We start from the raw sequence: 56,520 nt of genomic DNA, 5'->3' as shown, positions 1-56,520 counted from the left end.
GACAGGCCGGCCTGCGCCAGGTTGCGCGCCTGGGTCACGGCTTCGAGCGTCTCGCGCTCGTGGCGCATGTAGCCCTTGACGGTCTCGACCAGATTCGGGATCAGGTCGAAGCGGCGCTGCAACTGCACGTCGATCTGGGCGAACGCATTCCTGTAGGCATTGCGGGCGGTGATCAGCCCGTTGTAGATCCCGACGCCCCACAGCGCCAGACCTACGGCCACGACGACGAGCAATACCAGCAGGATCAACGCGCTAGCCATCAAACTTCCCCTTGTTCATGCAATCCATTACACAGGCGCTATCATCGCCGCAGCACCAGAGCATACGCAGGGGGCAGGTCCGATGAAAAGCCGACATCCGTACCGCCGGCCGCTCGTCCGGCTGGGTCTCATCGGCCTGCTGCTGCCCGCTGCACTGGGCTCCGCCGCACAGGCGCCGACATCCGCCGATGTCGTCGAGAACGAAAGCGAAGACGAGATCACCGCGATCGTGCCGCTCGACGAGCAGGCCCATCGGCCAGCCATCGTCAGCCGCGAGGACGCGGTCAAGCCGCAGCCGCGCGTGCCCGGTCAGGATAAGCCGCTGGCATCCACCTTCGACGTCACCCTGCTCGAAGCGATGGCCCAGGATCTCGTCGCCAACCAGCGCGTGCCGGGCCTCGCAATGGCGATCGTGCACAAGGGCCAGGTCCTGAGCGCTCGCGGCTACGGCATCACCGACGTCAAGGCCGCCGAGCCGGTCGATGCGCACACCGTGTTCCGGCTGGCGTCGTTGTCGAAATCCTTCGCGGGTACCGTGACCGGCATGCTCGTCTCCGAAGGCGCGCTGCGCTGGGACAGCCACATCGTCGATTACCTCCCCTCATTGCGGTTCTCCGACCCGCTGGCCGCGCAGCAGCTCACGGTCGCCGACGTGTTGAGCCACCGCGTCGGCCTGGGCCGCAACACCTACGACCGCGACATCGAGCGCAACGCCGACTATCACGATCTCGTGCAGCGGCTCGCGGCCGCGCCGATGCGCTGCCAGCCCGGCAACTGCTACGCCTACCAGAACGTGGCCTTCAGCCTGGTCGGCGATGTCGTCTTCGCGACTTCCGGACAGTTCTACAGCGAGGCCGTCTCGCGCCGGATCTTCAAGCCGCTCGGCATGAACGATGCGAGCTACGGGCTCGACGGCATCCAGGCGAGTACGCGCTGGGCCAAGCCGCATGTGCGCGCGGGCGGCGGCTGGACGTCGTTGATGCCCAAGCCCACCTACTACCGCCTGGCACCCGCGGCCGGCGTCAACGCCAGCATCAGCGATATGGCGCAGTGGCTGGTCGCGCAGACCGGCCATCGTCCCGACGTCCTGCCCGCGCCCCTGCTGGCGACGCTGCAGGCGCCGATCGTCGGCACACCGCCGGAGATGCGCAATTCGTCGTGGCGACGCGACCGGCTCGACGCCGCGGGCTACGGCCTGGGTTGGCGCGTCTACGACTACGCCGGCCAGCGCGTGGTCTTCCACGGCGGCGCCGTGCAGGGCTATCGCGGCCTGATGGCGATGATTCCCGATCGCGATTTCGGCATGGTCGTGTTGTGGAACAGCGAGAGCAGCCTGCCCTCGGGCCTGCTGCCGACGATCCTCGACCGCGCGATTGGCCTGCCGCCCCAGCGTTGGCTGGACGTCGATCCGAACCTCGAAACGCTGCACGCCCAGCGCACGCACGCACGTCCGTCGACGCAGTCGTCAGGCAGCACGACCCAACGCGCGGCGGCGACGCCGGAGTAAGCCCACCCGGAGTTCGAAACGACACGGGCCGCCTCCGGGCGGCCTTGTGCGTTGGGCCTCGGCGCCGGTCGATGTCTGCGCCGCGCTTCAACCTGCACGGCATCGCTCGACCGGCCCGCGCAGCGGTCCAAAGCCGCCACCGCTTAGCTCACGGGCTGCGTGCCGCCCGGTCCAATCCGTGCGGCCATCGATCCGTCGACGTGGCCGACGGCGCAACGCCCGGCAGGCCGCACTGACTACAGCGGCGCCCCAGCTGGAAACGCGCGCGCAAAAAAAACGCCTCCTCCGCCTGGGCACGCGGAGGAAGCGCTTTCGATGACGAAGCGAGTCGACGTTAGATCAGCGGCGTCGGCATCTGCGGAATCACGACCGGCGCGGACTTCTTGGTGCGCTTGGCCGGTGCACGCTTCTTGGTCGCCGTCTTCTTGGTAGCGGCCTTCTTGGTTGCAGACTTCCGGGGCGCTGCCTTCTTGGTGGCCGCCTTCTTGGTCGCGGCCTTCTTCGTGGCCTTCTTGGCAGTCGACTTCTTGGCCGTCTTCTTGGTGGCGGACTTCTTGGTCGCCTTCTTCGCAGTCTTCTTGGCAGTCGACTTCTTGGCGGTCTTCTTGGTGGCCTTCTTGGCTGCGGACTTCTTCGCGACCTTCTTCTTGGCGACCTTCTTGGTGGTCTTCTTCGCTGCCTTCTTCGCAGTCTTCTTGGCAGCGACCTTCTTCTTCGCGACCTTCTTGGTGGCCTTCTTCGCTGCCGGCTTCTTCTTGGCGACCTTGGCGACCTTCTTCGCGACCTTCTTGGCTGCCTTCTTGACCTTGCTCACTACCTTCTTGGCGGTGGATTTCTTCGCGGTCTTCTTCGCTGCCTTCTTGGCAGGCGCTTTCTTTACGGCTTTCTTCGTGGCCATGGAATGGCTCTCCTCGTCAGTGGACTTGCAGGTACAGCGGCCCAGTTCTCAAACGGCGCACGGGAGTCGGACCCGCGCACAACCGCCGACGCGCACCGCGCATCGGACCGGATTCGAAGGGTGGGTCGTCGACTGCACGACGTCGCCCCGGTGAAGCGAAACCCCGAACGCGCCAGCACTGTCGCGGAAGTCGGGAAGAGAGAGGGTGAATTTTCGCAGCGGAGACGATGCCCGCATCCACCGTGTGATGTTCCTGGCAGAGGTTCGAGTTGTGCTGCGCGCTGATGGCGTGGGTCGACTCACTCGTTTCGTTGCAGACGTGTGTTGCGGCGAAACCTAATCACGGTTTTTTCCACTGTCAACTGGTCGTCGCATTTTTTTTTCGCACTTCGCGCCGCGCCTGTCGGGCGGCGCGGCGTCGCGATGCCACGCACGCGCTGGGGGTTGCACCACGACGTCGCGCACCGCGCGCAAAACGCGTTCGCGAAACATCATAAAAAAAGGCATCAACGCTCGATCGTGCATCGACGGCGTGTCTTTCCGTGACGCACCTACCTGCATTTTCGATGTGGTGAAAAAAGAATCACCCACCCGTCCGCCACGTAAATCTCGTCACGTCGCGCGCGCCGCGTTTGCGCGGTTGCGGGACGGGTTTGCGCGGGAAATGCGCGGACTCCGAACGCGTCGATCGTCACCCGCGAGAGGTGTCGACGCACGTGACGCGCGCCGACTCGGCACGCGCACACGACGTGCCCGTCACGACGTCGGACCGGAATGCCGGAAACGAAAACCGGCGCGTCCCTCGCGGAACGCACCGGTCGATGTGCACGACGGTCGGATCGAAGACGTCAGTCTTCTTCGCCCTCGAGCTGCTCGGCGTAATCGTCGGGCGCCAGCAGTTCGTTGAGCTGGTCGGGCTCGCTCAGTTCGACCACGAAAAGCCAGCCTTCGCCGTAGGCGTCCTCGTTGATCGTCTCGGGCTTGTCGGCCAGCGCTTCGTTGACCGCGGTGATCGTGCCCGACACCGGGGCATACACGTCGGACGCGGCCTTGACCGACTCGACCACGGCCACGCCGGTACCGGCCTGGATGTCGTCGCCGACGGCAGGCAGTTCGACGTAGACCAGGTCGCCGAGCAGGCCCTGGGCATGGTCGGAGATGCCGACGGTGACCTTGCCGTCACCTTCGATACGGACCCACTCGTGGGACTTCAGGAATTTCAGGTCGCCAGGGATTTCGCTCATGGTCGGCTCCGGGGAAACGTTCGATCGGGAAGGTGGCGCTAGTGTAACGACGATGCGCAGCGGCGCGCATCAGACGCCGCCGGCGGGCTGCCCGTTCTTGACGAACGGGAACTTCACCACGCGCACCGGCACCTGGCGGCCGCGGATGTCGACGGTCACCGCGCCCGGCTCGCCGGCCGGCACGCGCGCGAACGCGATCGCCTTGCCGATCGTCGGCGAGAACGTGCCCGACAGGATCTCGCCCGCGCCGTTCGCGGTCGCGACCGTCTGCCCGTGACGCAGCACGCCCTTGTCGTCCATCACCAGACCGATCATCTGACGCGGTGCGCCGTCGGCCTGCGACTCGAGCAGCGCGCGGCCGTTGAAGCTGCGGCCTTCGTCGAGGGCCACGGTCCAGCCGAGCGCGGCTTCGAACGGCGACACGGTCTCGTCCATGTCCTGGCCGTAAAGCGCGAGCCCGGCTTCCAGACGCAGCGTGTCGCGCGCGCCGAGACCGGCCGGTGCGACGCCCGCCTCGTGCAGGGCCGTCCACAACGCCACCGCATGCGCCTCGCCGACGACGATCTCGAAACCGTCCTCGCCCGTGTAGCCGGTGCGGGCGACGAACAGATCGCCGTACGCGGTGCCGGTGAGCGCGGCGGCGGCGAAGCGGCCGAGCTTGGCGACGGTCTTGCCATCGCTGTCGCCGAGCAGCGCAGCGACCTTCTCGCGTGCCTGCGGTCCCTGCACGGCGATCATCGACAGCTCGGGACGCTCGGTCACGGCGACATCGAAATCGGCGGCCTGGGCGGTGATCCAGGCCAGGTCCTTTTCGCGCGTCGCGGCGTTGACCACGAGACGGAACCAGTCGTCGGCCATGAAGTAGACGATCAGGTCGTCGACGATGCCGCCGTCGAGCGTGAGCATGCAGGTGTAGAGCGCCTTGCCCGGCACCTTCAGCTTGTCGACCGAGTTGGCGACGAGCCGGCGCAGGAAATCGCGCGTGCCCGCGCCGCGCAGGTCGACGACGGTCATGTGGCTGACGTCGAACATGCCGGCGTCGCGGCGCACGTGGTGGTGTTCCTCGATCTGCGAGCCGTAGTTGAGCGGCATATCCCAGCCGCCGAAATCGACCATGCGTGCGCCCAGCGCACGGTGGGCATCGTTGAGGATCGTCTTCTGCGTCATCTGGCCGGCTCGCGAGCGGAAAGCCGGAATTATCGCAGGTTGGCCGACGCCGTCGCGCCGGGCCGATGGCGGAGATGCGCCGCCCGGGGCACCAGGCCCGATGGGCACGGCCCCACGCGAGCGCGGGACCCCGGCGTGACTCAGGCCGCTTCGACGTGCAGGTTCACCCCGTCGGTGCCGACGATGCGCACCGACGCGCCCGTCGGCATGTCCGGACCTTCGACCACCCAGAACGCATCGCCGATCCGTACGCGGCCGCGGCCGGCGACGATGCCCTGCTCGAGTGGCAGCACCCGACCGACGTGCTGCGAGGCGCGGCGGTTGAGTGTGGGATGGTCGCTCTGGCGTTCGCGACCCCGGAACCAGGTGCGATAGATCAGCACCGACACGAAACTCAGGCCCACGAACAGGGCCACCTGGGCCAGCACGGTGAGCCCGGGCACGAACAGCGTGACCAGGAACACCGCGGCCGCGGCGAATCCCATCCACAGCAGGAATGCACCGGGCACCAGCGTCTCGGCCGCCATCAGCAGCAGCGCGACCGCGGCCCAGCTGACGACATCCCAGCGCAGGCCGTCCATGTCAGAGCCCCGCGCGCGACGGCGGCGGAGGCGGCACCGCCCGTGCGGGCGTCGTCTTCTGGTTGCCGAGCGCTTCCTTGGCGAGTTCGCCGATGCCAGCGATCGAGCCGATCAGGCCGCTGGTCTCCATCGGCATCAGCACGAACTTCTGGTTCGGCGCCGTCGCCAGTTCCTTGAAGGCCTCGACGTACTTCTGCGCGACGAAGTAGTTGATCGCCTGCACGTCGCCCTGGGCGATCGCGTTGGAGACCATTTCGGTGGCGCGCGCTTCCGCCTCGGCCAGGCGCTCGCGCGCTTCGGCTTCGCGGAACGCCGCTTCCTTCTCGCCTTCCGCTTCGAGAATCGCAGCCTGCTTCTCGCCCTCGGCGCGCAGGATCGCCGACTGGCGATGGCCTTCCGCTTCGAGGATCACCGCGCGGCGCTCGCGCTCGGCCTTCATCTGCCGGGCCATCGAGTCGATGAGGTCGCGCGGCGGCTGGATGTCGCGGATCTCGATGCGCGTGACCTTGATGCCCCAGGGGTTGGTGGCCTGGTCGACGACGTTGAGCAGCTGGGCGTTGATCGTTTCGCGATTGCTCAGCGATTCGTCGAGATCCATCGAGCCGATTACGGTGCGGATGTTGGTCTGCACCAGCGCGATCGTCGCGATCTCGAGGTTCGAGACCTCGTACGCCGCCTTCGCCGCGTCCAGCACCTGGAAGAACACGACGCCGTCGACGCGCACGACCGCATTGTCGCGGGTGATGACGTCCTGGCTGGGGACGTCGAGCACCTGTTCCATCATGTTGATCTTGCGACCGACGCCGTAGACGATCGGCACCAGGAAATGCAGGCCCGGCGTCATCGAATGCGTGTACTTGCCGAAGCGCTCGACGGTCCACTCGAATCCCTGCGGCACCATGCGCACGGTCTTGAACAGCACGATGACGCCGGCGAACGCCAGCACCACGGCGAGAAACAATCCAGTCCCCATTGATCGACCCCTTGGCGGGCGGCTGATGCCGCTGGCTTCGAGTATAGGCGCAGGGTGCGCGAACCGATCGTCGCAACGCGGCCCGCCCCCGTGCAACGGGCGGACTGCGTGGCGGCGAACGGTTGGAACGCGGCCGGTGGCGGCAGGCGTGGTCAGCGGTCGGCGAACACTGCTTCCAACCCGATGCTCCCGCGGCCTGGAGGTCCGTGTCCGGCCAGGCACTCCGCCCGCGGCAGCTGACGCGCGCCGCGCACGGCGCAAGGCGCAAGGCGCCGACCACCGTCAATCGCGCGGCGTATCCACCCATTGCGCGAACACGGCGTCGATCTGCGCGTCGCTGACGCTGCCGCCGTCCTGCACGGTCCGGGCCTGTTCGAACAACGGGGCGATCAGCGCCATGCCGTCGACCCGGGTCTTCAGATGCACGCCGGCCGGCGCGGAGAGTCGGGCCTCCCAGCGCGCGCGCACCCGTGACCAGTAGGTCTGCGTGGCGTTCCAGTAGTCGTATGCCGGCGTGAAATCGATCGCGTCGGTCTTCACGTAATCGTTGAAGCCGGTTTCGCGGACGATGCTGGCGGTCACCGCGCCGTCTGCATCGCGGACGTCCTTGCGGTTGTCCTGTTCGTGGGTCCAGCCGCCGGGCACGATGGTGTGGCGGTTGACCGCGGCGAGCGCGTTGTAGTCCTCGCGCGTGGTGTACTCGCGGCGCGGCAGCGGCCGCCAGCCGGCGTCGGACGTCCATGTCGACGCACCGTTCTCGTGCACCCAGCGGCCGCTGCCGCAGTAGCGCGGGGCGTCGCTGACTTCGAACACGCACTGGGTCCAGCCGCCGCGCACCAGTTCTGCGGGCACGGCGCGCTGGCGCCAGGTCTGGTCGGATGCGAACTCCCAGCGCGTGGACGCTTCGAACGTCCAGTCCTGACGCCAGTGCTTGATCACGTGGCCGCTTTCGACGTCGAGCAGCAGGTGCTGCAGCACGATCTTCGTCGGTGTGTCCTCGACGACGATGACGACTTCGTCGCCGCCGCTGCGCTTGGGTGCCTTGCGCGTGTAGCCGGGGGCGAGGACGACGGTCTCGTCGAAGAGGAAACGCACGGTGTATTCGCCCTGCATGCCGAGGATCGCGCTGCGGTCTGCCTCGAGCGGCGTGGCGTGCGTGCGGGTGGCGGCCGGTGCGGCGGTGGAGACCAGCAGGGCGGCAAGTGCCAGCGCGATCGCGTGCGGTGTCATGTCGGTGGAACCTCGTGGTCGGTCAATGTCGGGAGAACTGGATCGCATGGCAACGCAGGCGATGGACGGCATCGAGGCAGCGCTCACGGTCAGAAATCGATCGACAGGCTGACCGCGACGTGGCGGCCCGGTGCGGTGTAGCGGTCGAGCGTGCTGCTGCCCGCGGCGACCAGCGGCACCAGCCCCGCCTGCCAGACCTTGCGGTCGGCGAGATTCAGCACGCCGGCGTCGAGGCGCGTGCCCGGCGCGACAATCCAGTGCGCATAGAGATCGAGTACGGCGTGACCGGGGCTTTCGAAGTAGGTGCTGCCGGCCGGCGCCGTCGGCAGCCGGTCGCGACGGCCGACGAAGCGGCCCGCGAGTTCGGCGCCCCAAGATCTCTGGCCGAACGCGACGCCGAGGGTCGCGGTCAGCGGATCCACGCTCGCCAGCGCCTCGCCGGTGGTCCGGTCCTCGCCACGCGACCACGCGGCCGCGCCGCGCAGCGACCAGCCCGCGAACGCAGGCGCGACGCTGTCGAAATACACGCCACCCTTGAACTCGACGCCGCGGATGCGCGCATCGGCGATGTTCTGCGACTGGTAGACCATCAGCCCCGACACAGGATCGATGCCGGTGTAACGCGTCGATTCGATGAAGTCGTCGTACTGCGTGTCGTAGGTGCTCAGACTGGCGTACGCGGCGTCGCTGGAATACCGCAGGCCCAGCTCCAGACCATCGCTGGTTTCCGACTTCAGATCCGGATTCGGGATCGCGGTGTAGCCGAACTGGAAATTGGTGAAGCCGATGTTGACGTCGTTGTAGGGTGGCGCGCGGAAGCCGCGGGCGTAGCCGCCGTAGAGCGACCACGCTTCGGCGAACGTCCACACGAAGCCGAGCTTCGGTGACACGCTGGTCTCGTTGAGGTCGGCGACCTGCGTGGCCGGATTGTCCTCGCGGAAGATCGCGTCGACTTCGGGTGTCAGCCGGTAGTGGTCGACGCGTACCGCCGGCACGAGCCGGAACGCGCCATCGGCGAATGCGATCTCGTCCTGCACGTACAGCGACGCCTTGGTGGTGTCGCTGATCGGGAAGTCGCGCACCGGAAAGGTGTCTGGCGACATCACGTGGGTGACCACGCCGGTGTCCAAGAAGATCCGGCGGCCATCACGCTTCTGTTTCGTTTCGGTGCGCTCGATGTCGAGGCCGTAGGCGAGCGCGTGCGCGACACGGCCGGTCTCGAGCGTCTTGCGCGCATTCGCCTGCAGGCCAACGCTGCGCTGGTCGAAGTGGAACGCGCGTTCGCGCTGGTCGCGGATCGTCGCGGCGCCCGACGGCACGCGACGCACTTCCACGCTGTCCTGCCGGGTGCGGCTGTCCTGGCGGTAGACCTGCCAGTCGACGCTGTCGGCCAGCGCCGACGACAGGCCGTCGAGTTCATGACCGAAGGTGATGCGCGCGCGCGACTGGTGGTCGTCGCCGAGGACCTGCGTGTTGGTCGCGCGGGTCAGGCTCTGGAAGCCGTACGCGCTCAGCACGTCGGTCTCCACGTCATCCTCGTTCCCTTCGACCGTCAGCTTGAAGCGCTGAATCTCGCCGGGCGCGAACACCAGCTTGCCGAGCACGCTGCGACCGTTCGACGACTGCGGGTTGGCCTGCGTGCGGGCGGCACCTTCACCGCCGATCCCGCCCATGGTCTCGAGTGCCTTGCCCTGGCGATGGCTGATCGCGACCAGGCCCGACCACCGCTCTCCACCGAAGGCGGCGGTCGCGCCGGCGAACAGACCATCGTTCGCGCCGTCGAAACCGATCTTGGTGCCGACGTGCGCCGTGTCGCCGGCGCGCAGATAGTCGGACGGATCCTTCGTCACGAACGACACCACGCCGCCGAGCGCGTCGGAGCCGTACAGCGAGCTCGTGGGCCCGCGCACCACTTCGACGCGCTTGAGCGTGTCCAGGTCGACGACGTTGCGGTTGGCGCTGGAGAAGCTGCCGATCGCGAACGCATCCGGCACTGCGATGCCGTCGGTCTGGATGCGCACGCGATTGCCGCCCAGACCGCGGATGCGGATGTCATTGAGTCCGAAGCGGCCGAAGCTTCTGCCGACGGTGATGCCCGGCTCGTAGCGGAACAGATCGGCGATGTCGCGCACCAGCAAGGCATCCATGCGCGCGCGGTCGATCACGTCGACGGTATTGGGCACGTCGCTGATCGCGCGCTCGGTGCGGGTGGCGGTGACGACGATCTGGTCCAGATCGCGCGGCGCGCCTTCAGGCGCGGCGAGGACGGCAGTGGACGGCAGGCACAGGGCCAGGGCGACGGACAGCAGGCTGGGACGCATGGGCGCTCGCGAAAAGTGGAGATCGGCGAGCTGGCGGGCGCGGAACGGATCGCGCGGGCGGGCGGCCTCTGGAGAGAGGGAGGGCGACACGGCGCGTTGCGCGCTCGATCCGTCGGGACCGGGCGGCGGCGCGCAATACGATTACTTGGTCAGGATCAGCTTGTCGTTGCGGGTGTGGCGCAGGCGGTAGATCTCGTTGCCGTGGCGGATGCGCAGTTCGCGCTGGCCGCGCAGCAATTGCACGCTGTCGAACTCGACGACGTCGGGCGTGCGGGTCAGGGGATGCACGTTGCCGGCATCGCGGGCGTCGCGGGAAACGGCTGCATCCTGTATCGGGGAGACGCGCATGTCGGGATCCTCCGGAAGGGATCTCCGATGATAGTGATTCTCATTCTCCAGTCAAGCGAGAGTGTCGCTCGGAGATGCCGACCGGCACGTGCCGGCCGGAACGGCAGGCGAACGCTCAAAGGGAGACAGACCATCTCGAGCAGTTCAAGCGCTGCGGCGGGATGCGCACGCGGGCTTAGATTCCTGCGTCCATGGGCGCCGACGGTTCGCCCCACCCAGAGCTCCCCGGCTCTCGGCACAGCGCCGCGAGCCCGCCGCCCTTTCAGATGCGGGAATACTCAGTCCGACGCGTCCGGCGATGGGCACTTACCCCGTGACCGCCTCCACCCGCCGCCATACGTTCTCGTCGAAGCGCTCGAGCAGATCGAGCGCCTGCAGGTTCTCGAGCAGTTGCGACACCCGGCTCGCACCCAGCAACACGGTGGAGACGTGGGGATTGGTCAGACACCAGGCGATCGCCAGGGGCCCCGGCGCGACGCCCAGCTCGGCGGCGAGCGCCGTGAAGCGCCCTGCCCGACCGGTGCGGTCCGACGTCGCATCGCCGAGCACACTGCCCTGCAGCCATTCGAGCTGAGGCTGCGCGAGACGGCTGTCGGCCGGCACGCCGTCGGCGTATTTGCCCGTCAGCAGGCCGGAAGCCAGCGGCGACCAGATCGTCGTGCCGAGTCCGAGTTCCGCATAGAGAGGCGCGTATTCCAGCTCCACGCGTTCGCGGCGCAACAGGTTGTATTCGGGCTGCTCCATCGTCGGGCCGTGCAGGTGGTGCGCACGCGCGATCTGCGCGGCTTCGCGGATCAGCGCCGCCGGCCATTCGGACGTGCCCCAGTACAGCACCTTGCCCTGGCGGATCAGCGCATCCATCGCCCACACCGTTTCGGCGACCGGAGTCTCGGGATCGGGCCGGTGGCAGAAGTACAGATCGAGATGGTCCACGCGCAGGCGCCTGAGCGCCGCGTCGCAGGCGTCGCGCACGTGCTTGCGCGACAGGCCCCGCTGGGTAGGCCGCGGATCGGCCGCCGCGCCGAAGAACACCTTGCTCGACACGCAATAACCGTCGCGTGGCAGGCGCAGATCGGCGATGACGTCGCCCATGACCTGTTCGGCCGCGCCGTTGGCATAGCCTTCGGCGTTGTCGAAGAAGTTGACTCCGTAGTCCCATGCGGCCGCGACCAGGTTGCGCGCTTCGCTGCGGCCGATCTGGCCGCCGAAGGTGACCCAGGCGCCGAACGACAACGCGGACAGCTGCAGGCCGGACGAACCGAGGCGGCGGTACTGCATGGGAACTCCTGGAGCGGTCGGAAAGCGGAAGTATGCCCGCCGTCCACCGGCGACCGCCCGCGCTATGCTGCCGCAGCTGCCACAGGGACCGTCTCGATGCGCGCACCGCAACGCACCCGGCAGGGCGTCGTCGCCACGTTGTTCGGCCGCGCCGACGAAGTGATGCTCGAACTCGGCGCCGGCGGCGAACTGATGGTGGCGCGCGTGCGCGCCGCACTCGCCCTGTTGACCCTGCTGTTGCCGCTGATCGCCGCGGGCGGCGGCCACGGTACGCGGACGGTCGTGGTGGGGCTGGCGCTGGCGGTCTTCGCCAATCTGATGGCGCAGGTCTGGCTGACGCTCGCGCGGCGCCAGCGCCGGCATGCCTGGCTCCCGTATGCGACCGGCAGCTACGACGTCAGCATGACCACGCTGGTGCTGGCCCTGCTGGCCACCCGCGAGCCGGCCGCCGCCCTCAACAGCGTGGTGGTGTGGAACTTCTACATGCTGGCGATCGCGCTCACCGCGCTGCGCAACGACGGGCGCCTGGCGCTCTACGTCGGGGGCCTGGCGGTCGCGCAGTACGCGGCGCTGGCGATCGCCCTGATGGCCGGCGGCGACGAGGCGCACCCGACGTCGCTGGGCTACGGCGTGGCGTCGGTGAGCGGACAGGTCGAACGGCTGCTGCTGCTGGCGATGATGACGGTGATCGCCTGCGCCATCGTCTATCGCATGCAGCGCCTGGTGGACCTGTCGGGTCGCGACGGCCTGACCGGCCTGCCCAACCGCGCCTGGCTGCTGCAGCACGCACCGCGGCAGCTCGCCGACTCGCGTCGCGAGGGCCGCTCGCTGACGCTGGGACTGCTCGATCTCGACGGCTTCCGCCGGATCAATGCCGATGCCGGGCCGCGTGCCGGCGACCGCGCGATCCGCGCCGTGGCGCAGCGGCTGCAGACGCTGCTGGAGGACGACGAGTCCCTGTCGCGGATCGGCGGCCAGGAATTCGTGCTGCTGTTGCGCTGTCCCGCCGGCAGCGCCTGGGAGCGACTCGACCGCCTGCGACGCGACATGGCGGGGGACCCGCTCGCGGTCGACCGCGACGGCCGCGCCCTGCCGGTGTGCTTCAGCGCCGGACTGGCTGCGTTCCCGCACGATGGCGGCGACGTCTCGGCCCTGCTCGGTGTCGCCGACCGCCGCCTGCAGCAGGCCAAGCGCGCCGGCCGCAACCGTGTCGAAGCCCGCGACGCCTGAACGACGGCGTGTTCACGGGCGCTGTGGTTGCCCGGGCCGCCCCGCTGCACTAGGCTGCGCGACTCGACGAAGGGCCCGGGGGCCACGCGACCATGGATTTCCTGCTGCGGGCCGGCTTCGGCCTGTTTGGTCTTGCTGTGCTGATCGGCATCACGTGGCTGTTCTCCAACAACCGGCGTGCGGTGGACTGGCGCCTCGTCGGGATGGGTCTGCTGCTGCAGGTCGTCATCGCGTGCGTCGTGCTGCTGACCCCCTGGGGGGCGAGCGTGTTCGACACGCTGTCGGGCGGCTTCGTCAGGCTGCTCGGGTTCACCACCGAGGGCGCGCGCTTCATCTTCGGCGACTTCAGCGATGCCGGTAAGTTCGGCTTCGTGTTCGCGTTCCAGGTGCTGCCGACGATCATCTTCTTCGCCAGCTTCATGAGCGTCCTCTATCACATGGGCGTGATGCAGAAGATCGTCCAGGGCATGGCCTGGGTGATCACCAAGGCCATGCGCGTGTCCGGCGCGGAAACGCTGTCGGTCTGCGCGAACGCGTTCATCGGCCAGACCGAGGCGCCGCTGGTCGTGCGTCCCTACATCGCCGGCATGACGATGTCCGAACTGCTGACCCTGATGGTCGGCGGCATGGCGACGATCGCCGGCGGCGTGCTCGGCGCCTACGTGCTGCTGCTGGGCGGCAATGACCCCGTGCAGCAGGCCGTGTACGCCAAGCACCTGATCACGGCCAGCGTCATGGCGGCGCCGGCCACACTGGTTATCGCCAAGATCCTGATTCCGGAAACCGCCGCGCCGCAGACCCTGGGCGCCGTGCGCGTGCACGTGGAGAAGACCACGGCCAACGTCATCGACGCCGCTGCCGCCGGCGCTGCCGACGGCCTGAAGCTCGCATTGAACGTTGGCGCGATGCTGCTGGCCTTCATCGCGCTGATCGCGCTGCTCAACGCGCCGCTGGTGTGGATGGGCGAAGTGACCGGGCTGCAGACGCTGCTCGGCCGTCCGACCGACCTGTCCGCCCTGCTGGGCTGGACGCTGGCGCCGCTGGCCTGGCTGATCGGCGTGCCCTGGGAAGACGCCGCCACCGTCGGCGGCCTGATCGGCACCAAGGTGGTACTCAACGAATTCGTGGCGTACATGCAGCTGGGCGAGATCCTGCAGGGCAACGTGGCCGGCGTGACGCTGGGGCCGCAAGGCGCCCTGATCGCGACGTACGCGCTGTGCGGCTTCGCCAACTTCAGCTCGATCGCGATCCAGATCGGCGGCATCGGCGGCATCGCCCCCGAGCGCCGTGCCGACCTGGCGCGCCTGGGCCTGCGCGCGGTACTGGGCGGCTCGATCGCCACCATGATGACGGCGACGATTGCCGGCGTGCTCTCGGCGGCGCAGTGGTGAATCCGATGCGGGTCCGCAGCGCCGAATCGATGCGACGCGGGGTGTGACGTGAGTCATGTCGTCGTCGTCGGGTCGTTCAATGTCGACCATGTCTGGAACTGCGCCACGCTGCCACGCCGTGGCGAGACGCTGAGCGGCCGCTATCACACCGGCCCCGGCGGCAAGGGCTTCAACCAGGCCGTCGCGGCCGCACGCGCGGGCGCCGACACGGGCTTCCTGTGCGCGCTGGGCAACGACGACGGGGGCCGCCAGGCGCGTGCGCTGGCCGAAGCGGACGGCATCGAACTGCGCGTGCACGACAGTGCGCAGCCCACCGGCACCGCCGGCATCTATGTCGACGAGGCCGGCCACAACACCATCGTCATCGGCGCCGGCGCCAACGCCGACCTCAGCGTCGCGTGGCTGGGCCGCCAGGCCCCCGCGCTCGCCGGCGCGCGCGTGCTGCTGTCGCAGCTCGAATCGCCGCTCGACAGCGTGCTCGAGGCGATGCGCCTGGCGCGCGCCGCCGGCACGATCACGATGCTCAACCCTGCCCCGGCCAATGCGGAGTGTCTGCGCGAACTGCTGGCTGCGGCCGACATCCTCACCCCGAACGAAACCGAGTTCGCGGCGTTGCTGGAGCGCCACACCAGCCACCGCATCGACAGCGACGCGATCGCCGGCACACCGGACGCGCAGCTGCACCGCCTGTGCCGCACCCTGCTGCCACGCGGCACCGTGGTGATCACGCTCGGCGCGGCCGGCGCATTCGTCTCGCACCGCGAAGACCTGTTGCGCGGCGACGATGCCCCGTTCTATCGCGTGGCCGCCGACAAGGTGGAGCCCGTCGACACCACCGGCGCGGGCGATGCGTTCAACGGCGCACTGGCCGCGGCCTATGCCGCCGCGCACGCGCACCCGTTCGCCGGACACGTCCGGTTCGCCAACCGCTATGCCGGCCTGTCGACCGAGCATGTGGGCGCGGCACTGGCAATGCCGCGGCTCGCCGTCGGCGACTGAACCCAGATTCGCGGCAGCCGGCCGGCCGTGCGCCGATCGGCGACAATGGCGCCATGCAGATCGGGCCCTACCGCATCGAACCGAACGTGGTCCTGGCGCCGATGGCCGGGGTCACCGACAAGCCGTTCCGGCAGCTGTGCAAGCGGCTGGGCGCGGGTCTGGCGATGTCGGAGATGACGATCAGCGATCCGCGTTTCTGGCAGACCGAGAAATCGCTGCGGCGCATGGACCACGACGGCGAACCCGCGCCGGTCGGCGTGCAGATCGCCGGCACCGAGCCGGCGATGCTGGCCGACGCCGCGCGCTACAACGTCGACCACGGCGCGCAGATCATCGACATCAACATGGGCTGCCCGGCGAAGAAGGTCTGCAACGCCTGGGCCGGCTCGGCACTGATGCAGGACGAGGGCCTGGTCGCGCGCATCCTCGATGCCGTGGTGCGCGCGGTCGACGTACCGGTGACGTTGAAGATCCGCACCGGCTGGTGCGCCGAGCACCGCAACGCGCCCACCATCGCGCGCATCGCGCAGGATGCCGGCATTGCCGCGCTCGCCGTGCACGGCCGCACGCGCGACCAGCATTACACCGGCACTGCCGAATACGACACGATCGCCGCGATCAAGGCCGCGCTGTCGATTCCGGTGCTCGCCAATGGCGACATCGATTCGCCGGAGAAGGCGCTGGCCGTGCTCCGCCACACCGGCGTCGACGCGGTGATGGTCGGCCGCGCCGCGCAGGGCCGGCCGTGGATCTTCCGCGAGATCGCGCACTTTCTTGCGACCGGCACGCATCTGGCGCCGCCGACACTGACCGAAATCCGCGACATCCTGCTCGGCCATCTCGAAGCGCTGCATGCGTTCTACGGCGAGACCTCCGGCGTGCGCATCGCACGCAAGCATCTGGGCTGGTACGCCAAGGACCGGCCCGAGAACGCGGCCTTCCGCAGCGTGGTCAACCGCGCCGAGACCGCCGACGCGCAACTCGCACTGACCCGCGACTACTTCGACGCGCTGGTCGCCGGCGACCTCCGGCCCACGCGTCCGTCGTCCGCAGGATTCGTAGAGCGCGGCGAAACCCATCGATAGCGTTCCGGCATTGCCGGCTTCCAATACGAATCGGGTGATCGGTTGCGCTGCGCTCGACCCATCCTGCGAAGCGTCAAGGACTGCCGACCGCCCCGCCCATTTCGAGACCCGGCGTCGCCGGCTCGTGCCAGATGCGCGCCCAGGTCGCGTGCCACGTCTCCGCGATGTCGCGCCTCATCTCCGCCTGCACCGGCGGGATCGATCGCCAGCCATTGCCCGCACGCTGGGCCACGTCGAAACGGAAGAAATAGTCGGGTTCATTGCCCATGCGCAGATCGCTGAGCTGGAGGGTGTCGTCGACCACCGCCGCGCCCATGAAACCGTGGTTGAACCACGCGAGTCGTTGCACCGCAGGCAGGCCTGCGTTCTCGCGCAGTGCGGCGACATCCGAGGTGTACGCAGTGAACTGCATCGGGCCACGATCTGCCGCCAATGAGCGGAAACCTTCGACATAGCCGTCGTCGGTCATCGCGACCACGCGCCACAGCACGGTGTTGACGGGCATCGGCACCGAGAACCGCGGTGCATCACCCAGGCCCATCGCGACCAGCGCGCGATCGGCTTCGCGGTTCACCAGTGTCTTGGCCACCAGCGACCAGCCCAGATACGCCGTGCTCAGCACGAGCCCGGCGGCGATCAGCCGGCCGGCGACTGGGCGCGGACCGGCGAACGCGGCGACGAGCACGCCAATCATCAACCAGACCGTATAGAGCGGATCGATGATGAAAACGCTCGACCACATCGCCGGCGGCGGCGTCAGCGGCCACCACAGCTGTGTGCCGTAGACGGTGAACGCATCGAGCAGCGGATGCGTGACCAGTGCCAGCGCGATCGCCCAGAACCAGCGCACCGGCGATGCCGCGACCCGGCCGTTGCCGAACCGCTTGAACAGCCACCAGATCGCGGCGGCCACCAGCGGCAGCACCAGCAGCGAGTGCGTGAGCCCCCGGTGCAGCGTCATGCGCAGCACCGGATCGTCGGTCATCAATGCGATCGGCACGCCGTCGAGATCCGGCAGGGTGCCGAGCGCGGCGCCGGCCACCAGCGCGGCGCGCCGATGGGCGGCCGGCACGATGGCGGCGGCGACCGATGCGCCGAGGACGATCTGGGTCAGGGAATCCATCCGTCGATGCTAGCAGTCGGCCCTGCAACGACGACACGCGCGGCGGTGGCGCGCTTAACCGCACCGCAATCCGCCGCAGGGCACAATGCAATTCCACGGCCGGCGCTGTATCATTTCGGCCCATCTTTTCATCCGAATATAGGGATATAGGCCCGATGTCCAGCTATCTCTTCACTTCCGAGTCGGTCTCCGAAGGCCACCCGGACAAGATCGCCGACCAGATTTCCGACGCCGTCCTCGACGCGATTCTCGCGCAGGACAAGCGCGCGCGCGTGGCCTGCGAAACGCTGGTCAAGACGGGCGTGGCGATCGTCGCCGGCGAAGTCACGACCAGTGCCTGGATCGATCTGGAAGCGCTGACCCGCAAGGTGATCCTCGACATCGGCTACAACAGCTCCGACGTCGGTTTCGACGGCGAGACCTGTGGCGTGCTGAACCTGATCGGCAAGCAGTCGCCCGACATCAACCAGGGCGTGGACCGCAAGAATCCCGAGCAGCAGGGCGCCGGCGACCAGGGCCTGATGTTCGGCTACGCGACCAACGAGACCGACAGCTTCATGCCGGCCGCGATCCATCTGTCGCATCGCCTCGTCGAGCGCCAGGCGCAGATCCGCAAGAAGAAGAATTCCAATCTCTCGTGGCTGCGCCCCGACGCGAAGTCGCAGGTCACGCTGCGCTATGAAGACGGCCAGGCGACCGCGATCGATGCGGTGGTGCTGTCGACCCAGCATGATCCGGGCATCAAGCAGAAGGACCTCATCGAGGCCGTCCGCGAAGAGATCATCAAGCCCGTGCTGCCGGCCAAGTGGCTGCACAAGGGCACCAAGTTCCACATCAACCCGACCGGCAAGTTCATCATCGGCGGCCCCGTGGGCGACTGCGGCCTGACCGGCCGCAAGATCATCGTCGACACCTACGGCGGCTGGGCGCGCCACGGTGGCGGTGCGTTCTCGGGCAAGGATCCGTCGAAGGTCGACCGCTCGGCCGCCTACGCCGCGCGTTACGTCGCCAAGAACGTCGTCGCCGCCGGCCTCGCCGACCGTTGCGAAGTGCAGGTGTCCTACGCGATCGGCGTCGCCGAGCCGACCTCGATCTCGGTCACCACCTTCGGTACCGGCAAGATCCCGGACGAGAAGATCGAAAAGCTGATCCGCAAGCACTTCGACCTGCGCCCGTACGGCATCATCCAGATGCTGGATCTGATCCACCCGATGTACCAGCAGACGGCGGCCTACGGTCACTTCGGCCGCAAGCCGAAGGACTTCAGCTATACCGACGGTGCCGGCAAGTCGCACAGCGCGACGTCGTTCTCGTGGGAGAAGACCGATCGCGCCGATGCACTGCGCGCGGATGCGAAGTTGAAGTAAGCGATCCGATCGCGGCTCCGCCGCGACCGTGATCTCCCGGAACGGGCCGCGCAAGCGGCCCGTTTCGCATGCGGCGCAGGCGCGCCGCCATCACCCGTTGTGCATCGTCGAGTTCGCATGCTATCTGTGCAGTGCAGCACGGATCCGCCTGTGCACTGCCCACGGAGCCTGTCACCCGATGCCACCCAGCTACGACGAAATGCACGATGCCGACGGGCACGTCCGCCCGCACTATCGCGGTTTCGACGACTGGCTGCAGGCCACGCCCGAGGCGCAGGTGGCGCACAAGCGGCGCGAGGCGGAAATCTCCTTCCATCGTGTGGGCATCACGTTCTCGGTCTATGGCGAGGAGACGGGCAACGAACGCCTGATTCCGTTCGACATCGTGCCGCGCGTCCTGCCTGCCCAGGAATGGAAGATGCTCGAAGCCGGGCTGCGCCAGCGCGTGCACGCCCTGAACCTGTTCCTCGGCGACATCTACGGCGACCAGCGCATCCTGCGCGACGGACGCATTCCCACCGAACTGGTGCTCGACAACAGCGAGTACCGCAAGGAGATGCAGGGCCTCAAGGTCGCCTGCGACACCTATTCGCACGTGTCGGGCATCGACCTGGTGCGCGCCGGCGACGGCGAGTACTACGTGCTCGAGGACAATCTGCGGGTGGCCTCGGGCGTGTCGTACATGCTCGAGAACCGGCGGATGATGTCGCGGCTGCTGCCGGAAGTCTTCGCCCGCCAGCAGATCGCGCCCGTCGAACAGTATCCCGACGCCCTGTTCGAAGTGCTGCGCCAGTGCGCGCCCGCCAATGTCGACAATCCCGTGGTCGCGGTGCTGACGCCGGGCGCGGCCAATTCCGCTTATTTCGAGCACGCGTTCCTCGCCCAGCAGATGGGCGTGGAGCTGGTGGAGGGCGCGGACCTGTTCGTGCAGGGCGACATGGTCTACGCACAGACCACGCGCGGCGCGCAACGCGTCCACGTGATCTACCGCCGCATCAACGACGACTACCTCGACCCCACCGTGTTCCGCCCCGAATCGATGCTCGGCGTGCCGGGGCTGTTCGGCGCCTACCGCGCCGGCAACGTCACGCTGGCGAACGCGCCGGGCACCGGCGTGGGCGACGACAAGTCGGTGTATCCGTACGTACCGGAGATGATCCGCTACTACCTCAGCGAGGAGCCGATCCTGCACAACGTGCCGACCTGGCAGCTGCGCAACAAGGACGACCTCAAGTACACGCTCGAGCACCTGCCGGAACTGGTGGTCAAGGAAGTCCACGGCGCTGGCGGCTACGGCATGCTGGTCGGGCCGGCGTCGACGAAGGCGGAGATCGAGGAGTTCCGTGCGCGCATCCTCGCCGACCCCGGCAACTACATCGCGCAGCCGACCCTCTCCCTGTCGACCTGCCCCACCTATGTCGACAGCGGCCTCGCGCCGCGCCACATCGACCTGCGCCCCTACATCCTCAGCGGGCGGCGCATCCACGTGATACCCGGTGGCCTGACGCGGGTGGCGTTGCGCGAAGGCTCGCTGGTCGTGAACTCGTCGCAGGGTGGCGGAACCAAGGACACCTGGGTCATGGAGAGCTGATCGGATGTTGTGCCGCACCGCGAACGATCTCTACTGGGTGGCCCGCAACATGGAGCGCGCCGAGAACACCGCCCGTCTGCTCGACATGGCGCAGCGCATCGCGTTGCTGCCCGAGCGGCTGGACCGTGGCAAGGCCCAGGCCGCGCCCTGGCGTCGCGCACTCGACTCGTTGGGGTCCGCGCAGGAATTCCAGCAGACGCATGGCCGCATCGACGCGGCGAGTGTCGTGCAGCATCTGCTGCTCTCGCCGGACAATCCCGGCTCGATCTACAGCTGCCTGCGCGCCGCGCGCGAGAACGCCCGTGCGCAGCGCGTGGCGATCACCGCGGAGATGTACGAGGACCTCAACAGCTCGTGGCTGGAAATCCGCCGGTTCGACACTGCGCGGCTGCGCCAGGACGGGCTGAGCAGCGCGCTGGAGTGGGTCAAGACCCGCTCCGCCGCCTTCCGCGGCATCACCATCGGCACGCTCGGCCGCGGCGAGGGCTACCAGTTCCTGCAGATGGGCGCCTTCATCGAGCGCGCCGACTGGTCGATCCGCCTGCTCGACATGATCAGCAGCGACGAGGAACTGCCCGAGACCGGCGAGGCGCGCGACGCGACGCAGTACTTCCAGTGGAGCGCGCTGCTGCAGGCGCTGTCGGCGTTCGAGACCTATCGACGCCTGTACCGCGAATCGGTCAGCCCGGCCGGGGTCGCGTCGCTGATGCTGCTCAACAACGACAACCCGCGCTCGCTGCAGACCTGCGTCGGCGCGATCCATCAGATCCTGCAGCAGCTGTCGGGCGGCGAGTCGCTGGAAGTGGCGCGGCTGGCCGGTGCGCTCGCGGCACAGGCGCGTTATGCGCGCATCGACGAGATCATCGCCGGCGGCCTGGAACCCTGGCTGCAGGACACCATGGCGCGCCTGTCGAAGCTGGGCGACGAGATCCACCGGCAGTTCATGACCACCGGCGCGACGCCCGTCGCACCGCCGGTCCTGCGCCAGTCGCAGTGGCAGCGCACGTCCTGAGCTGTCACTGCCCGTCGTCGCGGGGCACAATGTCGGCTGCGCTGTACCGCGATACGACATGACCTACTGCATCGGACTGAACCTCGACGAGGGCCTCGTATTGGCCTCCGACTCACGCACCAACGCCGGCGTGGACCACATCCGCCGGGCCGGCAAGATGCGGGTCTTCAGCCAGGAAGGCGAGCGCGTGGTGGTCACGCTGTCGTCGGGCAACCTGTCGCTGACGCAGAACGTGCTCAATCTGCTCGAGCACCGCGCCCGCCACGAGCCCGAGCGCATCGGCATCCTCAACGCGGAGTCGATGTTCCAGGTGGCGCAGGTGGTCGGCGATGCGATGCGCGAGATCCGCGGTCGCGACGAAGCCTATCTGCGCGACGGCGGCATCGATCCGAGTGGCTCCTTCATCGTCGGCGGCCAGATCCGCGGCGAGGCGCCGCGTCTGTTCCTGGTGTACTCGGAAGGCAACTTCATCGAGAGCGCCGGCGAGACGCCGTTCTTCCAGACCGGCGAGATCAAGTTCGGCAAGCCGATCCTCGACCGCGTGATCAACTCGCACACCGATCTGGTCACGGCGACCAAGTGCGCGCTGGTGTCGTTCGATTCGACGATCCGCTCCAACCTGTCGGTCGGTCCGCCGATCGATCTGCTGGTCTACAGGCGTGACAGCCTGAAGATCGAGATCCAGCAGCGGTTCGAGGACGGCGACGCCTACCTGCAGTCGATCCGCAGTCACTGGAACGACGCCATGCGCCACGCGGTCGCGGACCTGCCGTCGCCGGAATGGGCGTGAGCTGAGCGGTCCGCCCGCGACGATCCGCACCACGTCGTGTGCCGGCTGATACGCGCTCCGGGTGACGGCGTCCGTGTGCTGCGCGCCCGCTGCCGGGCGAGGCACGCGCCGGGACCGAGGCGTCCGGTGGTCGGACGCGGTACTTCCACGGCAACGTCCGTCCACGCCTGACCCGCACCCGACGCGCTGCGCGCGTCGACCTATCTCGGAGGGAGCGGTGTGCACTCAAGGACCACGGGACCTCGCGCGACGCGAGGCCCGGGCCTGTTCCAGTCACGTCAGGCGTGACGCGCCCGCACCCGAGCTCAGCGCGCCGCGTCGTCCGCCGGACGATTCTTCACGTACCGGTCGAGCCAGGCATTGGTCTCGTAGAGCATGTGCAGGATCGATTCGCGCGCGCGGTAGCCGTGCGATTCCCTGGGCAGCATCACCAGACGCGCGTTGCCGCCCAGGCCCTTGATCGCAGCGAACATGCGCTCGCTCTGCATCGGGAACGTGCCGGAGTTGTTGTCCTCTTCGCCATGGATCAGCAGGAGCGGATCCTTGATGTCGCCGGCGTAATTGAACGGCGACATCTGCAGGTACGTCTCCTGCGCCTGCCAGTAGTTGCGCTCCTCGGCCTGGAAGCCGAACGGCGTCAGCGTGCGGTTGTAGGCGCCACTGCGGGCGATGCCGGCGGCGAACAGGCGCGAGTGCGCGAGCAGGTTGCCGGTCATGAAGGCGCCGTAGGAATGTCCGCCGATCGCGACCCGACGACGGTCCGCGACGCCGCGTCGCACCGCCTCGTCGATCGCGGCTTCGGCGCTCGCCACCAGCTGTTCGATATAGGTGTCGTTGGGTTCCGCAGTGCCCTCGCCGATGATCGGCATCGACACATCGGCGAACACCGCATAGCCCATCGCCAGGAACGCCTGCGGTCCCCAGTAACCGATCGCGTTGAAGCGGTGCGGCGAGTCGGTGACCTGGCTGGCGGCGTCGGCGGATTTGAACTCGCCCGGATACGCCCACATCAGCATCGGCAGCGGGCCGTCGCGCTTGGCGTCGTAACCGGCGGGCAGATACAGCGTGCCGGTGAGATCCACGCCGTCCTCGCGCTTGAAACGCACAAGCTCCTTCTGCACGTCGCGCAGCTGCGGCGTCGGATGTTCGAACGCAGTCAGCGGCACCGGCGCGGCTTCGGGCGCATCGAGCTGGCGCACGACGTAGTTCGCCGGCTCGGTCTGGGTTTCGCGCGAGGTCAGCAGGCGTGTCGCGTCGGCGTCGAGCACCGCGCTCGGCGACTCGTAGTACGGCGCCTGCGAATGGAACAGACGCGTGGTGCTGCCGTCGGCGAGGTTCTGCCGGTCCAGGAACGGACGGTCGCCCTCCTCGGACGCACCATCGCCGATGCGGTAGATGCTGGTGCCGTCGGAGGCGATCAGCAGGCGGCTGTTGCCGGTCGCGTCGGGCATCGTCACCGCCATGCCCGGATCCGCGTAGCGGTCCTCGTAGGACCCGTCGCGCACCATCACGGCGTCGCCGCCATCGGGCTGCAGGCGCCATTCGCGGATGCGCCGCGTCTTCCACCAGTATTCGGTCAGCAGCGCGAGATCGCCGCTGCCCCACTGGGTGCCGGCGTAGCGCATCGACAGTTCGGCCAGCACATGCGGCGTTGCGCGGAACGGCGCGGCCTGCATGTAGACGATGTCGCGCACCGCAACCTCGCGCGCGGGGTCGCCGCCGTCCTGCGCTTCCACCCATGCGAGCGTCGCCGGCGCGTCGCTGCGCCAAGCCACGGACCGCTTGCCGGTGGGCACCGCGTCGTTGCCGACCGGCAGGCCTTCGACCAGCGGCAATGTCGCGACGGTGTGCTGCACCTCGCCGTCCAGGCCGACGACTTCGATCCGCCGGGGAAAGCGCGTGTACGGCACCAGATACGAGAACGGTCGATCGATCTGCTGACGCAGGATATGGCGGCCATCCGGCGAGAGCGTTGCGCTGGTGGTCAGGCCCGGCGTCCCGACCGGGGACACCGTGCCGTCGAGCGCCACGCGCGCGAGCTGGCTGGTCATGTAGTGCGCGAACACGCGCGCGTCCTGCTCGCTGCGCAGCAGATCCTGATAGGTGCGCAGCTGCTGCACGGTGCCGCCGGCGCCGGTCTCCTGCACGTTCGGGCCTGCGGGAATGCCGTCGTCCGCGGGCACGGCGCCCTGCCCGTCGGGACGCAGGCGCACCAGCAGCCCGGCGCTGTCGGGCGTCCATTCGAAGCCGTTGCCGACTACCGCATTGAGCGGTTGCGCGAGCAGACGGCGCGCCTGGCGCGTGGCCACGTCGACGACCCACAGCTGCACCTCGCCGGCGCGCACGTCGACCTGGCTGAAGGCGATGTGGCGCTGGTCAGGCGACCACAGCAGCGACGCCAGCGACAGCGGTTCCGGCAGGCCTGCGATGCGCTGCTCGCCGCCGCCGTCGACCGGCTTGAGCCACAGATCCGTCACGTAGGACGCGCGGCTGGCCGAATAGGTCTTCGGATTGATGCGGATACCGCCGAGCTTGAGCTCGGGCTGCGACACCTCGGCGATGCCCGGCAGGGCCGGCGTCTGCAGGAACGCGACCAGATCGCGCTGCGGACTCAGCAACAGCCGCGGCGGACGCGGCGCATCGACGATCGCCTGCAGCGCTTCGGGCGGCAGCTGGTAGCCGGTTTCAGCGGACGTGGACGCATCCGCTGCGGACGCGCCCTGCGCGAACAGCGGTGCACCCCACGACAGCGTGGCGACGAGCAGCGTGGCGGAGACGACGACGGAAAGACGGCGACGGGCGATCGGGGAAGACATCGGCAGGCGATCCGGAAGCACACGGGTCGTCGAGCATAACCGCCGGGTCGGACGCAGCCGCCGCCTGCAGGACGGGACCGACGGGACTTGCGCCGCGGCGCGGCTTCCGTCAGGCGATGCGCGTGTTCCCGACGCTCAAAAAAAACGGGGCCGCCCGAAGGCGGCCCCCAAACCTGACATCCAGTCGATGCCAAACCGTGCAGCGGATGAGGGCGCGTCACCCTTCCCCAAGCACGTCGCGTTGGGTCTGGAAAGCCGCCAGCCGGTGTTGCGTGGCGCAGTGCCTGACTGGCCGTCAGGTCAAGCCGCGCGGCGCCGGCTGGCGGCTTTTCAGGCCCAACCCGGAGGGCCGTGTCTACGCGCGCCCCGGTCTGCGTCATCACTCGGTCGTGGACGGACGTCCACTTCCTCCCTCTTCCTTGTCCCGATCGCGCGTAGGCACGGCGCGGCCTGCTCGGGGATGGGTGACACGCCCTAGTGCACCTGCACATCCGCATCGATACGTGCATAGCTGTCGTTGGCGACGTTGCCGTCGGCGCCTGCGGAAATGGTCTGCAGACGCGCGGCGAAGCCGTAGGGATCGCCGCCCAGGTTGCGGGCCAGCGACACGGCGAAGTCCATCGTGTCGTTGACCGGATTGCCGCTGTAGTCCTCGACGAGCACGCGCAGATCGCTGTGCGCGCCGCCGATGCCCTGCCCGGCTTCGACCGTCGCGCGCGTCTGGCCGATCAGCGTTTCGAGCTGCGATTCGCTGAAGGTCAGCGTGACCGTTTCGCCGGCACCGACCGGACCACCGCCGTCGAATCCGCCGGTCAACGCCCAGTTCAGCAGATCGGCATTGGCCTGCTCTTCGCTGCCTTCGTTCTGGCCCAGGATGTTGCGCTCGAACCAGTTGTAGGACGGTCGATCGGTACTGAGTTCGAACGCATAGCTGCGCTCGCCCGGCAGTTCGTTGCCGGCGGCATCGAAGCGCTGCTCGATGGTCAGCGGCACGTTGCCGCCGTAGCTCAGATCGGTGGTCAGCGCGCGTGATCCGTCGGCGTATTCCACCTGCACGGAGCTGCCGAGATTGGCCTGGCCGCCGAGCGCGATGTTGAGCTGGTCGAAGCCGGCGCGCAGCTGGGTCTGCGACGAGTAATCGATGCGCGAGATCGTCGCGACGTTGTCGACGCCCGGCGTTGCGTGCGCGACCTGCCCGGTCGCGTTGAAGTGCGCATACGCGGCCTGGCCCTCGACGCTGGCGATGTCGAACTCGGCCGTCTGCAGCGTCGCGCCGTGCAACTGGTCTTCGCGGCCCGCCATGACCGACAGATCGCCGACGCGCAGACCGACGCCATTGAATGCATTGATCGTCTCGGTCGGTCCGGTGGTCACGCGCACGGTGTCGGCGTCCACGCGCTCGACGGTGTAGCTCACGCCGTCGGACGCTTTGATGTTGGTCTCGGTGCCGATCATGCGGAACGAGCCGGCGAGCGCGGTGTCGGTGAACGCGCTGCTGTCGAGGGTGACGCTGCCGCCGACCGGGATCGTCGTCGGATCGAATGGATTCACTGCAGCCGCCGCTTCGACGGTCTGGTCTTCGCCCGGCAGCGTGACCTTGTACGTGGACTCGAAACCGGTCGCGGCGCTGGCCTCGACCTCGGCCCCACCACGGCCGCCTGCGTTCGCTTCACCCGACACGCTGATCTGCGAACCGGTGGTCACCGAGAACGACGTCGTGCCGTCACCACGACTTTCCTGCACTTCGACCGAGGCTTCGCTGGCGACGCTGATCGATGCGCCACGGCTGCCAGCCGGCGCGCCTTCGGCGCGGTTGTTGCCGAGTTCGACCTCCTGCTCCGTGGTGAGCTTGACCGCCGTGCTGTCGGGCTGCCAGGTGATGCTGCCGTCGCCGGCCTTGGCGGAGACCTTGATGTCAGTGGTGGAATGGTTCGCACTGCCGCCGTCGATGTCGCCGCCGACGCTCATCGGGGAGGCGGGAATCTCGATCACATCGCCCGGCTGGATCGCATTGCCGCCCTGCGCGGTCGGCGAAACCAGCTGCGGGTTGGCCGCGTGGATCGCTTCGGGACTGACCATGTAGCGCTCGGCGAGCGTCGCGACGGTGTCGCCGGCGACCACGTTGTGCCGCGTGGGATCGGGCGTCGGAGTGGGCAGGGTCTGGGCAACCGAGCCGCCGCCATCGTGTACGTGCATGTTCACTTCCTTCGCTTCGTGCAGTTGCGGGACGCCGCGTGCGTGGCGCGGTCCGGACATGGTCTTGCATGCGGCTGCCGGCGACCTACTGGGGTAAACCCGAGGCGGGACCCGCAGCCTGAATTCCCGTTCATGCCAAGGGGTGCAGTCCGCGCCATGACCGCCGCCCGCAGCAGGCCTGCAGTCACCCGCGTGCGATAGAATGGGGCTCGCCTCGCCGAGGGGCGCTGCGACCGTGAACGTGTACGGCCAGGCTCGGCGCGGTGTCCTGTGAACGGCGCCCGTAATCGCGAATGCGCGTGGCGCATTCCACTACGGAGCACACCATGAACGCACAGCTGAAGACCTTCTCGACCGACGGCGACTACAAGATCGCCGACATCGGCCTCGCCGACTGGGGCCGCAAGGAAATCGACATCGCCGAGCACGAGATGCCGGGCCTGATGTCGATCCGCAACAAGCACGCCGCCACCCTGCCGCTCAAGGGCGTGCGCGTGACCGGTTCGCTGCACATGACGATCCAGACCGCGGTGCTGATCGAGACGCTGAAGGACATCGGCGCCGACGTGCGCTGGGCGTCCTGCAACATCTTCTCGACCCAGGACCACGCTGCCGCCGCGATCGCCGCCAGCGGCACGCCGGTGTTCGCCTGGAAGGGCGAGACGCTGGAGGAGTACTGGGACTGCACGCTGGAAGCGCTGAGCTTCCCCGACGGCAAGGGCGGCCTGATCGGCCCCGAGCTGGTCGTCGACGACGGCGGTGACGTCACCCTGCTGATCCACAAGGGTTACGAGCTGGAACAGGGCGACGAAAGCTGGGTCAACAGCACCGGCGGCAGCCACGAAGAGCAGGTCATCAAGGCGCTGCTCAAGCGCGTGCGCGGCGAGCGTCCGGACTTCTGGACCCGCACGGTCGCCGAGTGGAAGGGCGTGTCGGAAGAGACCACCACCGGCGTGCACCGCCTGTACCAGATCGCCGAGGCCGGCAAGCTGCTGGTGCCGGCGATCAACGTCAACGACTCGGTCACCAAGTCGAAGTTCGACAACCTCTACGGTTGCCGCGAGTCGCTGGCCGACGGCCTCAAGCGCGCGATGGACGTGATGCTGGCCGGCAAGGTCGCGGTCGTCTGCGGCTACGGCGACGTGGGCAAGGGCTCGGCGGCATCGCTGCGTGCCTACGGCGCCCGCGTCGTGGTCACCGAGATCGACCCGATCTGCGCGCTGCAGGCGGCGATGGAAGGCTTCGAAGTCACCACGATCGAGGAAACCCTCGGCCGCGGCGACATCTACGTCACCACCACCGGCAACAAGGACATCATCACCGTCGCGCACATGCAGGCGATGAAGGACCAGGCCATCGTCTGCAACATCGGCCACTTCGACAACGAGATCCAGGTCGATGCGCTCAACGCGCTGAAGGGCGTCGAGAAGATCAACATCAAGCCGCAGGTCGACAAGTACGTGTTCGGCAACGGCAATGCGATCTTCCTGCTGGCCGACGGCCGCCTGGTGAACCTGGGCTGCGCCACGGGCCACCCGAGCTTCGTGATGTCGAACTCGTTCGCCAACCAGACCCTCGCGCAGATCGACCTGTGGGAGAAGAAGGACACGTACGAGAAGAAGGTCTACATCCTGCCCAAGCATCTCGACGAGGAAGTCGCCCGCCTGCACCTCGAGAAGATCGGCGTGAAGCTGACCACGCTGTCCAAGGACCAGGCCGACTATCTCGGCGTCGCCGTCGAAGGCCCGTTCAAGCCGGACCACTACCGCTACTGATCGCCTCGGCGGTCACTGCGGCACGGAGAAGCGGGCGCCGGAAGGCGCCCGTTTTTTGTGGCGTGCCTGCAGGGTTCCGAGCGTCTGCTGCAGCTGCCGTCCCGATCCGCGCCCCACGATCACCGGCGCCGGCCACGGCGAGACCGCTCCCGCCACGGCGCGGGCGCGTCGCGCGCCAGACGCAGGTCTCAAGACCGCCAGTTCGCGTTCCGCTCCCAGAACTCGACGCTGCGACGGTAGGCCTCACGGTCGAGCGGCACGCCCGAGCCGCCCTCGTCCACGCCCAGCGCGTTGCGCAGCATCGTGATCGGGGCCATCGGAATCTCGTCGGGCTCGGCGGTGTAGATGCAGCCGACGATGCCCCAGTCGGCGTCGATCGGCGACCCTTCTTTGGCGAGCTGTTCTGCGCTGTAGAGGATTACCACCAGATACTCGGCGCGCGGCGCCTCCACGCCTTCGAACCAGCGCACCAGCACCGGCAGTTCGGCACTGCTGCGCGATTCGTAACCCGAACGCAGCAGATGGCGGTTGGCATCGGTGATCGGCACCGTCAGGCAGCGCGTCGAGGTCCAGTTGCGATGCACGTGCAGCTTGCAGAACGGTGCGTAGCCATCGAGCACCGCATGCGGCGTCTCGCGGTTGAGATGCGCCTCGAACTGCGCGGGCGTGATGTCCTGGATGGTGTTGCCGCGCGGTGTGCGCGGGAACAGACGCGGGCGGGCGAACGGCGTGAGGACGATGGACATCGGGCGGTCGTCTGCGGGGGCGCGACAGAGTAACGCGCCGGCATCGCGCCAGAAAAAAAGCGGACCTCCCGGCCCGCCTTTCCAAGCAACCGGATTCCTATCACAGCGCCTGCATGCGCCGGTCGAGCGCGGCCTCGTCCGGGCCTTCGTCCGGGCCGTGCAGTTCGTCGTTCATGGCCGGCGGCTGGCCGTCGCCGATCGCCCCGCCCGGCACCTCGTGATACGGCAGCTGCAGCACGCGGCTGGTCATGCCGCGGATGCGGTTGGTCATCGCGACATCGGTGTTGAGCGTCCGTCCGAACGACGGGACGATCTGCTCGATACGCGCGCGCCAGGGGCCGTCCATCTGCACCGGATACGCCTTGCGCATCACGTCGAGCATGATCTTCGGGGACGTCGACGCACCGGGGGAGGCGCCCAGCAGCGCGGCGATGCTGCCGTCGGCATCGGTGACGATCTCGGTGCCGAACTGCAGGATCGCGCCCTTCTCCGGATCGCGTTTGATGATCTGCACGCGCTGGCCCGCCGTCACCAGGCGCCAGTCGGCAGGCTGCGCATCCGGGTAGTACTTCTGCAGTTCGGCCATGCGATCGGCGTCGGACAGGCGCGCCTGGCTGATGAGATAACCGACCAGATCACGATTCTCCGCACCGACGCGCATCATGCCGGCGACGTTGTGGTTGTTGACCGACGAGAACAGGTCGAACCATGAGCCGTGCTTGAGGAAGCGCGTGCTCTGCAATGCGAACGGGCCGAACAGCAGTACCGGCTTGCCGTCGAGCTTGCGCGCATCGAGATGCGGCACGGACATCGGTGGCGAGCCCGACTCGGCCTTGCCGTACGCCTTGACCATGTGGCGCGCGGCGACGGCCGGGTTGTCGGCGGCCAGGAACTGGCCCCCGACCGGAAAGCCGCCGTAGTTCGCGGCTTCGGGAATACCCGAGTGCTGCAACATGGTCAGCGCGGCGCCGCCGGCACCAACGAACACGAACTTCGCGCGGATCGACCGCGTGGTGTCGCTGGCGAGATCGTGCACGGCAACCGTCCAGGTGCCGTCGTCCTCGCGCTGCAGCTTGCGCACTTCGTGCCGCAGATGCAGGCCGAAGTTCGGGCTGCGCTCCAGCGCCTGGGTCAGCTGACGGGTGATCACGCCGAAGTTGACGTCGGTGCCGAGCGGCATCCACGTGGCCGCGATCTTCTGCGCCGGATCGCGCCCCTGCATCATCAGCGGCGCCCAGGCGGCGATCTGCTTCGGGTCTTCCGAGTACTGCATGCCGTTGAACAGCGGCTCCTTCGACAGGGCGGCGTGCCGGCGGCGCAGATAGTCGATGTTCGCATCGCCCCAGACGAAACTCATGTGCGGGGTGGCGTTGATGAAGTCGGTCGGCGCGCCGAGACGGCCGGCTTCGACCTGGTGCGACCAGAACTGGCGCGAGATCTCGAACTGCTCGGCGATGTCGACCGCGCGCGCGGTCTCGATGCTGCCGTCCTCGCGCTCGGGCGTGTAGTTGAGCTCTGCGAAGCCGGAGTGGCCGGTACCGGCGTTGTTCCAGCCGTCCGAGCTCTCCAGCGCCACGCCGTCGAGGCGTTCGTACATCTCGATGCGCCAGTCGGGCTCGAGTTCCTGCAGATAGGTGGCCAGCGTGACGCTCATGACACCGGCGCCGATCAGCACCACGTCGACCGGCTCGGCATTGTCCGGCTCGGGCGGCGCGCGTTCGAACAGCGGCCAGTAGAGGAATACGCCGGCGACGAGCGCCAGCAGCACGACGAGGCCGACGAGGGCCTTGAGGAATGTCTTCATGACGGGATCCTTGGGGGAGGACGCCGGTCGGCGGCAGCGGAACCGTCGAGAGGCACGACCCGGGGTGGCCGGGCGAGCGGGTCATTATAGGCCCGGGGCCGGCAACGCCCCGCGGAAAAGCGTGTTCCAGCCAGACGCACACCCGCATCTCTTCGAATGTATCGCGATCAAGCGATATAGTGGCCGTGTCCCCATCGTCGCAGGTCGCGCATGCTTCCGCTCAGCTTCGAGTTCTATCCGCCCAAGACCGATGACCAGCGCAGCCAGCTGGATCGCACCGCGAGGAAGCTCGCCGCGCATGCGCCGGAATACGTGTCGTGCACGTTCGGCGCCGGCGGGTCGACGCTGAGCCACACGCCCGAGACCGTGCGCCGGCTCACGCAGCACCACGGTCTCGACGCCGCGCCGCACCTGTCCTGCGTGGGCGGCAGTCGTGCGGAGATCCGCGAGTTGCTCACCCTCTACCGCGCGATCGGCTGCACCCGCATCGTCGCGCTGCGCGGCGATCTCCCTTCGGGCATGGGCCGGCCCGGCGACCTGCGCTACGGCGCCGACCTGGTGGCCTTCATACGCAGCGAGTTCGGCGACACCTTCCGCATCGAGGTCGGCTGCTATCCCGAAATCCACCCGCAGGCCGACGACGCGCGCACGGACCTGCGTCACTTCAAGGCCAAGGTGGAGGCCGGCGCGGACGCGGCGATCACCCAGTACTTCTACAACGCCGACGCCTATTTCCATTTCGTCGACAGCGCGCGCCGCGTGGGTATCGAGATCCCGATCATCCCGGGCGTCATGCCGATCTCGAACTTCAGCCAGCTGCGGCGCTTCTCCGAAGCCTGCGGCGCCGAGATCCCGCGCTGGATGCAGCGACAGATGACCGCGCATGGCGACGATGCCGACGCGATCCGCGAACTGGCCGCCGACGTGGTCACCGGCTTGTGCGAGCGCCTGATCGCAGGCGGCGCCCCCGCCCTGCACTTCTACACGCTCAACCTGTCGAAGCCGACCCAGGCCGTGCTCGCCCGGCTGTCCTGACGGAGCGGCCCCGACACTGTCGCCCGCCACGGCCAGCCGCTAGGCTGCGCCGATGCCCCGACGCCCCGCACCCGCCCTGCTGCTGATCGCCTCGACGGTCGTGGCCGCATGCATGCCGGCGGACGGCGTGGCCCAGGTCAGGCGCTGCACCGCGCCCGACGGCGGCACGATCTATACCGATCGCGCCTGCTCGGCCGTCGGCGCGACCGCCAGCGCGCCGCGGCAGCCTGCGGGGCACACGCCCCTGCCTCGGATCAGTTGCCAGCGCCAGCTGCGCGGGCTGATCCAGGAGCTGAGTTTCGCGATCGGCCAGCGCGACACCAACCGCTTGGCCGGCCTCTACCACTGGCAGGGCCTGAGCCAGCGCGGGGGCTACCAGATTCTCGAGCGGCTCGACGCGATCGCGCAGCGTCCGCTGGTCAACATCACCGCGCAACGGCCTGCGCAGACGGTCGTCGCGCAGGAACGGACCGGCTTTTCGGGATGGGTCAGCGCGCGCGACATTCCCACCGCGCAGCCCGAACGCCCCCCCAGTTCATTGCGGCTCGACCAGACCGGTGCGAGCGGCGGCGGCACCGTCACGACCGTGTTCGGCCTGCGCCGGCATCTCGGGTGCTGGTGGGTGAGCCTGTAGCACCCGCGGCGCGACGCGCGTCTCGGGCAGCCGGCGTCAGTCCGACTGCATCGACGGCCGCTCCGGCCGGAACGACAGCGTCGCGACGACGCCGCGCACTGCGCCCGGCACCACGCGGACCTGCCAGCCGTACAGCGCACACAGCCGACGCACGATCGACAGGCCGATGCCGCCGCCCTGCGAATGCTCGGCATGGGTACCGCGATAGCCGCGCTCGAACAGCCGCGCCGCATCTTCCGCGCTCAGGCCGGGGCCGGAATCGGCGACCTCGACCGTGTGCTCGCCCAGACGCACCACCACCTCGCCTTCCAGCGTGTACTTGATCGCGTTGCCGACGAGGTTGCCCAGCGCGACGGTGACCGCGGCTTCGGGCGCATCGACGACGAGCGCTTGCGCGGCGGGCTCCAGCCGCAACGTCAGCGGCTTGCCGAGCAGCTGACCGCGATGCGCGTCGAACAGCTGTTCGACCACGCGCCCGACGTCGGTCGCACCGTGTCCGCGCTCGTTGCGCGAGAGCAGCAGCAATGCACTGATCAGGTCCGTGCACTGCTGCTCGGCGCGCTGGATGCGCTCCAGCCGCGTGCGCGTCTTGGTGTCCAGCTCAGGGCGTGACAGCAGCAGCTCCACCGCACCTTTGATCACCGCCAGTGGCGTGCGCAGTTCATGGCTGACGTCGGCGTTGAACTCGCGGTCCCGCTGCACGACCTCGGTCAGGCGGAACGCATAATCGTCGAGCGCGCTGGCCAGCTGCCCGACTTCGTCGTCGGGAAAATGCGGCGCCAGGGCCTCGGGCGTCGAGGTGTCACCCGAGCTGCGCAGGCGGTTTGCCAGTGCCGAGACCGGACTCATCACCCGCGACGCGGACCACCAGCCGATCAGCAGCGACAGCAGCGAAACCAGTACCACGGATCCGAAGATCGCACGCTGGAACTGCGTGGAGCCACGCATCGTCTCGGTCATGTCGTAGGCGAGGAAGAACCACTCGTCGGGCGTCTTGCGCACCGCGAGCTTGTACATGAAGGGCGTCCCGTCCTCGTCGACACCACTGAGGTTGTGGATGCCGTCGCCCAGCTCGTACCAGTCGGGCTGGTCGCGACGCAGCTCCTCGAACCGGTCGCGGCGGATCACGCGCCCCTGGATCTGCTGTACGGGCGCGGCGGGATTGCGGGTCGGGTCGACGTAGTAGCGGCGTGCGTACTCGTCGATGTTGCGGTTCATCAGGTCTTCGACCAGCGTGTTCTCCACGCGGTCACGCGCCTCCTGGGTCAGGAACGCGAACAGCGTCGTGAGCCCGAGACCGAGCAGCACGAACGACAGGATGATGCGACTGCGCAGACGCCGCCGGTAACGACGGCGCCCGCGCGTCCGGGCCGGCCGGCCCTGGATGGCCTCAGGTGGCCGCATCGGGAACCGCGATGCGGTAGCCGATGCCGTGACGGGTCTGGATGTACGGCGTGTCGAACGGCTTGTCGATCACCGCACGCAGGCCATGGATGTGCACGCGCAGCGAATCCGAATCCGGTAGCTCCTCGCCCCAGACGCGGGTTTCCAGTTCCTGCCGCGTGACCACCGCCGGCGAGGCTTCCATCAGCGACTGCAGGATCTTCAGCGCGGTGGGATTGAGCTGCAGCAGCTTGCCGCCGCGGCGCACTTCCAGCGTGTCGAGGTTGTATTCGACGTCACCGACGTCGAGCACCCGGGTGTGCGTGCCCTTGCCGCGGCGCGAGAGCGCGTTGAGGCGCACCTCCACTTCCTGCAGCGCGAAGGGCTTGACCAGATAGTCGTCGGCCCCCGAGTCGAATCCAGCCAGCTTGTTGTCCAGACTGTCGCGCGCGGTGAGCATCAGCACCGGCGTCTGCTTGCGCGCGTCGTTGCGCAGCTTGCGGCAGACCTCCAGGCCGTCCATGCCCGGCAGGTTGAGATCGAGCACGATCGCGTCGAAGTCGTGGACCACCGCCAGATGCAGGCCGGTGACGCCGTCGGCCGCGAAATCGACGGTGTGACCGCGGTCTTCGAGGTAGTCGCCGAGGTTGGCGGCGATGTCCTGGTTGTCTTCGATGACGAGGATGTGCATGGAGTGTCCTTGGCGTCGCGCCCGGCGGGGCGCGCAAACGGTGAATACGGTATCGCGCCGGATGATGGCACAGGGTGGCGATGCTTCCACGTCGACCGTCGTCGTCGCGCATAGAGCGTCGCCCGGCGCGCCGACGGACGCGCGTCCGTCCATGATCCGCAGGGCACGGCGACCGGCGGGCGCTCACAAAAAGACCCGGACGGAAACCGCCCGGGTCGAAGGAGTGTTGCCCCGATTGCCGTCATCCGCTGCGGCCCCGGTATACCGGGACGGAGAGAGAGCGCGAGCGCATTCCGGATGTGCAGATTAAGGTCCGCACCGTCGAAAACCGGAAAAAAAACGTTCAAGTTCCGTTCGGAACCGCCCGGCGCGTCCGCCGCGGCGGCGGTCTGGTGGCGACGTGGGCCGCCAGGTGTTCGATGATGCCGCCCGCGATGTCGTCGCCGGTGGCCTCTTCGATGCCTTCCAGGCCGGGCGAGGCGTTGACCTCCAGCACCAGCGGACCCCGCGCGGAGCGGATCAGATCGACCCCCGCGATTCCCAGACCGATGACCCGGGCGGCGTGCACCGCCGCAGCGCGTTCCTCCACCGTCGTCTCGACCGGACTCGCGGTGCCGCCGCGGTGGAGGTTGGAGCGGAAATCGCCCGGCGGCGCCTGGCGCTGCATGGCGCCGATGACCCGGTCGCCGACGACGAAACAGCGCAGGTCCGCGCCCTGCGCCTCGGCGATGAATTCCTGCATGACGAAGCTCGCGTACAGACCCCGCAGCGCCTCGACGACGCCACGCGAGGCCGACGGTTTCTCGGTCAGCATCACGCCCGCGCCCTGGCTGCCCTCGTTGAGCTTGATCACGTGCGGCGGCGGGCCGAGCATCGCCAGCAGATCATCGGTGTCGTCGGGGTTGTCGCCGAAGACCGTCACCGGCAACCCGAGCCCTTCGGCGGCGAGCAGCTGCTGGCACAGCAGCTTGTCGCGCGCGCGCGCGAACCCGGCCGACGGGTTGGGCGCGAACGTGCCCATCAGTTCGAACTGGCGCAGCACCGCGTTGCCGTAACGCGTGACCGAGGCCGCGAAACGCGGAATCACCGCGTCGTAGCCGACCACCGGCTTGCCCTTGTAACGCATCGAGAAACCGTCGCTGCTGATGCGCATGTAACAGCGCAGCGGATCGAGCACGCGCACGGTATGGCCGCGCATGCGCGCGGCCTCGACCAGGCGTCGGGTCGAGTAGAGCCTGGTGTTGCGGGAGAGGATCGCGAGCTTCATCGAATCACCGGACGGACGCACACCGCGGGAACGCGGACCACCAACGAAAACGGCGACACCAGTTCGCTGGAGTCGCCGCACGGATGTCACGAAACCCTGTTGGAGCGGGTGAAGGGAATCGAACCCTCGTCAGTTGCTTGGGAAGCAACAGCTCTACCATTGAGCTACACCCGCGCGAGGTGCGCAGTCTATGCCGGCCCTGCGCGCATTGGCAACGACGCCGCCCTGGCGCCGCTGCCCTCGGACGCAGGCTTCAGAAGCCTGCGCCGATCGTGGCGAACGCGGTCGTGTGGCTGCCGCCCTTCTGGCCGACCGTCAGGCTGGCGCCGACGTTGGCATCGAGACCGAACAGCGTCGTCTGCGTGCCCAGCGTGGCGGTGCCGTAGCTGGTGTCGTACCCGCGCGCCGGCACTGCGTAGGGCAGCGTCGAGGGTAGCGACTGCGACTGCGCGAAGGCTTCGCTCGGCGCATCCTCGAATTCGCGGTCGATGGTGAGGCGTGCATAGGGACGGAAGGTGTCGCTGGCGGCGTAGGCGAACTGCCAGCCGGCGCTGCCGATCAGCGAGTCGATGTCCTGCGACGGATACGCCAGCGAGCTCGACACGGTTGGATCGCTCTCGGCGAAGCCGTCCACCTCGATGCGCTGCGCGACCAGCGACAGCACGGGACCGTGCTGCAGTGGGCCTGCGCCGAAGTTCCAGCCGGCGCCGATCGCCGCGGTCAGGTTGTTGCCGTCGGCTTGGCCGGTATGCACGCGGGTCACCGGGCCGATCTGCACCGTGCGATCGGTGTCGAAGTCGAGCCACGAGTAGCTGACCTGGCCGTTGACCCAGGCGCCACTGTCCGCGCGCCAGCCGACGAAACCACCGACGGTCGTTTCGGTCTGGTCCCAGTTGCCGCGGCGCAGACCCCAGTCGTTCCCCTGCTTGCCGTAGCCGACGAAGCCGCCGAAGGTCGTGTCGCCCGAAGTCCAGTCCAGCCCGACGGTCAATGCCGGACCCACGCCGTCGTAGGCGTCGCCGTTGTCGTAGCGCTGCATGTCGGCGCGCACGTCGGCCCACCAGCTGCGGCCCTCGCTGCGGGCCGGCGCCAGGCTCAGGCGGTTGTTGATGCGATCGGCGCGTGCGCGCCCGGTCACGGTCGCCGACTGCGGCAGCACCGCGATCTGCTGCGGGCCGTCGATCATCGCGATGGCGAGGTCGGCGATCAGCTCGTGCGCCCGGCTGGCCGGGTGCACGCCGTCGGCGAACAGATAGGTGTCGGCCGCCGACGGGGTGACCAGCGAATTCGGGTTGCAGAACACCGAGGAATCGCCGATGCCGGGCTGCGCGCGGCACGCGGCCGAGGTCACGTTGGTGAAGCCGTAGAGCGCGGGATCGGCGGACACTTCCTGCAGGAAGTGGAAGGTATCGACCGGGATCACGCGCAGGCCCTGGCTGGCCAGGCCACCGTAGAGCGCGGTGTTGTAGGTGTTGGCGAGCGCGGTGCCGGTCGCCATGCCGACGGCGCCGCCGGCGCGGGACTGCGGGGTCAGGCCGATGTCGGGAATCGACGGCACCAGTACGTACCGGGCGCCCGCGCCCTGCAGCGTGCCGACGAGGCCGACCTGCGCGGTCACCGCCGAGCCGATGATCTGCTGCGCCTGGGCCGGGTTGGCCGCGACCGCGAACAGGTCGTTGGCGCCGCCCCAGACGGTGTAGAGCGCGTTGGCATCGGCACGCCCGCCGTTCGCCGCCAGATAGGTGCTGACCTGCGACGCGAGCGACGGCGCCACGCCCAGTGCGGTCGGATTGGGCACGGCCACGCGAGCACCACCTGCCGCATAGTTGTCACCGACCTGGCCGTTGCCGTTCGCGCTGGCGTTGGTGCCGTAGCGGTTGGCCACATGCTCGGCCCAGACCAGACCCGGGTTCGTGGTGAAGCGGCCCAGGATGGCGCCCGACGGACCGACGGCACCGACGATGACCGGGCGGAAATACCCCGAGTCGGTGAGGCTGTCGCCGAAGAACACCGTGCGCGAGAACGGCTCGGCAGCGAACGCGGGAAGAGTGGCGGCCGCGGCGAGCGCGACAGCAAGGGCGGCACGGATGGGCCTGGACGACATCGGGGGGTTCTCCTGGAAATTGACGTTGGCCGGCGCGTTTCCGCCGGTCCATCCGGCAGCGCATGGCGCCGAATCGCGGGATCATCCCACGCCGTTTCCGATGCCGGCACGCCGCAGTGCGGCACGCGTGCGCGGAACGCACGGAGCGGCGACAATTCCGTGATGGACATCCGACTCAACGGCGAGGACCTCGCCATCGACCCCGGCAGCACCATCGCCGCCCTGCTGATGCAACAAGGCCTGGCCGACCGCCGCGTCGCGGTCGAGATCAACGGCGAGATCGTGCCACGTGGCCGGCATGCCGAACACGTGATCCAGGACGGCGACCGGATCGAGATCGTGCACGCGCTGGGTGGCGGCTGAGCATCCGCAGGGCGTCGCCGCCGGGTTGCCCTCGCGGCAGGCGGCTCGCCCATGCCCACACGCCGCAGCCGCATCGGCGATAATCCCACGATGACCACTGCATCCCCCGCTGATGCCGGCCTGATCATCGCCGGCAAGACCTACACCTCCCGCCTGCTGACCGGCACCGGCAAGTTCAAGGATCTCGATGAGACCCGCCAGGCCACCGAGGCCGCCGGCGCGCAGATCGTCACCGTCGCGATCCGCCGCACCAACATCGGCCAGAACCCGGGCGAGCCCAACCTGCTGGACGTGCTGCCGCCGGACCGCTTCACGATCCTGCCCAACACCGCCGGCTGCTACACCGCCGAAGATGCGGTGCGCACCTGCCGCCTGGCGCGCGAACTGCTCGACGGCCACAACCTGACCAAGCTCGAGGTGCTGGGCGACCAGCGCACGCTCTTCCCCGATGTCGTGCAGACGCTCAAGGCCGCCGAACAGCTGGTCAAGGACGGTTTCGACGTCATGGTCTACACCTCCGACGATCCGATCCTGGCCAAGCGCCTGGAAGAGATCGGCTGCGCCGCGGTGATGCCGCTGGCCGCGCCGATCGGCTCGGGCCTGGGCATCCAGAACAAGTACAACCTGATCGAGATCATCGAGAACGCCAAAGTGCCGATCATCGTCGACGCCGGCGTGGGCACTGCTTCCGACGCCGCGATCGCGATGGAGCTGGGCTGCGACGGCGTGCTGATGAACACCGCGATCGCCGGCGCGCGCAGCCCGGTGCTGATGGCCAGCGCGATGCGCAAGGCGGTCGAGGCCGGGCGCGAGGCGTTCCTCGCCGGTCGCATTCCGCGCAAGCGGTTCGCCAGCGCGTCCTCGCCGGTCGATGGTCTGCTGGGCTGATCGACGCGCGATGACCAACCCGTTCTCCAGCGAAGGTGCCAAGGCCCCGCCCAAGCCGTTCACGGCGACCGAGGGTCGTCGCGAGGTCCGCAGCTTCGTGCTGCGCCAGGGCCGGTTCACGCCGGCCCAGCAGCGCGCCTTCGATGACGCCTGGCCGAAGTTCGGACTGGACTACCAGGGCACGCCGCGCGATTTCGATGCCGTCTTCGGTCGCAGCGCGCCGCGCATCGTCGAGATCGGTTTCGGCAACGGCGCAGCCCTGCGGCACTCGGTGCAGCTGGATCCCGCGCGCGACCACATCGGCCTCGAGGTACACGCGCCGGGCGTGGGCCGCGTGCTCAATGCGCTGGATGAGGACGGCAACACCAATGTCCGCGTGTATCACCACGACGCCGTCGAGGTGCTGGCGCACGAGATCGCCGACGGCGCGCTCGACGAGATCCGCATCTATTTCCCGGACCCCTGGCACAAGAAGCGCCACAACAAGCGCCGCCTGGTGAAACCGGAATTCGCCGCGCTGCTGGTGCGCAAGCTGTCCCCGGAAGGTCGCCTGCATCTGGCGACCGACTGGGCCGATTACGCCGAGCAGATGTGGGACGTGCTCGACGCGACGCCGGACCTGCGCAATCGCGCCGGTCCGCGTGGCCACGTGCCGCGCCCGCCGTGGCGGCCGCAGACCCATTTCGAGACCCGGGGACAAAAACTCGGGCACGGCGTCTGGGATCTGCTCTACGACCGCGTCGCCGAAGACGTCGCCGGGCGCTAGGGCGATGACACGGGCCCCAGGACGCCGGGTTCGACATCCGCTGCACGCGGCGTGGCGCAGGCTGTTGCCGATGGCCCGCGCCCGATCCGCCCACCGCGTCACCGACTGCCAGGACGGCCTGCGACGCTGATGGATACCGCGCTCGCCCTCACCACCGACATGAAGATCGTCCTGGCCCTGGTGGGCCTGACGATGGTGCTGTTCGTGTTCCAGCGCGTACGCGCCGACCTCGTGGCCCTGGTGGTGCTGGTGATGCTGGGCCTGACCGGCCTGGTCGCGCCGGAGGACGTCTTCAACGGTTTCTCGTCGAACGCGACGATCAGCGTCATCGCCACGATGATCCTGGGCATGGGTCTCGACCGTACCGGCGCATTGAATCGCCTGGCGGGCTGGCTGCTGCGGCGGGCCAAGGGTCAGGAAAACCGGCTGCTGATGCTGACCGCCGGTATCGCCGGCCTCAATTCCTCGGTGATGCAGAACCCGTCGGTGATGGCGCTGTACATGCCCGTGGCCGCACGCCTGGCCTCGCGCACCGGCCTGCGTCTGGCCCAGATGCTGCTGCCGATCTGCGTGGCCATCATCATGGGCGGCACGCTGACCATGGTCGGCTCGTCGCCGCTGATCCTGCTCAACGACCTGCTGACCGCGGCCAACGCCAACCTGCCCTCGGGCTCGGCGACGCTCGAATCGCTGAACATGTTCGCGCCGTTGCCGATCGGCCTGACGCTGCTCGTCTCCGCCCTCGCCTACTTCCATTTCCGCGGCAATCGGCAGCTCGACGATCAGGGCGAAGGCGACGGCAATGTCACGCCGGCGCGCACGCAGAGCTATTTCGCCAGCGCCTACGGCATCGACGGCGAGGTCTACGAGCTGGTGGTCACCGCGGAGAGTCCGCTGGTCGGCATGACTTTCGGCGAGGCCGAGGCGATCCACGATGCGCCGGTCCTGCTCGCGCTGAAGTCGGAAAACGATTCGCGACTGGCCCCGCCGGCGGATGCGCGCATCTGGGTGGGCAGCGTCATCGGCGCGATGGGCCGCCGCCAGCAGGTCGCCGACTTCGCGCAGAACCAGTTCCTGCGCCTGAGCACGCGCCTGCGCAACTTCGGCGACCTGTTCAACCCCAGCCGCGCGGGCATCGCCGAGGCGGTGGTGCCGCCGACCTCGAAATTCATCGGCAAGTCCGCGTCCGAACTGAGCCTGCGCAAGAAGTACGGCGTGCGGCTGCTGGCAATCAACCGCGACAAGCAGGTGATCCGCGAGGACGTGCGTTCGATGACCCTGCGCGCCGGCGACATGCTGGTGCTGCACAGCATCTGGCAGGACTTGGCCAAGACGGCGAAATCGCTCGACTTCATCATCGTCACCGATTATCCGAAGGGCGAACAGCGACCGCACAAGTTCAAGATCGCGATGGCGATCTTCGCGGTGACGATGCTGATCGCCCTGTCGTCGCGGGTGCCGACCTCGGTCGCGCTGATGGCCGGCGTCGCCGGCATGCTGGTGTTCGGCGTGCTGAAGATGGACGAGGCCTACAGCGCCATCAACTGGAAGACCGTGTTCCTCATGGCCTGCCTGATTCCGCTGGGCTGGGCGATGGACTCCAGCGGCGCAGCGGCGTGGGTGGCCGGACACACGATCGAACGCCTGCCCAGCGGCCTGCCGATCTGGGTGCTGGAAATCGCGGTGGCGCTGTTGACCGCCGCGTTCTCGATGGTGATCAGCCACGTCGGCGCGACCATCGTCGTGGTGCCACTGGCGATCAATCTGGCGCTCGCGGTCGGCGGCAATCCCACGGCTTTCGCCCTGATCGTCGCGCTGTCGGCGTCGAACAACTTCATGACACAGTCGAACCCGGTCATGTCGATGATCATCGGACCCGCGGGCTACAAGGCGCGCGAGCTGTGGCGCATCGGCCTGCCGATCTCGCTGCTCTATACGGCCATCATCGTGCTGATGGTCAATCTGCTGTTCTGATCACGCCGCCCCGACAGCGCGCGGAGACGGGCGCGGCTTCAGGGCGCAACGCGGCGTGTCAGCCCAGCACGACGTGTCCGTCCTGCACGCGCACCGCCACTGCGCGCAGGGCCTCGCCACGGCACGGTCCGGCCACGCAGACACCATCGACCAGCGAAAAGCTGGCGCCGTGCGCCGCGCATACCAGCTCGCCGGTCTTCGCGCGCAGGAACTGTCCCGGCGCCCAGTCGAGTCGACGCCCGGCATGCGGGCAGATGTTCAACCAGGCCTGTACGCGTGCGCCGTCGCGGAACAGGACCAGCGATTCGGCGTCGCCGTCCAGGACCGCCTCCACCTCGGCGAATCCGCCATCGGTGATGGCATCGAATGCCAGCAGCGGGGCGTGTCCCTCACGTGGATTTAACGAAGGCATTACAACTCCAATCGGCCCCGGACCGATACTGGTCACCGGCCACAGAGGCCGCATTGTGTCACGACGTTGACGGAACCCATGTCCAAGCCTTTCTTCCGCGATCTCCATGCCCGCTTCGACGCCTCCGGCGTGCGTGCGATGTTCGCACCCCGCAAACCGCGTCATCCGCTGCTGCGCATCGCGCTCGGTGTGGTGGGCGTGGCGATGCTCGCGGTACTGCTCGTCGCCGGTGTCTTCATCGGCGCGGCAATGATCCTGTTCGGCATCGCACGCCGTCTGCTCGTCCGCAGCCCGACGCCGCGCCGCGACAGTCGCATCGTCGATGCCGAGTACCGGGTGGTCCGCAACCGCGACCACGCCGCACTGCGCTGATCCCGGGCGCGACCGTCGCGTCGCGCCGCTCTCCGATTTCGATGGCGCAGCCCGGCGCCGAGGACCCGCGATGACCGATTCCGCGCGCGATGTCGTGCCTGCTTCCGAGCCCGTACGCCTGCCGGTGCGTGGGGGCGGCCGCTTTCCCGTGCGCCGGGTCTATTGCGTCGGTCGCAACTTTGCCGACCACGCGAAGGAAATGGGCGCGGACGCGCCCGCGTCGAAAGCCGATCGCGGTACGCCGGTGTTCTTCGCCAAGCCGGCCGATGCCGTCGTCACCGCTGCGACGGTGCCCTACCCCAGCGCCACCCGCGATCTGCACCACGAGGTGGAGCTGGTCGTGGCGCTCGGCGCGGACGCGCCGGCCGGTGTACTCGCGGTCGAAGCTGCACAGGCGCTGGTGTTCGGCTACACCGTCGGCCTCGATCTCACGCGTCGCGACCTGCAGGCGGCGGCCAAGGCCAAGGGCCTGCCGTGGGACATCGCCAAGGGCTTCGACGCCTCGGCGCCGGTCGGCGAACTCGTGCCGGCCGCCGGGATCGGTGCGCTGGCGTCGCGCACGCTCAGCCTCGAGGTCAATGGCGAGCGCCGCCAGAGCTCGACGCTCGACCAGCTGATCTGGGACGTGCCCGAGATCCTCCACGAGCTGTCCAGACTGTTCGCGCTGCGCGCGGGCGATCTCGTCTTCATGGGCACGCCGGCCGGCGTCGCCGCCCTGCAGCCCGGCGACCGGTGCGTCGCCCGGCTCGACGATGTGATCGAACTGCATCTGCGAATCACGCCGCCGTCGGTATAGTCGTCCGCACCTGGTTCCCCAACACAGTGCAGGAGTGATGCATGGGCATTCTGTCCGAATTCAAGGAATTCGCGGTCCGCGGCAACGTCATCGACCTCGCCGTCGGTGTGGTCATCGGTGCCTCGTTCGGCAAGATCGTCACCGCGCTGGTCGACCAGATCATCATGCCGCCGATCGGAATGCTGATCGGCAACGTCGACTTCACCGAACTCGCGATCACGCTGCGCGCCGCCACGCTCGACGCTGCGACGGGTGAGGAAATTCCGGCCGTCACGATCGGCTACGGCATCTTCATCAACACGCTCATCCAGTTCGTCATCGTGGCGTTCGCGATCTTCCTGGCCGTCAAGTTCATCAACCGCCTCAAGCGCAAGCAGGCCGAAGCACCGGAACCGGCCAAGCCGGCCGAGCCGAGCGAGGAAGTGAAGCTGCTGCGCGAGATCCGCGATTCGCTGCGCACGCAGCCCTGACGCCGCCACACGTCCGCCTGCGTCAACCGACGGGCCGCGCGCGCCACTGCCGCGGCCTTTCTCTTGTGTCCATGTCCCTCGTTGGAGTCGTCCACATGCGCGTTCCGTCCCTCAGGCCCCTGGCCATCGTCCTGCTGTCGACCGCGCTGTTGGCCGCATCCCCCGCCTTCGCACAGTCGCGCGAGGCTGCGCCCCTTGCGCCGGCCGCACTCGAACAGGCCGCGCAGTTGCGCGAGCGCGCCGCGCAGGATGGCACCGCGTATGCGCTGATCGAATCGCTGACCACCGACATCGGCCCGCGCCTGCCGGGCAGCGAGGCCGATGCCCGCGCCGTCGCCTGGGCCAAGGCGCGCTTCGAAGCGCTGGGCTACGACAAGGTCTGGACCGAGCCGGTGACGTTTCCGAAGTGGGAGCGTCGCAGCGAACATGCGTCGGTGGTCGGCGCGCACGCGCAGCCGCTGGTGATCACAGCGCTGGGCGGCAGCCCGGCCGGCGACGTCACCGCCGAGCTGGTGCGTTTCGACAGCATCGCCGCGCTGGAAGCCGCCGATCCCGCAACGTTGCGCGGCAAGCTCGCGTTCGTCGACGTGCCGATGGCGCGTTCGCGCGATGGCAGCGGCTACGGCGCGGCAGGCCCGGTGCGCGGGCGCGGCCCGTCGATCGCGGCTCGCAAGGGCGCCGCGGGGTATCTGATGCGCTCGATCGGCACCAGCCCGCATCGCGTGGCCAACACCGGCATCACGCGGTTCGACGCCGATGTCACGCCGATTCCGTCGGCTGCGCTGTCGTTGCCCGATGCCGACCAGCTCGCGCGCCTGCTCGGCCGTGGCCCGGTGCAGGTGCATCTGGCGCTGGATGTGGGCTGGAACGGCGAGTACACCTCGCAGAACGTCATCGGCGAAGTCACGGGACGCGAAGCGCCCGACGAGATCGTGCTGATCGCCGGGCATCTGGATTCATGGGATCTGGGCACCGGCGCGGTCGACGACGCGTCCGGCGTCGGCATCACGATGGCCGCCGGGCACCTGATCGCGCAGCTGCCCCAGCGGCCGCGCCGCACGGTGCGCGTGGTCGCATTCGCGAACGAGGAACAGGGTCTACTCGGTGCGCGCGCCTATGCCGAGGCACACGGCGGCGCGGACATCATCGCGCGACACATCGTCGGCGCTGAGAGCGACTTCGGCGCCGGGCGCATCTACGGCTTCAACACCAGCGCCCCGGCCGGACAGCGCGCAACCAGCGACGCGATTGCCGAAGTCCTGCGTCCGCTCGGCATCGACTATCTGCAGGACAAGGGCGGCCCCGGCCCCGACATCTCCCCGCTGGCCGCCAAGGGCGGCGCCTGGGGCTGGCTGGGCCAGGACGGTACCGACTATTTCGACCTGCACCACAACGCCGACGATACCCTCGACAAGGTCGATCCCGATGCGGTCGCGCAGAACACCGCCGCCTACGCGGTCTTCGCATGGCTGGCGGCGGAATCGACGGAAAGCTTCGGCAGCGCGCCGAAGACCGAAGCGACCCCCGAACATTGACGCCCGATCCTCGCATCGCGTCTGCGCGCGATGCGAGGCGCGCGGCGCGTCCCGTCGCGCACCCGCACGCCTGCCTTCAGGCGTGGCGGTGCTGCATCCACTGCGCCAGCAACACCGCGGTTGCCGAGGCGACATTGAGGCTCTCGACCTTGCCGCTGCCCGGAATGCCGAGACGCAGGTCGCAGGCCTCGGCGAGGTCGGCATCCATGCCTTCGCCTTCGGAGCCGATGACGAAGACGACGCGCTCGGGCAACGGGCGTGCGAACAGGCTCTCCCCGCCCCGCACCACGGTCGCCGCGAGCGAGAAGCCGACGCTGCGCAGCTGGGCGATTGCGTTGTCGTCGCGGCCCAGGCGCACGAACGGCACGGATTCCGCGCCGCCTTCCGCGACGCGCGCAGCGGCGCCGGACAGCGCCAGCGGCGAGGTCTTCGGCAGCAGGATCGCGCCGGCGCCGAAGTGCGCGGCCGAACGCAGGATCGCGCCCAGGTTGTGCGGATTGCCCACGCCATCGAGCCACAGCGCGCAGACCGGGCCGGCCGGCAGCGCCTGCAGCCATGCGCCGAGCGATTGCGGCGCCTCGCGCAGCACGTCGGCGACCACGCCCTCGTGGTGCGAACTGGCGGCGAGCTTGCGCAGATCGTCCTCGGCCACCACGCGATAACCGACGCGGTTGCCCGCGCACCACTTCAACAGGGGCTGCAGCTGCGGAATGCGGGCCTCGAGCAGATAGAGCTTGCGGATCGCCTCGGGCCGGCGCGCGAATACCGCGTCGATCGCATTGCGCCCGTAGAGGCGCATCTCGCGCCGGTCTTCGGTGTCGACGCCATCCGCATCGGGCGCGTCGACCTGCGCGCGCGGCGCGGGCGGGCGCGGCGGCGCAGGCGTCGCAGGGCGCGAGCGCGCACCCCACGGGCTGTCGCGACCGGGGGCGGGCGCCGGGGTGCGTGGGGTGTCCCGGCTGCCGCCGGACCAGGGGGATTTGGTCATGTCAGGAGTCCTTGCGCCAGAGGTCGGCATTGCGGATGCCGAGCCGGTCCGGATCGAATGTGGGGTCGAGGCCCTGCGTCTGCTGGGCTTCGTAGTCGCGCAGCGCGAGCAGCGCCGGCTTCTGCAGGATCAGGATCGCGACGATGTTGAGCCAGGCCATCAGGCCTACGCCGATGTCGCCGAGCGTCCAGGCCATTTCCGCGGTGCGCATGCAGCCGAAGGTCACCGCGGCGAGAATCGCGATGCGCAATGCGAACACCATCCACGGCCGGTGCATGCGCCGGTTGAGGTAGGCGATATTGGTTTCGGCCATGTAGTAGTAGGCGATGATCGTCGTGAAGGCGAAGAAGAACAGCGCCAGCGCGACGAACCCGGCGCCGTAGCCGGGCAGCACCGATTCCACCGCCGCCTGGGCATAGCCCGGGCCGACCGCGATGCCGGGCAGCGCCTCGAAGAGCATGCCGCCCGCCGGTGCGATGACGTTGTACATGCCGGTCGAGAGGATCATGAAAGCGGTCGCCGAACACACCAGCAAGGTGTCGACGTAGACCGAGAACGCCTGCACCAGACCCTGCTTGGCCGGATGCGACACTTCCGCCGCCGCCGCGTGGTGCGGCCCGGTGCCCTGCCCCGCTTCATTGGAATAGATACCGCGCTTGACGCCCCACTCGATCGCCAGGCCCAGCACGGCGCCCATGCCGGCTTCCAGTCCGAAGGCGCTGCGCAAGATCAGCCCGAACATCTCCGGCACCGCCGAGATATTGAGGAACATGATCACCAGCGCGACCAGGATGTACGCCAGCGCCATGAACGGCACGACGATCTCGGCGAAGCGCGCAATGCGCTTGACGCCGCCGAAGATGATGAAGCCCAGTCCGACCACGACGATGGCGGCGGTCACGGCGGGCGCGATGCCCCACGCGTTCTGCGCGGCGGCGGCGATGCCGTTGGCCTGCACGCCCGGCAGCAGGAAGCCGGCGGCGATGATGGTCACGATCGCGAACAGCCAGGCGTACCAGCGCTGGCCCATCGCTTTTTCGATGTAGTACGCGGGACCGCCGCGGTACCGCCCGCTTTCGTCCTTTTCCTTGTAGATCTGCGCCAGCGTCGATTCGATATAGGCCGTCGACGCGCCGAGGAAAGCCACGACCCACATCCAGAACACCGCGCCCGGACCGCCGAAGGCGATCGCCGTGGCGACGCCGGCGATGTTGCCGATGCCCACGCGTCCCGACAGCGACATCGCCAGCGCCTGGAACGACGACACGCCGGCTTCCGATTTGCCGCCTGCGAGCATCAGCCGCACCATCTCGCCGAGCTGGCGGACCTGCACGAATCGCGTGCGCACCGAGAAATACAGGCCCGCGCCCAGACACAGCCAGATCAGCGGCGGACTCCAGATCACGCTGTTGAGTGTGTTGACGATCGTTTCCATGCGGCGCTCCCCGGGTTGAAGGCGAACCCGCGCAGCAGCGGGACCGTTCGATTCTCCATCAATCGCGCGCAAACACGAAACGCGCTCAGTCGAGTGCGCGCGTCCGGGCGAACAGACGCAGGTCGTGCAGCCGCCCGTCCTTGATCACCGCGCGTCGCATGCAGCCTTCCTCGAGGAAGCCGTTCTTGTCCAGGACGCGCGCCGACCCCGTGTTGAACGCCAGCACCGTCGCCTGCAGCCGATGCAGGCCCAGTGCATCGAAGACCCAGTTGGTGTAGAGCGCCACGGCGCGCGTCATCAGCCCGTGTCCCCAATGCGCCTGACCCAGCCAATAGCCGAGCTCAGCGGACCGCGCGCGCTCGCCGACCCCGGGGCGCGCGCCGATGCCGCCGCACGCGGCACCGTCGATTTCGATCGCGAACACCGGATCATGCAAGTCCACGACGCGACCGGCGAGGAACGCCTCGCCGTCTGCGCGCGTATACGGCGTCGGGAAGCGGTGGCTCAGCCCGCGGACCACGGCGGGGTCGTCCGCATGCCGCAACAACGCGTCGAGATCGTCGGCGCGCCAGCGGCGCAGCACGAAGCCGGCGCCGTCCAGACGCACTGCGTCCCAGCGCGCGGCCTCAGGCATGGCCGCTGACCGCAGGCGTCTCCGCTTCCAGACGCTCGAGTTCGTGCGCCAGCGCTTCGGGCGATCGCGTGAACGGCGCCAGCAACGCATAGAACGCCGGCACGACGAACAGCGACAGCAACGTGGAGAACGCGACGCCGAAGATGATCACGACACCGATCGTCGCGCGGCTGGCCGACCCCGGCCCGCCCGCCACGACCAGCGGCACCGCACCCACGATCGTCGCCGCCGCGGTCATCAGGATCGGTCGCAGGCGCACTGCTGCCGCCTCGGTGATCGCCTCGCGCACACCGCGACCGTCATCGCGCAGCTGGTTGGCGAATTCGACGATCAGGATGCCGTTCTTCGCCGCCAGGCCGATCAGCATCACGATGCCGATCTGGCTGAAGAGATTCAGCGTGCCGCCCGTCGCCCACAGGCCGAGCAATGCGCCCAGCACCGCCAGCGGCACCGTGAGCATGATCGACAGCGGATGGATGAAGCTCTCGAACTGCGCGGCCAGCACCAGGTAGACGATCAGAAGCGCCATCGCGAAGGTCAGCAGCACCGCGCCGCCGGCTTCCTGGAATTCACGGCTCTCGCCCTTCCAGTCGACCTGCGCGTAGTCGGGCAGCTCTTCGGCCGCGACCTCGCGCGTCCACTCGATCGCCTCGCCCATGGTGTAGCCGGGCGCAAGGCCGGCGCTGATGGTGATCGCGCGCAGCCGGTTGAAGCGGTTGAAGCTGCCGGGCTCGGCGACCTCGCTGAGCGTGACCAGGTTCGACAGCGGCACCAGCGCGCCGTCGCGACCGCGCACGAAGGTGTCGGTGAGATCGGACGGCGTCATGCGCCGCTCGCGCTCGGCCTGCAGCAGCACGTCGTACTCCTCGCCGTTGTCGACGAAGGTGGTGACCTGGCGCGAGCCCATCATCGTCTCGAGCGTGCGACCGATTTCCTGCACCGACACGCCGAGATCGGCTGCGCGCTGACGGTCGATGTCGACGCGCATCTGCGGACGGGTTTCCTTGTAGTCGGAATCCGGATCCTGGATGCCGGGGTTATCGCGCATGCGCGCCAGCATGCGGTCGCGCCACTGCGCGATTTCCGCGTAATCGGGACCGCCGAGCACCAGCTGGTAGCGCTGGCCGCGGCTGCTGATCAGTCCGCCGGGCACGTTGGCGCGCACCTGCACGCCGGGCAGCTCGGCGAACTTCGCCCGCAGATCCTCGACGATGTCGGTCGTCGGCATCTCGCGGTCGCGCCAGTCCTGCAGGAACACGATGACCTGGCCGTTGTGCATTTCCGCACTGCCACCCCAGCCGCGCGGCACGCGCGAGTTGGCGCGTTCGATCGGCTTGTCCTCACCGACCAGCGGCGCGAAGATCGCCTCGACCTGCTGCATCTGCTCGACGGTGTAGTCGAAGCCGGCACCTTCCGGACCATCGACGGAGACGAAGAAGCGTCCGCGGTCCTCGGCCGGCGACAGTTCGCTGGGCACCCGCCAGAACAGCAACAGCGCCACCACGACGCAGGCGCCCATCGCCAGCGCCATCGCCAGGATCAGCCGCCCGCTGCGCATGCCCACCAGCGCGGACACGCGACCGCCGTAGCTGCTGCTGAGCCGGTCCAGCTGCCGGGTCATCCAGCGGTTGAAGCCGCGCGGCTTCTCGTGGCGCCGCACGAGCTTCGAACACATCATCGGCGTCAGCGTCAGCGCGATGAAGGCCGACAGCGCGACCGCACCGGCCAACGTGACCGACAGCTCGCGGAACAGGCGTCCGGAATTGCCCTCCATGAAACCGACCGGGAGGAACACCGCGACCAGCACCGCGGTCGTCGCGATCACGGCGAACGCGACCTGCGCGGTCCCGCGCCGGGCCGCGACCAGCGGCGGCTCGCCGAGATCGGCGCGTCGCTGCACGTTCTCCAGCACGATGATCGCGTCGTCGACCACCAGGCCGATACACAGCACCAGCGCCAGCAGGGTCAGCAGATTGACCGAGAAACCGAACATGTACAGCGCGGTGAACGCGGCGATCAGGCAGACCGGCGCGGTGACGGCCGGGATGATCGCCGCGCGCAGGCTGCCGAGGAACAGCCAGATCACGACGAACACCAGCGCCATCGCCTCGAACAGCGTCCAGTAGACCCGCGTGATGGCGGACTCGATGAAGACCGTATTGTCGGCCGCGACGAAGATCTCGGTGCCTTCGGGCAGCGTGTCCTGGATGCGCTCGGCTTCCGCGCGCGCCGCGCGGGCGACATCGAGCGCGTTCGCGGTGGAGGTACGGACGATGCCGAGGCCCACATTGGGCACCGAATTGCTGCGTGTATAGGAACGCCGTTCGGCGGTCCCGAGTTCGATGCGCGCGACGTCGCCCATGCGCACGACGTAGCCGTCGTCGCCGCGGCGGATCGGAATCTGGGCGAACTGCGAGGGTTCGCGGTAGCCGCGCTCCACGCGCAAGGTGAAGTCACGGGTTTCCGATTCGATGTTGCCGGCCGGCAGCTCGACGTTCTCGTTGCGCAGCGCGGCCTCGACATCGGCCGCGGCGACGTCGCGCGCGGTCATCGCGTCGCGGTCGAGCCAGATCCGCATCGCATAACGCTGGCTGCCGCTGAGCTGCACGCGCGCCACGCCGTCCAGCGACGACAGCCGGTCGAGCACGTAACGGTCGGTGTAGTCGGTCAGCTCGAGCGTGTTCATCGTGCTCGAGCGCAGGTTGAGCCACATGATCGCGTCGGCGTCGGCCTCGACCTTGGAGATCTCCGGCGCGTCTGCCTCGATCGGCAATCGATCGCTCACCCGGCTGATCGCATCGCGGACGTCGTTGGCCGCGGCCTCGATGTCGCGGGTGAGGTTGAATTCGATGGTCACGTCGGCGCGGCCGTTGCGGCTGCGCGACTCGATCGTGCGGATGCCCTCGATGCCGGCCAGCGCGTCCTCGAGGATCTGGGTGATGCGGGTTTCCACCACCGCGGCCGATGCGCCGGGATAGGTGACGTCGACCGAGACGATCGGCGGGTCGATGTTCGGCAGCTCGCGCAGCGTCAGCCGGCTGAAGGACATGATGCCCAGCACCACCAGCAGCAGGCTGATGACGACCGCGAACACCGGCCGCTTGATGGCGACATCGGACATCTTCATGGGGCACGACCCTCGGTCGCGGCCGGCGCGTCCGCGGCCGGCGATTTCGCGTCCTGCACGCTGCCCTCGACGATCCGCATGCCGGGCCGGAGCTTGCCGGTGCCATCGACGACGATCCGGGTGCCCGGCTCGATCCCCTCGACGATCTCCGCCAGACCCTGCCCCCGGACGCCCAGCGTGACCGGCGCCTGTTCGACGGTCTCGTCCTCGCGCACGCGGAACACGAAGGTGTCACGTCCGACCTGGATCACCGCGATCTCGGGAATCATCAGCGCCTGGCGCTCGCGCTGTTCGAGGCGGACCTGGATCAGCATGCCGGGGCGCAGGCGATCGTCGGGATTGTCGAACGCTGCCCGCACGGCCACCGCACGCGTGTTGGGATCGACGCGCGAATCGACGATCTGCACGACGCCTTCGACGTCCTCGCCCGGATAGGCGGCGCTGCTGCCGAAGACCCGCTGACCGGCCGCGATCGATGCCAGGCGCACTTCGGGCACCGGAAAATCCACGTAGACGGTGGAGATGTCGTCCAGCGTCGCGATCGCGGTGCCCGGGGTGACCAGCGCGCCCGGGCTGACCTGGCGCAGGCCCAGCACGCCTGCGAACGGGGCCCGAATGGTGCGGTCGCCGATGTCGGCGCGCATCTCGGCGACATTGGCGCGCGCGCTGTCGCGCGTCGCGCGCAGGGTGTCGATCGACGCCCGTGCGATCAGCTGCTGGCCGACCAGTTCGTTGCCGCGGACATACTGTTGCTCGGCTTCGGTCGCCGCGGCCTCGGCGGCGCGCAGGGCCGCCTGCTGCTGGTTGCCCGACAGCGTGACCAGGACGTCGCCTGCCGCCACCCGGTCACCGCTGTCGAAATGCACGCGCTGCACGGTTTCACTGACCTTGGCGGTCACCGTCACCGACTCGCGCGCATTCACGGTACCGAGTGCGGCGATCGAGTCGTTCCATGCGCGGGGCTGCACCGTTGCCGTGGTCACCGGCACGGCTGCACCGCCCGCACCGGGCGCGGCCGCAGGTTGCGCGGCGCCGCCGCAGCCTGCGAGCAGCAGGAGACACGCGAGGACGGGCGCGCAGGAACGCAGGCGCGGCAGAAGCTGGGGGGACAGGGGCATGAACAGGGAACGCCTGGGGAAAGGGGGCTGAAAAACCGCCCGATAGTACCCGCTGACCCGTGACGCCGACCCATGCCATCAGTGGGTCGTATTCGCGCGCGGATCGTGTCAACCGCTGGCACCCTCATGCGTTTTGGCCCACTGTGGAGTCCCGCGCTCCGCGCCTTCGCAAGGGTTCCCCCATGGCCCTGTACGACAGCATTCTCGACACCATCGGCCACACGCCCGTCGTGCGCCTGCACCGGCTTGCGCCGCCCAACGTCGCACTCTACGTCAAGGTCGAATCGTTCAATCCGGGCGGCTCGGTCAAGGACCGCCTCGCGCTGGCGATCATCCTCGACGCCGAACGGCGCGGCCTGCTCAAGCCCGGCGACACCGTGGTCGAAGCGACCTCGGGCAACACCGGCGTGGCGCTGGCGATGGTCTGCGCCGCGCGCGGCTACAAATTCGTCGCCACGATGGTCGAGACCTTCTCGATCGAACGCCGCAAGCTGATGCGCGCCTACGGCGCCAAGGTGATCCTGACCCCCGCTGCCGAGCGCGGCAGCGGCATGGTGCGTCGGGCAAAGGAACTGGCCGAACAGCACGGCTGGTTCTGGGCCAGCCAGTTCGAGAATCCCGCTAATCCCGCCTATCACCGGCAGACCACGGCCGCCGAGATCCTGCGTGATTTCGCCGGGCGCCGGCTCGACCACTTCGTCACCGGCTGGGGCACGGGCGGCACGCTCACTGGCGTGGGCGAGGTATTGCGGGTCGCGCGGCCCGAGGTGGAGATCGTGACCTGCGAACCGGCGGGTGCCGCGCTGTTGCAGGGCAAGGAATGGGCGCCGCACAAGGTGCAGGGTTGGACGCCCGACTTCGTGCCGGGCGTGCTCAATCGCGATGTCGCGCACCGGGTGCTGTCGATCGACGATGCCGACTCGATCGACACCGCGCGTCGACTCGCCGCCGAAGAAGGCATCTTCGTCGGCATCTCGGCAGGCGGCACGCTCGCCGCCGCGCTCGAGGTCGCGAAGACCGCTGCCGACGGGGCGGTGATCCTGACGATGCTGCCCGATACCGGCGAGCGTTACTTCTCCACGCCCCTGTTCGCCGACATCAATGAAGGCTCCGACGACGAATGGCTGGCCGGTCTGCCGTGACCGGCTGAGTTCCCACACGGATCTCGTGTGGACGCGCTCGCGCGCGATGGCGACTGTCGGTCAAGCCCATGGCGCGCGCGCGTGCTCTTACAGGGTGCCGGTGGGGGCGGGCCGGGTGCTCAACCCAGCCAGATCGCCAGTCCGCCACCGACGACGACCAGCGCGAGCACCCAGCCCAGCCAGCCGAACTCGCCGCTGTCACCGCGCACGACGGTCTCCTGACGTGCCTCGCGCATCAGCGGCGAGCCGTGTTTCGCGATCGCGTCGCGCGCCGCTTCTTCGCTGAATCCCGGTTTGACGTCACGCAGCCGTTTCGCGGCGTCGACGGTGTTGCCGGTCGCGAGCTTCGCGGCCACCTCGCTCGGCAGCGTGCCGCTCGCTTGCGGCGCGCCGCCGCCCGCAGGCCGGAACGGATCATCGGCGTCCAGTGCGCCGGACGGATTCTCCGCCAGTCGCTGGACCGCATCGCGTGCATCCGCGAGCTTCAGTCCGGGATTGGCATCGCGCAGATGCTTGATCGCCTCGATGGCGCTGCCGCGTCGCAGCGCGTCGTGGACCGCGAGCGGTACATGCAGCCGTGTGGATCGGGAAACGACGCTCATCGGTGACCTCGACGCTCGGAAATGCCGGGCCAGCCTAATCGCCGCCTGCGCGCGAAGGACTCACCCGGCCTCCACGCCGCGGCGCCGAGCCTGCTCGCATGCCGATTCTCGAAGCCCGCCAGGCCGACATCACCCGCGTCGAAGCCGACGCGATCGTCAATGCCGCGAATGAAACCCTGCTCGGTGGCGGCGGGGTCGATGGTGCGATCCATCGCGCCGCCGGTCCTGCCCTGCTGCAGGCGTGCCGCGCATTGCCCGAGGTACGTCCAGGCGTGCGCTGCCCGACCGGCGACGCGCGGATCACGCCTGGCTTCGCATTGCCGGCGCACTCGGTGATCCACACCGTCGGACCGGTCTGGCGCGGCGGCCATGCGGGCGAAGCCGAAGCGCTCGCGGCCTGCTATCGCGACAGCCTCGCGCTCGCCGCCGAGCACGGGCTCGCACGAGTCGCATTCCCGGCGATCAGCTGCGGCGTCTACGGCTATCCGATCGATCAAGCGGTGTCGATCTCGGTCGACACCGTGCGCGCGTGGACCGGCGCATTGCCGACAACGGTGCTGTTCTGTTGCCACGACGCTGCGATGCTGACGCGTTACGAGGCCGCACTCGCGGATTGAGCGCCGCACATGAAAACGCCGGCACGAGGCCGGCGCTTGCAGAGACGGTCGGGTGTCGCGATCAGCCGTTGAACTTGCCTTGCGCGGCCAGACCATTGTCGCGGGCGCGTGCGTAGACGGTGTCCTGCGCCTTGCGCACATTGCCGGTGAGGTCCTGCGACCACAGCTTCAGCGCGGCCTGCTGCATCGCGCGGCCGTAGGAGAACGACAGCGGCCACGGATTCGGGCCGAGACGGTTCATCGCATCGAGATGCGCGGTCGCGAGTTCGTCCGACTGGCCGCCCGACAGGAACACGATGCCCGGCAGGATCGCCGGTACCGACGACTTGAGGCACATCAGCGTCGCTTCGGCGACTTCCTCGACATCCGCCTCTTCGTCGCAGTCTTTGCCCGGCAGCACCATCGAGGCCTTGAGGATCGTGCCCTCGAGCATGA

48 protein-coding genes, 1 tRNA gene, 1 pseudogene and 1 riboswitch (2 of these 51 only partly in view) are annotated in these 56,520 nt (G+C 68.6%); of the genes and pseudogenes, 22 read left to right on the top strand and 28 right to left on the bottom strand.

The window, feature by feature from the left end; genetic code table 11:
- Positions 1–260: the 5' portion of a LemA family protein gene (locus CURTO8I2_RS01500; protein ID WP_159678079.1), read on the bottom strand. The gene continues 346 nt to the left of window position 1, outside the view; 260 of the gene's 606 nt are visible here — the first part of the coding sequence; the start codon lies at positions 258–260; the stop codon falls past the left edge of the window.
- Positions 261–342: 82 nt separating this feature from the next.
- Between CURTO8I2_RS01500 and CURTO8I2_RS01495 the strand changes: the two genes are divergently transcribed.
- Positions 343–1,767, top strand: a complete 1,425-nt coding sequence (locus CURTO8I2_RS01495; protein ID WP_159678078.1) for a serine hydrolase domain-containing protein — start codon at positions 343–345, stop codon at positions 1,765–1,767.
- A gap of 334 nt (positions 1,768–2,101) precedes the next feature.
- Here CURTO8I2_RS01495 and CURTO8I2_RS01490 read toward each other — a convergent pair whose 3' ends face one another.
- The 9 genes and pseudogenes from CURTO8I2_RS01490 to CURTO8I2_RS01450 form a co-directional block, all read right to left on the bottom strand.
- Positions 2,102–2,665, bottom strand: coding sequence for a hypothetical protein (locus tag CURTO8I2_RS01490; RefSeq protein WP_159678076.1), 564 nt, complete (start codon positions 2,663–2,665; stop codon positions 2,102–2,104).
- A gap of 848 nt (positions 2,666–3,513) precedes the next feature.
- Positions 3,514–3,909 carry a glycine cleavage system protein GcvH gene (gene gcvH, locus CURTO8I2_RS01485; RefSeq protein ID WP_159678074.1) on the bottom strand — a complete coding sequence of 132 codons (396 nt, stop codon included), beginning with the start codon at positions 3,907–3,909 and terminating at the stop codon, positions 3,514–3,516.
- A gap of 69 nt (positions 3,910–3,978) precedes the next feature.
- Entirely contained in the window at positions 3,979–5,076 is a 1,098-nt protein-coding gene (gene gcvT / locus CURTO8I2_RS01480; protein ID WP_159678072.1) for a glycine cleavage system aminomethyltransferase GcvT, read from the bottom strand.
- A 140-nt stretch (positions 5,077–5,216) separates the two neighbouring features.
- Complete coding sequence (locus CURTO8I2_RS01475; protein ID WP_159681496.1) at positions 5,217–5,648, bottom strand: NfeD family protein; 432 nt, start codon at positions 5,646–5,648, stop codon at positions 5,217–5,219.
- Positions 5,649–5,658: 10 nt separating this feature from the next.
- Positions 5,659–6,630, bottom strand: a complete 972-nt coding sequence (locus tag CURTO8I2_RS01470) for an SPFH domain-containing protein (RefSeq protein WP_159678070.1) — start codon at positions 6,628–6,630, stop codon at positions 5,659–5,661.
- 282 nt (positions 6,631–6,912) lie between these two features.
- Entirely contained in the window at positions 6,913–7,860 is a 948-nt protein-coding gene (locus CURTO8I2_RS01465) for a DUF6607 family protein (protein ID WP_159678069.1), read from the bottom strand.
- Positions 7,861–7,949: 89 nt separating this feature from the next.
- A complete protein-coding gene (locus tag CURTO8I2_RS01460) occupies positions 7,950–10,181 on the bottom strand; it encodes a TonB-dependent hemoglobin/transferrin/lactoferrin family receptor (RefSeq protein ID WP_201295456.1) in 2,232 nt (743 codons plus the stop codon).
- 141 nt (positions 10,182–10,322) lie between these two features.
- Positions 10,323–10,427 (bottom strand): annotated as a pseudogene (hemP, locus tag CURTO8I2_RS15385) (hemin uptake protein HemP); the annotation flags it as partial.
- Positions 10,428–10,835: 408 nt separating this feature from the next.
- Positions 10,836–11,807: an aldo/keto reductase gene (locus tag CURTO8I2_RS01450; protein WP_159678065.1), complete on the bottom strand. Its 972-nt coding sequence runs from the start codon at positions 11,805–11,807 to the stop codon at positions 10,836–10,838.
- A gap of 96 nt (positions 11,808–11,903) precedes the next feature.
- Here CURTO8I2_RS01450 and CURTO8I2_RS01445 point away from each other — a divergent pair, with 96 nt between their 5' ends.
- The 4 genes from CURTO8I2_RS01445 to dusB all read left to right on the top strand — a co-directional run bounded on the left by CURTO8I2_RS01445 (position 11,904) and on the right by dusB (position 16,512).
- Positions 11,904–13,037 (top strand): GGDEF domain-containing protein, encoded by a 1,134-nt coding sequence (locus tag CURTO8I2_RS01445; protein ID WP_159678064.1) that lies wholly within the window; start codon positions 11,904–11,906, stop codon positions 13,035–13,037.
- 92 nt (positions 13,038–13,129) lie between these two features.
- On the top strand, positions 13,130–14,428 hold the full coding sequence (locus CURTO8I2_RS01440) for a nucleoside transporter C-terminal domain-containing protein (protein WP_159678062.1): 1,299 nt from the start codon (positions 13,130–13,132) through the stop codon (positions 14,426–14,428).
- A gap of 48 nt (positions 14,429–14,476) precedes the next feature.
- The gene (locus CURTO8I2_RS01435) at positions 14,477–15,427 is read left to right on the top strand and encodes a ribokinase (RefSeq protein WP_159678060.1); all 951 of its coding nucleotides are present in this window, start codon (positions 14,477–14,479) and stop codon (positions 15,425–15,427) included.
- A gap of 53 nt (positions 15,428–15,480) precedes the next feature.
- Positions 15,481–16,512, top strand: coding sequence for a tRNA dihydrouridine synthase DusB (dusB, locus tag CURTO8I2_RS01430; RefSeq protein WP_159678059.1), 1,032 nt, complete (start codon positions 15,481–15,483; stop codon positions 16,510–16,512).
- A gap of 73 nt (positions 16,513–16,585) precedes the next feature.
- Here dusB and CURTO8I2_RS01425 read toward each other — a convergent pair whose 3' ends face one another.
- Complete coding sequence (locus tag CURTO8I2_RS01425; RefSeq protein ID WP_159678057.1) at positions 16,586–17,635, bottom strand: metal-dependent hydrolase; 1,050 nt, start codon at positions 17,633–17,635, stop codon at positions 16,586–16,588.
- A gap of 155 nt (positions 17,636–17,790) precedes the next feature.
- On the opposite strand from CURTO8I2_RS01425, the gene metK reads away from it, so the two are divergent.
- From metK to CURTO8I2_RS01405, 4 genes are all read left to right on the top strand, one after another.
- Positions 17,791–19,002 carry a methionine adenosyltransferase gene (gene metK, locus CURTO8I2_RS01420; RefSeq protein ID WP_159678055.1) on the top strand — a complete coding sequence of 404 codons (1,212 nt, stop codon included), beginning with the start codon at positions 17,791–17,793 and terminating at the stop codon, positions 19,000–19,002.
- Between the two features lie 178 nt (positions 19,003–19,180).
- Positions 19,181–20,593: a circularly permuted type 2 ATP-grasp protein gene (locus CURTO8I2_RS01415; protein WP_159678054.1), complete on the top strand. Its 1,413-nt coding sequence runs from the start codon at positions 19,181–19,183 to the stop codon at positions 20,591–20,593.
- Positions 20,594–20,597: 4 nt separating this feature from the next.
- Positions 20,598–21,605 carry an alpha-E domain-containing protein gene (locus CURTO8I2_RS01410; protein WP_159678052.1) on the top strand — a complete coding sequence of 336 codons (1,008 nt, stop codon included), beginning with the start codon at positions 20,598–20,600 and terminating at the stop codon, positions 21,603–21,605.
- Between the two features lie 58 nt (positions 21,606–21,663).
- Complete coding sequence (locus CURTO8I2_RS01405; protein WP_159678050.1) at positions 21,664–22,395, top strand: peptidase; 732 nt, start codon at positions 21,664–21,666, stop codon at positions 22,393–22,395.
- A 305-nt stretch (positions 22,396–22,700) separates the two neighbouring features.
- Here CURTO8I2_RS01405 and CURTO8I2_RS01400 read toward each other — a convergent pair whose 3' ends face one another.
- Positions 22,701–25,211 carry a prolyl oligopeptidase family serine peptidase gene (locus tag CURTO8I2_RS01400; protein ID WP_159678049.1) on the bottom strand — a complete coding sequence of 837 codons (2,511 nt, stop codon included), beginning with the start codon at positions 25,209–25,211 and terminating at the stop codon, positions 22,701–22,703.
- A 474-nt stretch (positions 25,212–25,685) separates the two neighbouring features.
- Positions 25,686–27,407: a LysM domain-containing protein gene (locus CURTO8I2_RS01395; protein WP_159678047.1), complete on the bottom strand. Its 1,722-nt coding sequence runs from the start codon at positions 27,405–27,407 to the stop codon at positions 25,686–25,688.
- A 213-nt stretch (positions 27,408–27,620) separates the two neighbouring features.
- Positions 27,621–27,697, top strand: a riboswitch (S-adenosyl-L-homocysteine riboswitch).
- Positions 27,698–27,733: 36 nt separating this feature from the next.
- On the opposite strand from CURTO8I2_RS01395, the gene ahcY reads away from it, so the two are divergent.
- Complete coding sequence (gene ahcY, locus CURTO8I2_RS01390; RefSeq protein WP_159678046.1) at positions 27,734–29,182, top strand: adenosylhomocysteinase; 1,449 nt, start codon at positions 27,734–27,736, stop codon at positions 29,180–29,182.
- A gap of 188 nt (positions 29,183–29,370) precedes the next feature.
- Here ahcY and CURTO8I2_RS01385 read toward each other — a convergent pair whose 3' ends face one another.
- Together CURTO8I2_RS01385 and mqo are read right to left on the bottom strand one after the other, a co-directional pair.
- Positions 29,371–29,928: a DUF3228 family protein gene (locus tag CURTO8I2_RS01385; protein ID WP_159678044.1), complete on the bottom strand. Its 558-nt coding sequence runs from the start codon at positions 29,926–29,928 to the stop codon at positions 29,371–29,373.
- Positions 29,929–30,028: 100 nt separating this feature from the next.
- Positions 30,029–31,732: a malate dehydrogenase (quinone) gene (gene mqo, locus CURTO8I2_RS01380; protein ID WP_159678042.1), complete on the bottom strand. Its 1,704-nt coding sequence runs from the start codon at positions 31,730–31,732 to the stop codon at positions 30,029–30,031.
- Between the two features lie 210 nt (positions 31,733–31,942).
- On the opposite strand from mqo, the gene metF reads away from it, so the two are divergent.
- Complete coding sequence (gene metF / locus CURTO8I2_RS01375) at positions 31,943–32,767, top strand: methylenetetrahydrofolate reductase [NAD(P)H] (RefSeq protein WP_159678041.1); 825 nt, start codon at positions 31,943–31,945, stop codon at positions 32,765–32,767.
- A gap of 52 nt (positions 32,768–32,819) precedes the next feature.
- Positions 32,820–33,401, top strand: coding sequence for a hypothetical protein (locus CURTO8I2_RS01370; protein WP_159678039.1), 582 nt, complete (start codon positions 32,820–32,822; stop codon positions 33,399–33,401).
- A gap of 36 nt (positions 33,402–33,437) precedes the next feature.
- Here CURTO8I2_RS01370 and CURTO8I2_RS01365 read toward each other — a convergent pair whose 3' ends face one another.
- The 5 genes from CURTO8I2_RS01365 to CURTO8I2_RS01345 form a co-directional block, all read right to left on the bottom strand.
- A complete protein-coding gene (locus CURTO8I2_RS01365) occupies positions 33,438–34,805 on the bottom strand; it encodes a HAMP domain-containing sensor histidine kinase (protein WP_159678038.1) in 1,368 nt (455 codons plus the stop codon).
- Complete coding sequence (locus CURTO8I2_RS01360) at positions 34,792–35,475, bottom strand: response regulator transcription factor (RefSeq protein WP_159678036.1); 684 nt, start codon at positions 35,473–35,475, stop codon at positions 34,792–34,794. Before CURTO8I2_RS01360 ends, CURTO8I2_RS01365 begins: the two co-directional genes overlap by 14 nt.
- A gap of 343 nt (positions 35,476–35,818) precedes the next feature.
- The gene (gene rimK / locus CURTO8I2_RS01355; protein WP_159678035.1) at positions 35,819–36,742 is read right to left on the bottom strand and encodes a 30S ribosomal protein S6--L-glutamate ligase; all 924 of its coding nucleotides are present in this window, start codon (positions 36,740–36,742) and stop codon (positions 35,819–35,821) included.
- Positions 36,743–36,842: 100 nt separating this feature from the next.
- A tRNA-Gly gene (locus CURTO8I2_RS01350) sits at positions 36,843–36,916 on the bottom strand.
- Between the two features lie 79 nt (positions 36,917–36,995).
- Positions 36,996–38,846 (bottom strand): autotransporter domain-containing protein, encoded by a 1,851-nt coding sequence (locus tag CURTO8I2_RS01345; RefSeq protein WP_159678033.1) that lies wholly within the window; start codon positions 38,844–38,846, stop codon positions 36,996–36,998.
- Between the two features lie 162 nt (positions 38,847–39,008).
- On the opposite strand from CURTO8I2_RS01345, the gene thiS reads away from it, so the two are divergent.
- The 4 genes from thiS to CURTO8I2_RS01325 all read left to right on the top strand — a co-directional run bounded on the left by thiS (position 39,009) and on the right by CURTO8I2_RS01325 (position 42,837).
- Entirely contained in the window at positions 39,009–39,209 is a 201-nt protein-coding gene (gene thiS, locus CURTO8I2_RS01340) for a sulfur carrier protein ThiS (RefSeq protein WP_159678031.1), read from the top strand.
- Between the two features lie 90 nt (positions 39,210–39,299).
- Positions 39,300–40,097: a thiazole synthase gene (locus tag CURTO8I2_RS01335; protein ID WP_159678029.1), complete on the top strand. Its 798-nt coding sequence runs from the start codon at positions 39,300–39,302 to the stop codon at positions 40,095–40,097.
- A 10-nt stretch (positions 40,098–40,107) separates the two neighbouring features.
- A complete protein-coding gene (gene trmB, locus CURTO8I2_RS01330) occupies positions 40,108–40,863 on the top strand; it encodes a tRNA (guanosine(46)-N7)-methyltransferase TrmB (protein WP_159678027.1) in 756 nt (251 codons plus the stop codon).
- Between the two features lie 129 nt (positions 40,864–40,992).
- Entirely contained in the window at positions 40,993–42,837 is a 1,845-nt protein-coding gene (locus CURTO8I2_RS01325) for an SLC13 family permease (RefSeq protein ID WP_159678025.1), read from the top strand.
- 58 nt (positions 42,838–42,895) lie between these two features.
- Here the strand turns inward: CURTO8I2_RS01325 and CURTO8I2_RS01320 are convergent, their stop codons facing one another.
- A complete protein-coding gene (locus tag CURTO8I2_RS01320) occupies positions 42,896–43,249 on the bottom strand; it encodes a Rieske (2Fe-2S) protein (RefSeq protein ID WP_159678023.1) in 354 nt (117 codons plus the stop codon).
- Between the two features lie 78 nt (positions 43,250–43,327).
- Here CURTO8I2_RS01320 and CURTO8I2_RS01315 point away from each other — a divergent pair, with 78 nt between their 5' ends.
- The 4 genes from CURTO8I2_RS01315 (at position 43,328) to CURTO8I2_RS01300 (ending at position 46,422) form a co-directional block, all read left to right on the top strand.
- Positions 43,328–43,621 (top strand): hypothetical protein, encoded by a 294-nt coding sequence (locus CURTO8I2_RS01315; RefSeq protein ID WP_236550963.1) that lies wholly within the window; start codon positions 43,328–43,330, stop codon positions 43,619–43,621.
- Between the two features lie 70 nt (positions 43,622–43,691).
- Positions 43,692–44,417 (top strand): fumarylacetoacetate hydrolase family protein, encoded by a 726-nt coding sequence (locus CURTO8I2_RS01310; RefSeq protein ID WP_159678021.1) that lies wholly within the window; start codon positions 43,692–43,694, stop codon positions 44,415–44,417.
- Between the two features lie 41 nt (positions 44,418–44,458).
- Positions 44,459–44,887: a large-conductance mechanosensitive channel protein MscL gene (mscL, locus tag CURTO8I2_RS01305; protein WP_159678019.1), complete on the top strand. Its 429-nt coding sequence runs from the start codon at positions 44,459–44,461 to the stop codon at positions 44,885–44,887.
- 95 nt (positions 44,888–44,982) lie between these two features.
- Positions 44,983–46,422, top strand: a complete 1,440-nt coding sequence (locus CURTO8I2_RS01300) for a M28 family peptidase (RefSeq protein WP_159678017.1) — start codon at positions 44,983–44,985, stop codon at positions 46,420–46,422.
- Between the two features lie 76 nt (positions 46,423–46,498).
- Here CURTO8I2_RS01300 and CURTO8I2_RS01295 read toward each other — a convergent pair whose 3' ends face one another.
- The 5 genes from CURTO8I2_RS01295 to CURTO8I2_RS01275 form a co-directional block, all read right to left on the bottom strand.
- Complete coding sequence (locus tag CURTO8I2_RS01295; RefSeq protein ID WP_159678015.1) at positions 46,499–47,410, bottom strand: TrmH family RNA methyltransferase; 912 nt, start codon at positions 47,408–47,410, stop codon at positions 46,499–46,501.
- 1 nt (position 47,411) lies between these two features.
- Complete coding sequence (locus tag CURTO8I2_RS01290) at positions 47,412–48,845, bottom strand: alanine/glycine:cation symporter family protein (RefSeq protein ID WP_159678013.1); 1,434 nt, start codon at positions 48,843–48,845, stop codon at positions 47,412–47,414.
- 85 nt (positions 48,846–48,930) lie between these two features.
- Positions 48,931–49,479 (bottom strand): GNAT family protein, encoded by a 549-nt coding sequence (locus CURTO8I2_RS01285; RefSeq protein ID WP_159678011.1) that lies wholly within the window; start codon positions 49,477–49,479, stop codon positions 48,931–48,933.
- Positions 49,472–52,606, bottom strand: coding sequence for an efflux RND transporter permease subunit (locus CURTO8I2_RS01280; protein WP_159678009.1), 3,135 nt, complete (start codon positions 52,604–52,606; stop codon positions 49,472–49,474). Before CURTO8I2_RS01280 ends, CURTO8I2_RS01285 begins: the two co-directional genes overlap by 8 nt.
- Positions 52,603–53,724, bottom strand: a complete 1,122-nt coding sequence (locus tag CURTO8I2_RS01275; protein WP_159678007.1) for an efflux RND transporter periplasmic adaptor subunit — start codon at positions 53,722–53,724, stop codon at positions 52,603–52,605. The genes CURTO8I2_RS01280 and CURTO8I2_RS01275 overlap by 4 nt, the downstream gene beginning before the upstream one ends.
- Positions 53,725–53,906: 182 nt before the next feature.
- Between CURTO8I2_RS01275 and cysK the strand changes: the two genes are divergently transcribed.
- Entirely contained in the window at positions 53,907–54,866 is a 960-nt protein-coding gene (gene cysK, locus CURTO8I2_RS01270; RefSeq protein ID WP_159678005.1) for a cysteine synthase A, read from the top strand.
- Between the two features lie 119 nt (positions 54,867–54,985).
- Here the strand turns inward: cysK and CURTO8I2_RS01265 are convergent, their stop codons facing one another.
- Complete coding sequence (locus CURTO8I2_RS01265; protein ID WP_159678003.1) at positions 54,986–55,468, bottom strand: hypothetical protein; 483 nt, start codon at positions 55,466–55,468, stop codon at positions 54,986–54,988.
- Positions 55,469–55,566: 98 nt separating this feature from the next.
- Between CURTO8I2_RS01265 and CURTO8I2_RS01260 the strand changes: the two genes are divergently transcribed.
- Complete coding sequence (locus CURTO8I2_RS01260; RefSeq protein WP_159678001.1) at positions 55,567–56,085, top strand: O-acetyl-ADP-ribose deacetylase; 519 nt, start codon at positions 55,567–55,569, stop codon at positions 56,083–56,085.
- Between the two features lie 61 nt (positions 56,086–56,146).
- On the opposite strand, the gene CURTO8I2_RS01255 is transcribed toward CURTO8I2_RS01260, so the two are convergent.
- Positions 56,147–56,520: the final stretch of a class I fructose-bisphosphate aldolase gene (locus CURTO8I2_RS01255; RefSeq protein ID WP_159677999.1), read on the bottom strand. It continues 631 nt past the right edge of the window; 374 of the gene's 1,005 nt are visible here — the last part of the coding sequence; its start codon lies beyond the right edge, outside the window; its stop codon occupies positions 56,147–56,149.

The sequence above is a fragment of the Luteimonas sp. 9C genome (genome assembly GCF_902506295.1).
GTDB lineage: Bacteria > Pseudomonadota > Gammaproteobacteria > Xanthomonadales > Xanthomonadaceae > Luteimonas.
Note: the sequence above shows the minus strand (reverse complement) of the source record. Positions and strands in the feature narration are given on the sequence as shown.

Excerpts from the sequence above, each read along its gene's own strand:
- CURTO8I2_RS01495 (WP_159678078.1), top strand. The coding sequence starts at position 343 with ATGAAAAGCCGACATCCGTACCGCCGGCCGCTCGTCCGGCTGGGTCTC.
- CURTO8I2_RS01490 (WP_159678076.1), bottom strand. The coding sequence starts at position 2,665 with ATGGCCACGAAGAAAGCCGTAAAGAAAGCGCCTGCCAAGAAGGCAGCG.
- gcvH (WP_159678074.1), bottom strand. The coding sequence starts at position 3,909 with ATGAGCGAAATCCCTGGCGACCTGAAATTCCTGAAGTCCCACGAGTGG.
- gcvT (WP_159678072.1), bottom strand. The coding sequence starts at position 5,076 with ATGACGCAGAAGACGATCCTCAACGATGCCCACCGTGCGCTGGGCGCA.
- CURTO8I2_RS01470 (WP_159678070.1), bottom strand. The coding sequence starts at position 6,630 with ATGGGGACTGGATTGTTTCTCGCCGTGGTGCTGGCGTTCGCCGGCGTC.
- CURTO8I2_RS01465 (WP_159678069.1), bottom strand. The coding sequence starts at position 7,860 with ATGACACCGCACGCGATCGCGCTGGCACTTGCCGCCCTGCTGGTCTCC.
- CURTO8I2_RS01460 (WP_201295456.1), bottom strand. The coding sequence starts at position 10,181 with ATGCGTCCCAGCCTGCTGTCCGTCGCCCTGGCCCTGTGCCTGCCGTCC.
- CURTO8I2_RS01450 (WP_159678065.1), bottom strand. The coding sequence starts at position 11,807 with ATGCAGTACCGCCGCCTCGGTTCGTCCGGCCTGCAGCTGTCCGCGTTG.
- CURTO8I2_RS01445 (WP_159678064.1), top strand. The coding sequence starts at position 11,904 with ATGCGCGCACCGCAACGCACCCGGCAGGGCGTCGTCGCCACGTTGTTC.
- CURTO8I2_RS01440 (WP_159678062.1), top strand. The coding sequence starts at position 13,130 with ATGGATTTCCTGCTGCGGGCCGGCTTCGGCCTGTTTGGTCTTGCTGTG.
- dusB (WP_159678059.1), top strand. The coding sequence starts at position 15,481 with ATGCAGATCGGGCCCTACCGCATCGAACCGAACGTGGTCCTGGCGCCG.
- CURTO8I2_RS01425 (WP_159678057.1), bottom strand. The coding sequence starts at position 17,635 with ATGGATTCCCTGACCCAGATCGTCCTCGGCGCATCGGTCGCCGCCGCC.
- metK (WP_159678055.1), top strand. The coding sequence starts at position 17,791 with ATGTCCAGCTATCTCTTCACTTCCGAGTCGGTCTCCGAAGGCCACCCG.
- CURTO8I2_RS01415 (WP_159678054.1), top strand. The coding sequence starts at position 19,181 with ATGCCACCCAGCTACGACGAAATGCACGATGCCGACGGGCACGTCCGC.
- CURTO8I2_RS01410 (WP_159678052.1), top strand. The coding sequence starts at position 20,598 with ATGTTGTGCCGCACCGCGAACGATCTCTACTGGGTGGCCCGCAACATG.
- CURTO8I2_RS01405 (WP_159678050.1), top strand. The coding sequence starts at position 21,664 with ATGACCTACTGCATCGGACTGAACCTCGACGAGGGCCTCGTATTGGCC.
- CURTO8I2_RS01400 (WP_159678049.1), bottom strand. The coding sequence starts at position 25,211 with ATGTCTTCCCCGATCGCCCGTCGCCGTCTTTCCGTCGTCGTCTCCGCC.
- CURTO8I2_RS01395 (WP_159678047.1), bottom strand. The coding sequence starts at position 27,407 with ATGCACGTACACGATGGCGGCGGCTCGGTTGCCCAGACCCTGCCCACT.
- ahcY (WP_159678046.1), top strand. The coding sequence starts at position 27,734 with ATGAACGCACAGCTGAAGACCTTCTCGACCGACGGCGACTACAAGATC.
- CURTO8I2_RS01385 (WP_159678044.1), bottom strand. The coding sequence starts at position 29,928 with ATGTCCATCGTCCTCACGCCGTTCGCCCGCCCGCGTCTGTTCCCGCGC.
- mqo (WP_159678042.1), bottom strand. The coding sequence starts at position 31,732 with ATGAAGACATTCCTCAAGGCCCTCGTCGGCCTCGTCGTGCTGCTGGCG.
- metF (WP_159678041.1), top strand. The coding sequence starts at position 31,943 with ATGCTTCCGCTCAGCTTCGAGTTCTATCCGCCCAAGACCGATGACCAG.
- CURTO8I2_RS01370 (WP_159678039.1), top strand. The coding sequence starts at position 32,820 with ATGCCCCGACGCCCCGCACCCGCCCTGCTGCTGATCGCCTCGACGGTC.
- CURTO8I2_RS01365 (WP_159678038.1), bottom strand. The coding sequence starts at position 34,805 with ATGCGGCCACCTGAGGCCATCCAGGGCCGGCCGGCCCGGACGCGCGGG.
- CURTO8I2_RS01360 (WP_159678036.1), bottom strand. The coding sequence starts at position 35,475 with ATGCACATCCTCGTCATCGAAGACAACCAGGACATCGCCGCCAACCTC.
- rimK (WP_159678035.1), bottom strand. The coding sequence starts at position 36,742 with ATGAAGCTCGCGATCCTCTCCCGCAACACCAGGCTCTACTCGACCCGA.
- CURTO8I2_RS01345 (WP_159678033.1), bottom strand. The coding sequence starts at position 38,846 with ATGTCGTCCAGGCCCATCCGTGCCGCCCTTGCTGTCGCGCTCGCCGCG.
- thiS (WP_159678031.1), top strand. The coding sequence starts at position 39,009 with ATGGACATCCGACTCAACGGCGAGGACCTCGCCATCGACCCCGGCAGC.
- CURTO8I2_RS01335 (WP_159678029.1), top strand. The coding sequence starts at position 39,300 with ATGACCACTGCATCCCCCGCTGATGCCGGCCTGATCATCGCCGGCAAG.
- trmB (WP_159678027.1), top strand. The coding sequence starts at position 40,108 with ATGACCAACCCGTTCTCCAGCGAAGGTGCCAAGGCCCCGCCCAAGCCG.
- CURTO8I2_RS01325 (WP_159678025.1), top strand. The coding sequence starts at position 40,993 with ATGGATACCGCGCTCGCCCTCACCACCGACATGAAGATCGTCCTGGCC.
- CURTO8I2_RS01320 (WP_159678023.1), bottom strand. The coding sequence starts at position 43,249 with ATGCCTTCGTTAAATCCACGTGAGGGACACGCCCCGCTGCTGGCATTC.
- CURTO8I2_RS01315 (WP_236550963.1), top strand. The coding sequence starts at position 43,328 with ATGTCCAAGCCTTTCTTCCGCGATCTCCATGCCCGCTTCGACGCCTCC.
- CURTO8I2_RS01310 (WP_159678021.1), top strand. The coding sequence starts at position 43,692 with ATGACCGATTCCGCGCGCGATGTCGTGCCTGCTTCCGAGCCCGTACGC.
- mscL (WP_159678019.1), top strand. The coding sequence starts at position 44,459 with ATGGGCATTCTGTCCGAATTCAAGGAATTCGCGGTCCGCGGCAACGTC.
- CURTO8I2_RS01300 (WP_159678017.1), top strand. The coding sequence starts at position 44,983 with ATGCGCGTTCCGTCCCTCAGGCCCCTGGCCATCGTCCTGCTGTCGACC.
- CURTO8I2_RS01295 (WP_159678015.1), bottom strand. The coding sequence starts at position 47,410 with ATGACCAAATCCCCCTGGTCCGGCGGCAGCCGGGACACCCCACGCACC.
- CURTO8I2_RS01290 (WP_159678013.1), bottom strand. The coding sequence starts at position 48,845 with ATGGAAACGATCGTCAACACACTCAACAGCGTGATCTGGAGTCCGCCG.
- CURTO8I2_RS01285 (WP_159678011.1), bottom strand. The coding sequence starts at position 49,479 with ATGCCTGAGGCCGCGCGCTGGGACGCAGTGCGTCTGGACGGCGCCGGC.
- CURTO8I2_RS01280 (WP_159678009.1), bottom strand. The coding sequence starts at position 52,606 with ATGAAGATGTCCGATGTCGCCATCAAGCGGCCGGTGTTCGCGGTCGTC.
- CURTO8I2_RS01275 (WP_159678007.1), bottom strand. The coding sequence starts at position 53,724 with ATGCCCCTGTCCCCCCAGCTTCTGCCGCGCCTGCGTTCCTGCGCGCCC.
- cysK (WP_159678005.1), top strand. The coding sequence starts at position 53,907 with ATGGCCCTGTACGACAGCATTCTCGACACCATCGGCCACACGCCCGTC.
- CURTO8I2_RS01265 (WP_159678003.1), bottom strand. The coding sequence starts at position 55,468 with ATGAGCGTCGTTTCCCGATCCACACGGCTGCATGTACCGCTCGCGGTC.
- CURTO8I2_RS01260 (WP_159678001.1), top strand. The coding sequence starts at position 55,567 with ATGCCGATTCTCGAAGCCCGCCAGGCCGACATCACCCGCGTCGAAGCC.